The sequence below is a fragment of the Fructilactobacillus florum DSM 22689 = JCM 16035 genome (genome assembly GCF_001436645.1).
Taxonomy (GTDB): Bacteria; Bacillota; Bacilli; order Lactobacillales; family Lactobacillaceae; genus Fructilactobacillus; species Fructilactobacillus florum.
The window spans coordinates 1-46,887 of sequence record NZ_AYZI01000011.1 but is presented as its reverse complement, the minus strand read 5'-3'; the positions used below and the strand labels follow the sequence as shown (position 1 = coordinate 46,887).

45 protein-coding genes and 1 tRNA gene are annotated in these 46,887 nt (G+C 42.1%); 26 read left to right on the top strand and 20 right to left on the bottom strand.

All coding sequences use genetic code 11. The features are described from left to right. Positions 1–246: 246 nt before the first annotated feature. A complete protein-coding gene (locus tag FC87_RS06225) occupies positions 247–546 on the top strand; it encodes a hypothetical protein (protein WP_056961925.1) in 300 nt (99 codons plus the stop codon). Between the two features lie 99 nt (positions 547–645). Here the strand turns inward: FC87_RS06225 and FC87_RS06220 are convergent, their stop codons facing one another. Continuing rightward, positions 646–1,068 (bottom strand): pyridoxamine 5'-phosphate oxidase family protein, encoded by a 423-nt coding sequence (locus tag FC87_RS06220; protein ID WP_054690776.1) that lies wholly within the window; start codon positions 1,066–1,068, stop codon positions 646–648. Between the two features lie 111 nt (positions 1,069–1,179). Here FC87_RS06220 and FC87_RS06215 point away from each other — a divergent pair, with 111 nt between their 5' ends. Beyond that, positions 1,180–1,533: a DUF1516 family protein gene (locus tag FC87_RS06215; RefSeq protein ID WP_035421575.1), complete on the top strand. Its 354-nt coding sequence runs from the start codon at positions 1,180–1,182 to the stop codon at positions 1,531–1,533. A 79-nt stretch (positions 1,534–1,612) separates the two neighbouring features. Here FC87_RS06215 and FC87_RS06210 read toward each other — a convergent pair whose 3' ends face one another. The 6 genes from FC87_RS06210 to FC87_RS06185 all read right to left on the bottom strand — a co-directional run bounded on the left by FC87_RS06210 (position 1,613) and on the right by FC87_RS06185 (position 9,480). Further along, positions 1,613–2,560: an aldo/keto reductase gene (locus FC87_RS06210; protein WP_056961923.1), complete on the bottom strand. Its 948-nt coding sequence runs from the start codon at positions 2,558–2,560 to the stop codon at positions 1,613–1,615. A gap of 10 nt (positions 2,561–2,570) precedes the next feature. Continuing rightward, positions 2,571–2,957, bottom strand: coding sequence for a DUF488 domain-containing protein (locus FC87_RS06205; protein WP_054690774.1), 387 nt, complete (start codon positions 2,955–2,957; stop codon positions 2,571–2,573). A gap of 113 nt (positions 2,958–3,070) precedes the next feature. Next, on the bottom strand, positions 3,071–4,414 hold the full coding sequence (locus FC87_RS06200) for a dihydrolipoyl dehydrogenase family protein (protein WP_056961921.1): 1,344 nt from the start codon (positions 4,412–4,414) through the stop codon (positions 3,071–3,073). A gap of 93 nt (positions 4,415–4,507) precedes the next feature. Continuing rightward, a complete protein-coding gene (gene nrdI / locus FC87_RS06195) occupies positions 4,508–4,978 on the bottom strand; it encodes a class Ib ribonucleoside-diphosphate reductase assembly flavoprotein NrdI (RefSeq protein WP_035421573.1) in 471 nt (156 codons plus the stop codon). A 51-nt stretch (positions 4,979–5,029) separates the two neighbouring features. Next, a complete protein-coding gene (locus tag FC87_RS06190) occupies positions 5,030–8,071 on the bottom strand; it encodes a YfhO family protein (protein ID WP_035421571.1) in 3,042 nt (1,013 codons plus the stop codon). Between the two features lie 56 nt (positions 8,072–8,127). Then, on the bottom strand, positions 8,128–9,480 hold the full coding sequence (locus FC87_RS06185; RefSeq protein ID WP_009166348.1) for a hemolysin family protein: 1,353 nt from the start codon (positions 9,478–9,480) through the stop codon (positions 8,128–8,130). 215 nt (positions 9,481–9,695) lie between these two features. Here FC87_RS06185 and FC87_RS06180 point away from each other — a divergent pair, with 215 nt between their 5' ends. Both FC87_RS06180 and FC87_RS06175 read left to right on the top strand, forming a co-directional pair. Further along, positions 9,696–10,127, top strand: coding sequence for an Hsp20/alpha crystallin family protein (locus FC87_RS06180; protein ID WP_225349211.1), 432 nt, complete (start codon positions 9,696–9,698; stop codon positions 10,125–10,127). 193 nt (positions 10,128–10,320) lie between these two features. Next, positions 10,321–12,663 (top strand): HAD-IC family P-type ATPase, encoded by a 2,343-nt coding sequence (locus FC87_RS06175; protein WP_051393786.1) that lies wholly within the window; start codon positions 10,321–10,323, stop codon positions 12,661–12,663. Between the two features lie 27 nt (positions 12,664–12,690). On the opposite strand, the gene FC87_RS06170 is transcribed toward FC87_RS06175, so the two are convergent. Continuing rightward, positions 12,691–13,572 carry a LysR family transcriptional regulator gene (locus tag FC87_RS06170; RefSeq protein WP_225349212.1) on the bottom strand — a complete coding sequence of 294 codons (882 nt, stop codon included), beginning with the start codon at positions 13,570–13,572 and terminating at the stop codon, positions 12,691–12,693. A gap of 124 nt (positions 13,573–13,696) precedes the next feature. Here FC87_RS06170 and FC87_RS06165 point away from each other — a divergent pair, with 124 nt between their 5' ends. The 3 genes from FC87_RS06165 (at position 13,697) to FC87_RS06155 (ending at position 17,116) form a co-directional block, all read left to right on the top strand. After that, positions 13,697–15,340 carry a malolactic enzyme gene (locus FC87_RS06165; RefSeq protein ID WP_054690764.1) on the top strand — a complete coding sequence of 548 codons (1,644 nt, stop codon included), beginning with the start codon at positions 13,697–13,699 and terminating at the stop codon, positions 15,338–15,340. 37 nt (positions 15,341–15,377) lie between these two features. Further along, positions 15,378–16,370 carry an AEC family transporter gene (locus FC87_RS06160; RefSeq protein ID WP_056961919.1) on the top strand — a complete coding sequence of 331 codons (993 nt, stop codon included), beginning with the start codon at positions 15,378–15,380 and terminating at the stop codon, positions 16,368–16,370. Between the two features lie 149 nt (positions 16,371–16,519). Further along, the gene (locus FC87_RS06155) at positions 16,520–17,116 is read left to right on the top strand and encodes an HD domain-containing protein (protein ID WP_054690760.1); all 597 of its coding nucleotides are present in this window, start codon (positions 16,520–16,522) and stop codon (positions 17,114–17,116) included. 2 nt (positions 17,117–17,118) lie between these two features. On the opposite strand, the gene FC87_RS06150 is transcribed toward FC87_RS06155, so the two are convergent. Then, entirely contained in the window at positions 17,119–17,622 is a 504-nt protein-coding gene (locus FC87_RS06150) for a YbaK/EbsC family protein (protein ID WP_056961917.1), read from the bottom strand. A gap of 112 nt (positions 17,623–17,734) precedes the next feature. Between FC87_RS06150 and FC87_RS06145 the strand changes: the two genes are divergently transcribed. The 3 genes from FC87_RS06145 (at position 17,735) to FC87_RS06135 (ending at position 22,685) form a co-directional block, all read left to right on the top strand. Then, positions 17,735–19,318 carry an Nramp family divalent metal transporter gene (locus tag FC87_RS06145; RefSeq protein ID WP_056961915.1) on the top strand — a complete coding sequence of 528 codons (1,584 nt, stop codon included), beginning with the start codon at positions 17,735–17,737 and terminating at the stop codon, positions 19,316–19,318. An 87-nt stretch (positions 19,319–19,405) separates the two neighbouring features. Next, the gene (locus FC87_RS06140) at positions 19,406–20,131 is read left to right on the top strand and encodes a GntR family transcriptional regulator (protein ID WP_009166339.1); all 726 of its coding nucleotides are present in this window, start codon (positions 19,406–19,408) and stop codon (positions 20,129–20,131) included. 157 nt (positions 20,132–20,288) lie between these two features. Then, entirely contained in the window at positions 20,289–22,685 is a 2,397-nt protein-coding gene (locus tag FC87_RS06135; RefSeq protein ID WP_054690758.1) for a phosphoketolase family protein, read from the top strand. Between the two features lie 47 nt (positions 22,686–22,732). Here FC87_RS06135 and FC87_RS06130 read toward each other — a convergent pair whose 3' ends face one another. Beyond that, complete coding sequence (locus FC87_RS06130; protein ID WP_054690756.1) at positions 22,733–23,251, bottom strand: MarR family winged helix-turn-helix transcriptional regulator; 519 nt, start codon at positions 23,249–23,251, stop codon at positions 22,733–22,735. A 149-nt stretch (positions 23,252–23,400) separates the two neighbouring features. On the opposite strand from FC87_RS06130, the gene FC87_RS06125 reads away from it, so the two are divergent. Together FC87_RS06125 and FC87_RS06120 are read left to right on the top strand one after the other, a co-directional pair. Next, positions 23,401–24,351 carry an ATP-binding cassette domain-containing protein gene (locus tag FC87_RS06125; protein ID WP_056961913.1) on the top strand — a complete coding sequence of 317 codons (951 nt, stop codon included), beginning with the start codon at positions 23,401–23,403 and terminating at the stop codon, positions 24,349–24,351. A 1-nt stretch (position 24,352) separates the two neighbouring features. Further along, a complete protein-coding gene (locus FC87_RS06120; protein WP_054690754.1) occupies positions 24,353–25,132 on the top strand; it encodes an ABC transporter permease in 780 nt (259 codons plus the stop codon). A gap of 26 nt (positions 25,133–25,158) precedes the next feature. On the opposite strand, the gene FC87_RS06115 is transcribed toward FC87_RS06120, so the two are convergent. Both FC87_RS06115 and FC87_RS06110 read right to left on the bottom strand, forming a co-directional pair. Beyond that, positions 25,159–26,037 (bottom strand): RluA family pseudouridine synthase, encoded by an 879-nt coding sequence (locus FC87_RS06115; protein WP_054690752.1) that lies wholly within the window; start codon positions 26,035–26,037, stop codon positions 25,159–25,161. A 74-nt stretch (positions 26,038–26,111) separates the two neighbouring features. Further along, the gene (locus tag FC87_RS06110) at positions 26,112–26,552 is read right to left on the bottom strand and encodes a universal stress protein (RefSeq protein WP_009166333.1); all 441 of its coding nucleotides are present in this window, start codon (positions 26,550–26,552) and stop codon (positions 26,112–26,114) included. 230 nt (positions 26,553–26,782) lie between these two features. On the opposite strand from FC87_RS06110, the gene FC87_RS06105 reads away from it, so the two are divergent. The 3 genes from FC87_RS06105 to FC87_RS06095 all read left to right on the top strand — a co-directional run bounded on the left by FC87_RS06105 (position 26,783) and on the right by FC87_RS06095 (position 28,899). Beyond that, entirely contained in the window at positions 26,783–27,964 is a 1,182-nt protein-coding gene (locus tag FC87_RS06105) for an aminotransferase-like domain-containing protein (RefSeq protein WP_056961911.1), read from the top strand. 62 nt (positions 27,965–28,026) lie between these two features. Beyond that, positions 28,027–28,434 (top strand): hypothetical protein, encoded by a 408-nt coding sequence (locus FC87_RS06100; protein ID WP_054690749.1) that lies wholly within the window; start codon positions 28,027–28,029, stop codon positions 28,432–28,434. A gap of 12 nt (positions 28,435–28,446) precedes the next feature. Then, positions 28,447–28,899, top strand: a complete 453-nt coding sequence (locus tag FC87_RS06095) for a hypothetical protein (RefSeq protein ID WP_054690748.1) — start codon at positions 28,447–28,449, stop codon at positions 28,897–28,899. Positions 28,900–29,109: 210 nt separating this feature from the next. Here FC87_RS06095 and FC87_RS06090 read toward each other — a convergent pair whose 3' ends face one another. The 3 genes from FC87_RS06090 to FC87_RS06080 are packed head-to-tail and all read right to left on the bottom strand — an operon-like array spanning position 29,110 to position 30,880. Then, the gene (locus tag FC87_RS06090; protein ID WP_235804442.1) at positions 29,110–29,631 is read right to left on the bottom strand and encodes a GNAT family N-acetyltransferase; all 522 of its coding nucleotides are present in this window, start codon (positions 29,629–29,631) and stop codon (positions 29,110–29,112) included. 29 nt (positions 29,632–29,660) lie between these two features. Beyond that, positions 29,661–30,470 carry a class I SAM-dependent methyltransferase gene (locus FC87_RS06085; RefSeq protein WP_082619232.1) on the bottom strand — a complete coding sequence of 270 codons (810 nt, stop codon included), beginning with the start codon at positions 30,468–30,470 and terminating at the stop codon, positions 29,661–29,663. Continuing rightward, positions 30,467–30,880, bottom strand: coding sequence for a helix-turn-helix domain-containing protein (locus FC87_RS06080; RefSeq protein ID WP_054690743.1), 414 nt, complete (start codon positions 30,878–30,880; stop codon positions 30,467–30,469). The genes FC87_RS06085 and FC87_RS06080 overlap by 4 nt, the downstream gene beginning before the upstream one ends. Before the next feature lie 132 nt (positions 30,881–31,012). Between FC87_RS06080 and rny the strand changes: the two genes are divergently transcribed. Then, positions 31,013–32,602 carry a ribonuclease Y gene (gene rny / locus FC87_RS06075; RefSeq protein WP_035421561.1) on the top strand — a complete coding sequence of 530 codons (1,590 nt, stop codon included), beginning with the start codon at positions 31,013–31,015 and terminating at the stop codon, positions 32,600–32,602. A gap of 47 nt (positions 32,603–32,649) precedes the next feature. On the opposite strand, the gene FC87_RS06070 is transcribed toward rny, so the two are convergent. Next, positions 32,650–34,206 carry a bifunctional metallophosphatase/5'-nucleotidase gene (locus tag FC87_RS06070; protein ID WP_009166323.1) on the bottom strand — a complete coding sequence of 519 codons (1,557 nt, stop codon included), beginning with the start codon at positions 34,204–34,206 and terminating at the stop codon, positions 32,650–32,652. A 187-nt stretch (positions 34,207–34,393) separates the two neighbouring features. On the opposite strand from FC87_RS06070, the gene spx reads away from it, so the two are divergent. The 3 genes from spx to FC87_RS06960 all read left to right on the top strand — a co-directional run bounded on the left by spx (position 34,394) and on the right by FC87_RS06960 (position 35,851). After that, entirely contained in the window at positions 34,394–34,792 is a 399-nt protein-coding gene (gene spx, locus FC87_RS06065) for a transcriptional regulator Spx (RefSeq protein ID WP_009166322.1), read from the top strand. 110 nt (positions 34,793–34,902) lie between these two features. After that, on the top strand, positions 34,903–35,706 hold the full coding sequence (locus FC87_RS06060) for a Cof-type HAD-IIB family hydrolase (RefSeq protein ID WP_009166321.1): 804 nt from the start codon (positions 34,903–34,905) through the stop codon (positions 35,704–35,706). 72 nt (positions 35,707–35,778) lie between these two features. Beyond that, positions 35,779–35,851: transfer RNA gene (locus FC87_RS06960), tRNA-Lys, on the top strand. 119 nt (positions 35,852–35,970) lie between these two features. Here FC87_RS06960 and FC87_RS06055 read toward each other — a convergent pair. Together FC87_RS06055 and FC87_RS06050 are read right to left on the bottom strand one after the other, a co-directional pair. Further along, positions 35,971–36,930, bottom strand: coding sequence for a nucleoside hydrolase (locus tag FC87_RS06055; RefSeq protein ID WP_009166320.1), 960 nt, complete (start codon positions 36,928–36,930; stop codon positions 35,971–35,973). A gap of 131 nt (positions 36,931–37,061) precedes the next feature. Then, positions 37,062–37,826 (bottom strand): alpha/beta hydrolase, encoded by a 765-nt coding sequence (locus FC87_RS06050; RefSeq protein WP_009166319.1) that lies wholly within the window; start codon positions 37,824–37,826, stop codon positions 37,062–37,064. A 48-nt stretch (positions 37,827–37,874) separates the two neighbouring features. On the opposite strand from FC87_RS06050, the gene FC87_RS06045 reads away from it, so the two are divergent. Beyond that, positions 37,875–38,876, top strand: coding sequence for an NAD(P)/FAD-dependent oxidoreductase (locus tag FC87_RS06045; protein WP_054690740.1), 1,002 nt, complete (start codon positions 37,875–37,877; stop codon positions 38,874–38,876). A 67-nt stretch (positions 38,877–38,943) separates the two neighbouring features. On the opposite strand, the gene FC87_RS06040 is transcribed toward FC87_RS06045, so the two are convergent. Continuing rightward, the gene (locus tag FC87_RS06040; protein WP_009166317.1) at positions 38,944–41,085 is read right to left on the bottom strand and encodes an LTA synthase family protein; all 2,142 of its coding nucleotides are present in this window, start codon (positions 41,083–41,085) and stop codon (positions 38,944–38,946) included. 136 nt (positions 41,086–41,221) lie between these two features. Here FC87_RS06040 and FC87_RS06035 point away from each other — a divergent pair, with 136 nt between their 5' ends. Both FC87_RS06035 and FC87_RS06030 read left to right on the top strand, forming a co-directional pair. After that, the gene (locus tag FC87_RS06035; protein ID WP_009166316.1) at positions 41,222–41,881 is read left to right on the top strand and encodes a histidine phosphatase family protein; all 660 of its coding nucleotides are present in this window, start codon (positions 41,222–41,224) and stop codon (positions 41,879–41,881) included. Positions 41,882–41,901: 20 nt separating this feature from the next. Continuing rightward, the gene (locus FC87_RS06030) at positions 41,902–42,342 is read left to right on the top strand and encodes a MerR family transcriptional regulator (RefSeq protein WP_081716722.1); all 441 of its coding nucleotides are present in this window, start codon (positions 41,902–41,904) and stop codon (positions 42,340–42,342) included. A gap of 90 nt (positions 42,343–42,432) precedes the next feature. Here the strand turns inward: FC87_RS06030 and FC87_RS06025 are convergent, their stop codons facing one another. Further along, the gene (locus tag FC87_RS06025) at positions 42,433–43,356 is read right to left on the bottom strand and encodes a magnesium transporter CorA family protein (protein ID WP_009166314.1); all 924 of its coding nucleotides are present in this window, start codon (positions 43,354–43,356) and stop codon (positions 42,433–42,435) included. Between the two features lie 161 nt (positions 43,357–43,517). Here FC87_RS06025 and FC87_RS06020 point away from each other — a divergent pair, with 161 nt between their 5' ends. From FC87_RS06020 to nhaC, 4 genes are read left to right on the top strand one after another with little or no spacing between them, the layout of a single operon-like run. Beyond that, entirely contained in the window at positions 43,518–44,159 is a 642-nt protein-coding gene (locus FC87_RS06020) for a glycoside hydrolase family 73 protein (protein WP_056961909.1), read from the top strand. 30 nt (positions 44,160–44,189) lie between these two features. Next, positions 44,190–44,948 (top strand): TerC family protein, encoded by a 759-nt coding sequence (locus FC87_RS06015; RefSeq protein ID WP_035421579.1) that lies wholly within the window; start codon positions 44,190–44,192, stop codon positions 44,946–44,948. Beyond that, positions 44,932–45,258: a thioredoxin gene (gene trxA, locus FC87_RS06010; protein ID WP_054690739.1), complete on the top strand. Its 327-nt coding sequence runs from the start codon at positions 44,932–44,934 to the stop codon at positions 45,256–45,258. Before FC87_RS06015 ends, trxA begins: the two co-directional genes overlap by 17 nt. Positions 45,259–45,268: 10 nt before the next feature. Next, positions 45,269–46,657 carry a Na+/H+ antiporter NhaC gene (gene nhaC / locus FC87_RS06005; protein WP_054690737.1) on the top strand — a complete coding sequence of 463 codons (1,389 nt, stop codon included), beginning with the start codon at positions 45,269–45,271 and terminating at the stop codon, positions 46,655–46,657. Positions 46,658–46,887: the final 230 nt, after the last annotated feature.

Below are 46,887 nucleotides of genomic sequence, written 5' to 3'. Positions count from 1 at the left end.
TCAATGGAGATAAGCAAATGAATTTTGATACGGTGCTAGATAAAGATCTAGATACTGGAAAAATTTATTATGGTGCTGGATTAATGTCACAAAAATTAGGTAGATTATTAGATACCAAATAGGATGATGAACAATTAAGCTGTATTTAAAAACGGTAGCTTAGGTTTAAAAATTATCCTAGCTTTTATCGTAGGTGGAATAATTATTGGTTATGGTGGTTATCGGATTTACCTGATAAAAATCGTCATGGATAACTCAACTGAACTAAAAAAAATCGTTTATGATGATGATAAATATCATAAGATAAAAAACGTTACAATTAACTATTTTAGTGTGCGACATAATCCAATGGGTAGGATCGATGTTGGCGGATATGTAAATGGACAGTTGCAAACTAGTCAACTAGCAAAAGTTAAAAATTTGGAGGAGCAAGCAACTGGCTTCGTATCAAATGGTACTACTAAGATGGAACTCAGTATTAGGGGTAAGTGGGATCATAAGGTAAATGAAGCAATTGAAAAGCACAGCCACGATTTCTCCAAATAGTAAATAAATTATATAGACTTGGGATTAAACATTGCTTACTGAAATCAAAAGTTTTTCTTAAGTATGGAGTGTAGGGTGGCTTCCTGCTAATGATAAAATCTAGAATTCAACGTTTTGCACATTACCTGCGAAGTCTTCGATCAGCGCAGACTTTAAAGTAATTTCAAGGATGCATTTACCAGAGAAGTCCGTTCCAAATTTAGTCATCGCTGGGTGATTCCCAGCCACAGCGGCGATAAAGTCAAGCTCCGTGTGGACTTTCGCAGTAGCGTTGTTAGAGGAAAAACGTTTTCCTGATTTTTGTTCAAACCAAGATGAAACTGCGACCTGGGGATGGGTAATAATATTCTGGGCGCGATGACTTTGATAATTAGTCAGTACGTAGTAAACGTTGTCGGCAGTGTCATCTTGGTTGAAAGTAACAATTGAGTTCGATACGATACCTTCTTCACTAACCGTTGCTAAATTGATGTTTTCGACGGCATGAGTAATTTCTTTAAAAGTAGTTAATGTATTTTTCATAGTAAGATAGATCTCCTTTGGAGTGATTTTATCATATTTAATAATGTGATTCTAGAAATGTTATAATAACATTGGTAACTATGTTTACATATATGTAGAGGGAGCGATATTATGTTAATCAGCTGGCTTCATTTAATCAATTGGATAATTTTGCTTATAGTCGTTTTGGTAGCACTGTTCAGTAAGCGTCCAACTACGAGTAAAGTTAGTATGATAATTGCCCGTATTTGTTACTTAATTGCGCTTGGTACCGGTTTATTGCTTCTTGGTGGAGCATATGCTGCTGCCCCAGTTTTAACCATTATTAAAGTCGTGGCCGCTCTACTTTTGATTGTGGTGATTGAGTTGGCCTTTGCCTGGCGGCTTCATCATCGGCTTAACAAAATGTGGATTTATTTAACACTATTTTTGCTGTTGCTTGTCGGTTTCATGGGAATTTATCTTGCTGGTGGTTATCCATTTTAGCTACAAAATTAATGTGGTTTAAAAATAGCCGTTCGACCAAATTGTCGAACGGCTATTTTTTTTGCTTTAGATTTAATTATTACAACTTTTCTGGTGAGAATAACTGATCAATTTCAGCATATTCGGCAGCAGAAAGGTCAATTTGTAAGGCTTGAGCGTTGCTTTGAACCTGTGCTGGGTGTTTAGCTCCCGGGATTACCACGCTAATATCAGGGTTTTTAAGGTACCAAGCTAAGATAATTTGGGCAACCTTAGCGTGATGCTGCCGCGCAATTTGCTCGACTTGCTCAACTTGGTTAACAATTGTGGTGAAGCGTTCACCATTGAAGTCCGGGTTATCATGACGAATGTCATCGCTTGGAAATGAAGTTTCTGCATGGTACTTGCCAGTTAGCAGTCCTGAAGCTAATGGAAAGAAAGGCACAAATGAAATCTGGTGCTCACGTAGATAGGGGAAGCGTTCCGCTTCGGCATCACGATGCAGGAGATTATACTGTTCTTCATCGATATCCACTAGATTATCTTGATTAGCTTCTTTAAGTTGGTCCATTGATAGATTAGAAACTCCAATGGCTCTGATTTTGCCAGCTTGTTTGAGCTCGTTGAGTGCTGCTACGGCATCATTTAAGGGTGTTTTTCCATCAGAGAAATGAATGTAGAAAATATCTAAGTAATCAGTTTGGAGTCGTTCCAGGCTGTCTGTTACACATTGTTTTAAAAAGGCGGGAGAATTATCGATGACCACGTCGCCGTTTGCGGTAACTCGTTGCGCCCCTTTGGTGGCAATCTGAAACTTACTGCGATCATAGCCCTGAATGGCTTGCCCAATTAATTTTTCTGATTGACCCATTCCATAGGCAAAGGCAGTATCTAACATTGTGATGCCGTCATCAAGTGCCTGACGAACAATTTTAATTCCAACTTGGTCATCAAGATTGGGGAATAAATTGTGGCCCCCAACGGCGTTGGTTCCTAATCCAAGTGGTTGCGTAGTAACATTGGTTTTTCCGATTTTAACACTAGTCATAAAAATACTCCTAATCTTTAGATAACGATGTCTGAATGATTGATAAATTTTGCAGGTACTGGAAAAGCACCACTGCCTGGTTATGTTTCTGATCCTTAGCTCCATACAATAGAATTACATTTTGCGTCGCTAAGCGTTGGGCAACCTCGTTAATAAAGATGGCGGTTGCTGGATTTTGGTTTAATTCTTGTTGATAGTTTTTAGCAAACTCAGAGAATTTACTTGGATCATGGTTAAACCACTTCCGTAACGCTGGCGATGGGGCAATTGCTTTTTCCCATGCATCGAGGTATGCCGTAGCCTTGGAAATTCCTCGGGGCCACAGTCGATCAACTAAAATCCGATATCCATTTAAATCAGCCGGCTTTGTATAAATCCGTTCCAGTTGAAGTTTCATAAACGACCTCCCAACCATGCTCTTGTTTAGTATACAACAGATTTGCAGTTAAGCTCTAATCGGCTAACTTAAAAACCAGCTGGGCTAACCCAGGCTGGTTTTTAAATGAACTTTTATAAGTGATTTTTAGTTTCTGATGAAATCGTAGGGAAGAGGGTAATGAAGTCGTTCATCTGCTCAGGATCAATATGATACTCGATGAAGGGCAGAATGCTACCGATGGCATTGTCTGCTTCAGAGCTAATCTCAGTCATTCCGACTAAATAGCCTTCTTGATCGAAAATAGTGATAGCTTTCCCACGGTTAGCACGCATCGAGACACGGAACCAGTCACCAGCTAAGTCAGATTCAACAACTTTGTAAGTTTCTGGATGTTGCTTTGCTTCATCCACAGTTACGCCAACTTGTGCGATACGTGGCATGGTAAAGACAGCACTTGGAACTGCCGGATATTTAATGGCGGCACTGGTTTCATGTGCAAATAATTTAGTTAGATAAGTTGATTCATAGATGGCAGTTGGTGTTAGACGACCGACTTTTTTATCTAAAACATCGCCAGAAGCATAGATACTAGGAACTGAAGTCTGCAAATGATCGTTAACTTTGATTCCTTTTTGGTCGTAAGCAATGCCGACTTCGTCTAGGCCAAGGTTACTCGTGTTGGGGTCACGACCAGTGGCATTTAGAATCCAGTCAGAACTAAAGGTTCCTTGGTTTGTCTGTAAATCATAGCCGTTAGCAGTCTTTTTAACTGCTTCTGGAGTAACGTTTTTGACGATGTTAACCCCTTGGTCAACAAGTTGTTGTAAAAGATCCGCCACAAATGGTTGGTAAAATTGTCGTAGGGCAGTATCGTGGTGCAACAATAAGTTTACTTTGGTTCCGGCGGTTGCTGCAATGGATGCAAACTCGACCGCAATGTAGCCTCCTCCAACGATGGTTAATTCCTTGGGCTGCACTGATAAGCTTAAGAAATCAGTTCCATCGTGGAGAAATTCCGCACCAGGAATGTCGAGCTGGTGGTAGTGAGCACCAGTGGCAATCACAATGTTGGTAGCGGTGTAGTCAGTTCCAGCGACGCGAATGGTATGAGGATCAACTAGTTTTCCATAGCCGTGGATCATTTCAACGCCATTAGCAACCAATGATTCTTCGATTGCTCCAGGAAGTACTTTGATGACTTCTTTTTCATGGGCTACATTTGCGGCCCAGTCAATTTTTGGAATCCCCTGAATCCCTTTTCCCTGCATATTTTCAGCTTCATGTTTTAATTTGACGGGCATATCAAGCGCAATCTTGGCGTTGCAACCGCGGTTAGGGCAGGTTCCACCAACCTTGTCAGCTTCGACCATACCGATCTTAAAATCACCTTTGGCACCCAGTGCAAGTGCGCCGTTGAAGGCACCATGACCACTGCCGAGATATAAAACATCGTATTGATAATCATTTGTAACCATCATTCGACCTCCTAGAAAATCCTAATATCATTGTATACAACCATTGTTTAGAATTCTAATGTTAAAGTCAATTAATCTGCCCGCCAGCAGTCATTAAACAGCAGCTTGTTCTGCTACAAAGGCTACTAAATCAGCATAGATTCGTTCTAAATCATCATGATTTCCACGAAGTTCGTAATCAGCGATAAAGGGAACCTGAAATTTTCGAGCATACCGCTTGGCAGTTAAACAGTATTGAGCATTAAAATTTTTGTTGCCACTGCCGATGATTCCCTGACAATACTGAGCATTTTCTTGAAAATCAAGATATTCGCCCATTGAATTTGTCATTAGTTCTTTTACGCCATTATCAATCCCATTGCCACCATCTAGATAGGTGGGGACAAAAACAAAGTATGGCTGGTGCTCGGCTTGTAGATCAGTTTGATCGCTAATTTCTGTAGCAGTAATTAGTGGTTGTGTTGGGTGTATTTGATGTTGCTGCTCAGCATAGCTAACCAAGTGGTTAACGAAACTGCGGGTATTTCCCTCAATAGAAATAAATAAAATTCGGATTTGTTTCACAATTACCACCTCCTTATTATAAGTGTAATCGTTTTTTAGAAAAATTTCAGATTATTTTTGCGATGACTTTCGAATGACGATTAAGTACCACAACCAGCTACCAGCCAAACACAGACTGGTTATCAGAGTAATGATGAAACCAACTAGCAAACCGGGAGTGTGGTAGGTGAGTCGAATTCGGTGATTACCTGCAGGGACAACGCCACCAACAAAAGCTTGATTAACTACCTTAGTGTTGGTCGGGTGCCCATCAATTGAAAGCTGCCAGCCGCTTGAGTATGGGATTGATGTTGTCAAAACCGCTTTTTGGGGTTCATGACTGATTCCAGTAACCGTATTTTTTTGGAGGCGGAGTTGATGTAGCCTTGCCTGCTGTAACCGTTTGATTTGACGGTGATAGTTTTGCTTGAACGGAACCGCGATGAGCCGTGTTTTTTTGATGTTAATTGCGGCGGGTCCGTCAAATTTGATGGTAATGGTTTTGCGAGATTTGGCAGAGTAGCCCAAGTTAAGGAGTGCTTGGTGTTTTGGCAAGTAGTTTGACAGTTCGTCTTTACCAAGCTGAGTAACGGCGTTGCTCATTCCGTGGGCACTGGCGGTGATCACAAAGCTACCATTATCATAGCTGGTTAGATTATTTCGAATAGCGGTTAGTTGGTTTAATGGAACTAGTGCCCGATTAGCTAATACGGCTCGATTGGCCTTGTTAGCAGCCGTTTGCGCTGCATCAAGAGGGGTAACAGTGATACCTTCTAATTTTAGGTATAACTCGTGGTTACGCGTCTGTTCTGGATTTTTAATGGTTAACTCGTACTGATTTTGGTTGCCTAGAGCATCAGAGGTTAGTTGATGTAAACCAGTTCGATTTTTTTGGACGCTTTGGTTTGCGATGTCTGTATTTTCTTTGAGAATTGCTTTAATTTGTTGTGCGGTAGCATAAGTAGCGTTAGGCTGAGATCGATTTGACCGAGTACTTGCAGGTAATTGATCCAGTTGCTCGGGCTTCGTCAATAAATTGGTCTGATCTAGTTGCGTTTGGTAAGCCAACGAGCGCAGGTTCGAGTGGTAGTGTAAGGGCTTAATGCCCGAAATGGCGCTAGGAAGGTTGGCTGCTGCTATCAGACTTTGTTCACGCTCAAGTGGGCTTAAGCGATGAAATTGCTGATCGGTCAGCACGTGTGTTTGGGTATATGCAAGGGGCAACGCCTCGTTGTTTTTGGCGATGATAGTGCCATTTGGTTTGGCCGGATTAACTAGCTGGTTAGGGATTGGGAAAAGGCGTGGCTGGCGATCGCGGTTACGAACGATTTTAAAACCAGCGGGCAAATTTTTTTCTTCCCTAGTGCTATCTAAGAAAAGATATTTAACACCCATCAGGTTTTCTAGCGAGGTGCGGTAGTCATTTTGGGCGACTGGATTATTCGGTGTGAATTGGTTGTTTTGAACCTGTTGTTCCAATGCGCCAACATAACCATTTTCAACGGTCAGATATGAAGCAATGTCATGGGTTCCGAGAACCATTGGGATATTTGATTCTGCATTAAAATAGTCGGTATTTAAAGAATTTTTTCGCTGATCGGGCTGATAATGATACCGTGGTCCAATCGTGGTTCGCTCATGGTTGAGGCGGGGAGTTACATAGTGATCGGCTTGGTCATAGTAGTTGGAAACAGCCTGCTGAGCCTGATTTTGTAGATACATCGTTTTAGAATAGCTACTGCTATTGGGGCTGTAAAATCCGATTCCTAGACTAATTAGATTAACAATCACTAGGGTTAAAACGGAACTTTGTAGCCACCGTCGTTTCCAGTTAAATAAATTGGCTATTAAAAGGATGCCGATGAGACTAAAGAAGAGTAAATATTCGACCAAATCATGCCGATGTAGTTTTAATATCCCTCCGTTGCTGAGCCAGATCACCAGAAGCAAGCTCGGTCCACTGGCTGCTAGAATGGCAAGATCACGGTGGGTTAGGTGGCGCAACGCTTCAGCAAAATATGCACTGGCAAGTCCAATGGGCAATAGCCCGAGCGATAGCCAGCGATTTGATGGCGCAGCAAAGGCATTGAAAATAGCACTAACTTGTGGGAAAACAATTCCAATTCCAAGTAAAATTAAGGACCAATTAAGGGCACGATATTTTCGAAAGTGGCTCAATACGTAGATGATGGCTAACAAGCTAAAACCGCTAATCCCAATTATTAACCAGAAATTAAAGCTATTTCCCATCCCAATTATTTTTCCAGGAAGCCCAAGATAGTAGCTAAGTGGGTAGAGATGATAACCATTGGCAAATTGATTAGTGATTCTAGTCGATTGAAAAGCATACATAATTGTTGGGACGAAGAGGACGGCAGCCATGCCGAGCCCGGCAATAACCGCTGCTGTCAGGCTAAGCAAGGATTTCCAAGGACGAAATGATTTGGAGGTGCGAAGGTCGAAATAACGTACAATGACGTAAACGAGGCAACCTAACCCAAGAATGTAGGCAAAATAGAAGTTACTGAGGAAGGTAATGGTGACGGCAATTATCAATGGAACTACCGCGTGACGGTGCAAGACTTGTTCAATTCCATTTGCAAGGAGTGGGAACAGAATTAATGGTAATAAAAAGAAGGCATGGTGCATGCCAGCATATAGGGCATAGCTAGCAAAGGTATAGGTAAGCGTGCTGATAAGTTGGCTGAATTTTTTGAAGTGAAAATTGCGACAGTATAATAAAAAGGCCAGTCCGGCACAATATAACCTGAGAACTACTAAGACACTGTAGCCTAAAGCTACCTGATTTTTGGGGAACAAAATAATAAGGTAGTTAAACAGATCCCCGACAACATAGTAAGAGAAGCTTGTCAGTTGATCTGCACCCAATCCAATATTCCAAGCCCAATTTGTAAATCCATGCTGGGGGTGCTGTATAAAATTAACGATCATTTGGCGAAAATCGATCAAGATGGGATAATGTTGAGCAATTCCATCGAAACTCCAAATAAGGGAACGATTAGTGAGGCGAAAAGTCAGCCAAAAGGCGCTAATGATCACCAAAAAGCAGGCAGTATAGGCAATCCACACGGGAATTTTTTTAAATATTTTCATAGGAAACTCCTTGTCACGAAAAAAACGAGGCAGGCCTCGTTTTGCGTTTCTTAAGGTTATGCAGGGTTCGTTTCGTCAGTTTTAAGGGGGGTTACTTCGAACCAATTTATAAATGAGTTTTCGTAATCCAATACTTTAAACTGAAAGCGCCCAATTGTAACCACGTCACCGATTTTAATATGGGGATTGTGTTCAATCACAAATCCAGCGATGGTAACGATATCAGAACTATCAAATGATTTGATCTTAGTATCGAAGAATTTTTCAAAGTCATGAGTATTTAGCTTACCACTAACTTTGTAGGTTCCGTCAGCCTGCTTGAAAATCTGCGCCTGATTAGCAGGATCGATTTCATCACGAACGGTTCCAAATAGTTCCTCATAAATGTCTTTATCGGTAATAATTCCGGAAGTACCGCCGTATTCATCGATTACGACCACGATTGGTTGGTGATTCTTAATCATTTGTTGTAAAACCATGGCAATCGGGGTTGTTTCAGCAGTCGTACTGATCTTACGTAATTGCCCTTTAACGGATTTTTTGGGGTTAATCTGGGCTTGCTGAACTAGATCATAGATGTAGACATAACCAAGGATATTGTCCTTGTTGTTATCTTTGACCACCGGAAGCCGGCTAAAAGTAGTCTTGAGGTAGGTTTCGGTAGCTTCTGCTACGGTATCGTTATAATCTACGGTTTTAAGTTGGGTGCGGTCAATCATGATATCACGAGCGGTTTTATCGTTTAACTCGAAGGCACGCTGCATGTAGAGATAGTCGTTTTGTTCCAGGTCTCCATTTTTAACGGCTGCTTTGGAAACGCTCAGAATCTCTGATTGTGACAGAGCTTCGTCATTTTCATTGGCAACCTTGAGCCCCAACATGCGGACAACTGCATTGGCAGAAATGTTAAGCAGCCAGACGAAGGGATAAAAGACGACATGACAGTAATGTAGTGGTGTGCTGACCACGTTCAGCACTTGTAAAGGCATGTCAATACTGATGTTCTTAGGTAGAATTTCTGTAAAAACGACTTCTAAATAAGTCAGTAGGATAATCCCAAGAACTGCCCCAATACCGTGGGCGGTAGCGCTGTTAACCCCCATATCGGTGCCCAATAGATTAACAAAAAGTGCGATCACAAAGGTTTCACCAATCCACCCAAGAATAATCCCCGCCAATGAGACACCCACTTGGGTGGTGGACAGGTATTCATTGAGATTTTTAACCATTTTGATTTCGCGGGTCAGTTTTTTTCTGCGTTTTTCTGAAGTGTTGTCATCATCGAGTTCTTCTTGTAAGGCAGTGGGGCGCGATTGCACGAGGGCAAATTCGCAGGCAACGAAAAATCCTGCTAAAAAGAATGTGATGAGAATAATAACTAAGTCGATAAAAATCGATCCAGTAACCAATGTCGTGTACTCCTTTTTCTTGATAGGTTGATTTGAGGTCAGGAACTGCAGTTGTAAAATTTTTGGATTTTACAATTCTGTACCATATTAACATACAGTGGCGGGAGCTGTTTTGAAATCAGTAAAAAGAAAACAAATTTTTTGAATCTTAAAGGTAACCGCCCTATAATTAAAGGTGTCAGGAAGCTGACAATTAATTAACAAAGGGGAGTTTAATGATGGCAAATAAAGATTTAAGCAACATTAGTTACGACCCACTGGACGATTTTTTCGGCGACTTTGGTAAAAGCCTACTAAATTCGGTCGCAGGCGGTAATAATCGGATGAAAACGGACGTGATTGATCATGACGATCACTATGAAGTTGTTTCTGAGTTGCCGGGATTTCAAAAACAAGATATCGATATTCAATACAGTGATGACACGCTTTCGATTCACGCAGTTCATGATCTGAAAAAAGAAGTTCGTGATGATGATGGACATGTGGTCAATCAGGAACGTCGGTCAAGCGATGTTAGTCGGTCATTCTACCTACCGGATGTTCAAAAAGATCAAATTAGTGCTACTTACGATGGTGGTCTTTTAAAGATTGAATTACCGAAGTCAGCAAAAGAAGAGCAGACTAGCAAGTCAATTGATATTAATTAAACAAATAAATTAGAAAAACAGTTCTATTTTGGTACTGATATCCTTCATACGTGGAGGTATCAGTACTTTTTTTATCGATGACCATCCTTTTCCTGTAATTAAGGCAGATCGTCTGATCTAGTGACACTTTTCCAGCGGGGTTTGCCCATTTCAGCTATAATTGTTAGAAAAGGATGTTAAGGAGGAAGCACTCTTGTCAGATCAGCATTATTCCGGTTTAAGCTCAGCAGAAGTTGCTGCTAAAGTAGCGGCTGGGCAAAAGAATACGCCACCCCCTGCCTTAACCAAAACGGTGGGACAGATTGTAGTTAGCAATGTTTTTAACCTCTTTAATTTTATCAACCTGGTGCTTGGGCTGTTGGTCTTTACCACTGGTAGCTATAAAAACCTCTTGTTTTTATTAATTGCTTTCTTAAATTCGCTGATTGGAATTATCCAAGAGGTTCGCTCTAAAAGGCAAGTTGATAAGATGGCGCTACTTTCGCAAGCGCATAGTCGAGTGGTTCGAGATGGAGAAACAGTTGAAATCCCTTCAGAGCAGCTGGTTTTAGATGATGTAATTCAGTTGACACTCGGCGATCAAATCCCGGTTGACGGGGTTATTTTGGCAACTAAAGAACTAGAAGTCGACGAATCACAGATTACGGGTGAATCCAATCCGATTAACAAACCGAATGGCGCTAGCGTGATTTCTGGTAGTTTTGTGGTGGGGGGTCATGCGGTGATGCAGGCCACCAAGGTTGGTGATGACACTTTTGTAAATTCTTTGACTGCCAAGGCGAAAACTACGAGCCGAAAAAAAAGTGTATTACTGGATTTGATTAACAAAATTATTCGGATTTTAACGGTGATTATCATCCCGCTTGGACTCGCTCTGTTTACCTCGCGAATTTTACGTGGAGTAAGTTGGAATGATGCCATTTTAGGGACGGTGGCCGCCATGATTGGGATGATTCCAGAAGGATTAGTGCTGCTATCATCTGTAACGCTAGCGGTCTCGGCCTATCGATTGGCACGCCGCAAAGTGCTGGTGCGCGACCTAGCTTCGATTGAAACGCTTGCCCGAGTTGACACGCTTTGTCTTGATAAGACGGGGACGATCACCAGTGGGGAACTAAAGTTTGACCGATTGGAACAACTCGCGACGGGCACAACGACAGCAACGATTGCTCCGCTATTAGGATCAGTCTTACGAGAAGTTGGCGATACGAATGCCACTGCGATGGCTTTGCAAAAAGAATTTATGCAAGCCAATCAAGTTGCTTCGCGGATCATTCCGTTTTCTTCGGCGCGGAAATGGAGTGGAGCTCAACTAGCCGATGGAAAAAACTACGTGCTAGGAGCGCCACAATTTGTTTTGCAAATGAGTTCGAACGAGTCTAATCAAGTCCATGAACTTGCGACCCAAGGTTTGCGGGTCTTGGCCTTTGCTACAGCCGAAACAATGACAGAAACGTCGTTATCAAAGACTAAACTAATAGCATTTGTGATCTTGTCAGATGTGATTCGGAGCGATGCCCCAGAAACGCTACGTTATTTCGCCAATCAGGGAGTGACGCTTCGCCTGATTTCTGGAGATGATCCAACCACGGTTGCCAGCATTGCTAGTCGGGTTGGCGTGACACAAGCCGATCAGTATGTCGATATGAGTACGGTGAAAACTCCAAACTATCCGAAACTGGTAGCGCATAATCGGGTATTCGGACGAGTTAAACCAGAACAAAAAGAGCAGCTGATTCGCGCGATGCAACAGGCTGGGAAGACGGTCGCAATGACGGGGGACGGTGTTAATGATATTCTAGCTTTGAAACAGGCTGATTGTGGGATTGCCATGGCGACTGGAAATGAAAGTACTAAGAGTATTGCGGACTTCGTGTTAATTAACTCTAATTTTTCTGCCATGGTCAATGTATTAAAAGAGGGACGCCGAGTTATTAACAATATTGATAACATTGCTTCGCTGTATTTAATTAAAACCATGTTTTCCGTTATTTTGAGTGTCATTTTTCTGTTTTTGGCTCGTAACTATCCGTTTCAACCGATTCAGCTCACTCCCATTAATAGTCTAATGGTCGGAGTGCCATCCTTTTTCCTAGCAATGGCACCTGAGTTTCATCCGATCCGCAATCGATTTGTGAGCGGAATTATTGCAATTGCCATTCCATCTGCGCTATGCGTGGTAGTGGACGTTTTATTGTTAGGTGGATTAGGTCCTTTCCTCGGACTTTCAGCACCTAGTATCGCTTCGTTGAATGTATTAGTAACGGGCTTTGTTTGTTGGCAGGCGATGTTGCTAATTAGTCGTCCTTGGAACCGCTATAAACTGATGGTAGTTTCGATCAGCATTACCCTGTTTTTAGCAGTCTTCATCTTTTTAGGACCACTGTTTTCGCTAACGGGGTTGAACAATTGGGTTGCCTTGTTAGTGGGAGCGGTCATGATTTTACTAATTAATCCGATGTTTTTACTGTTACAACGAGTGGTGAATTGGAGTTGGCAGCGGTTGACAATTTGGCGCTCAGCATTAAAAAAATAAAACACCGAAAAGTAACTTTTCGGTGTTTTATTTTGCCTTAATTGCTGTTTGTAGAACTTGCATTAATCGTTGTTCTTCTTCTGAGAGTGGATGTTTGGTGCGACGGGCTAGTGACACAAAAAAATTAGGGACGTCATCATCAGCAATGTTAAGCGTCTGAACTTGATCCTTGGGGGTGATTGCCGTTTCCGTTAAAAATGAGATTCCGACGTTTTGAGCCACTAGTTGTTTGATTAGTTCGACGTCTTGGGTTCGATAGCGAGTATTAACTCGGACTCCATGCAGGCGACATAGTTTTTGAAAGGTTTCTGCATGGATAAAGTCGTCATTAAAGCCAATGAAGTCGGCCTGATCCAAATCACGCATGCGCACGGTTGGATGCTGAGCCAACGGGTGCTCCTTGGCGGTGATGATTTTAAATTGGTTTTGGGTCAAGACCGTCGTAGTTAGGTTCTGGTTGTGAAACGGTGCTGCTGATCCAAGCAGGGCAATATCAACCGTGCCGTCAATCAATTGATGCAACAATTTTTTTGAGCCCGCTTCTAGATTGGATAAGTCATCTAGGATGCCGGTTTCTCCAAGTTGCGCCGCTAAACTCGGGAAATAATAGTTCCCGATGATTGGAGGTAGCCCAAAGTTAATGGGCTGCTGTTTCTGTGGCACCAGCGACTGTTCAATCGCAGTTACTTCATTGCTAATGATTTGGGCGTGCTGGGCGAGTTGTTTTCCCGCCGGTGTAATCTCAATCTGGTGGTGTGCTTGGTTACGCTGGACTAATTCGATGTGCAGTTCGTTTTCCAGTCGTTGCACAGCTAAGGAAATGGTAGGCTGGCTGACCTGATAGTAAGCTGCAACTTTGGTGTAACTATGCAATTCAGCTAATTTATTGAAGTAGAGTAAATCTTGCAGTTTGATTTTAACACCTCATATTAATGAAATTTATTCAAATTTAACGTTTGACTATCTTTTTATAGATGGACTAATATGACTCTTGTTTAGAATAATACCATATAAATTTAGAGGAGCGAGAACTATGACTAGAAGTCAAGAAATCGTCAACAATCCCTTTTTAAATAAAGGAACGGCCTTTAGTGCTACTGAAAGGAAAGATTTACACCTTGAAGGAATGTTGCCACCTCGAATTCAAACCTTGGATCAGCAAACTGATCGCGTTTATGCTCAGTACCAGGAAATGAGTACAGATTTAGAAAAACGTATGTATCTAATGTCAGTTTTTAATGAAAATCGGGTTTTGTTTTACGCTACGTTTGCAAAACATGTCAGTGAATTCATGCCGATTGTGTATGATCCAACGATTGCGGATTCAATTGAAAACTACAGTCGCTTATACGTTAATCCCCAAAATGCGGCCTATTTATCAATCAATGATCACAGTCGCGCAACGATTCGGGAAAGTTTAATCAATGCTGCTGAAGGTCGCAACGTTAAATTGTTAGTTGTGACTGATGGTGAAGGAATTCTTGGCATTGGTGATTGGGGAACTCAGGGAATTGATATTCCGGTTGGTAAGCTGATGGTTTATACAGCTGCTGCGGGGATTGACCCGTCAGAAATTTTACCAGTGGTCTTAGATGCAGGGACTACTCGTGCATCATTAAAGGATGATCCTTTGTACGTTGGTCTTGATCAAGATCGGGATTATTCTGATAATTACTATGAATTTGTGGATAACTTTGTTCAGGAAGCAGAATCACTTTTCCCTAATCTTTATTTACACTTTGAAGATTTTGGTCGAGCTAATGCTGCTAAGATTCTGGAAAAATATCAGGATAAATTCTTGGTCTTTAATGATGACATTCAAGGAACTGGAATTATCGTTTTAGCTGGGGTACTCGGGGCATTGAACATTTCTGGTGAGTCAATGACGGATCAGAAATATCTATGCTTTGGTGCTGGTACTGCCGGGGTCGGAATTGCGCAGCGAGTTGCTGAAGAAATGGTTCAAGCAGGCTTGAGCGAAGCAGAGGCTAAAAAGCACTTCTACATGGTCGACAAACAAGGACTCCTGTTTGATGACATGCCAGATTTGACACCGGGACAACAGGAATTTGCTAGAAGTCGTTCCGAATTTGATAATGCCGATGAATTAACGGATTTACTCTCGGTTGTACAAGCGGTTCATCCAACCATTATGGTGGGAACTTCAACTGTTCATGGTGCCTTCACACAGGAAGTTGTTACGGAAATGGCAGCGCACACGAACCGTCCAATTATTTTACCAATTTCAAACCCAACTAAGCTTGCTGAAGCAACGGCAGCCGATTTGATTAAATGGACAAATGGTCGGGCGTTGGTGGCAACTGGTGTTCCAAGTGCTCCCGTGGAACATGATGGAGTTACCTACGAAATTGGACAAGCTAACAATGCGTTGGTTTATCCTGGGATCGGTTTAGGTGCGATTGCCGCAACTGCTACGACTTTGAATGATGAAATGATTAGTGCAGCTGCGCACTCTTTAGGAGGAATTGTTGATTCTTCTAAGCCAGGAGCTGCCATCTTGCCCCCAGTTGAGCAGTTGACTGAATTCTCCCAAACAGTTGCTAATGCTGTGGCGCAAAGTGCAGTTGATCAAGGGGTTACTAGAGAGCAGATTAGTGATGTGAAAGCAGCGGTAGAAGCTGAAAAATGGTACCCCGTTTATCGTGAACTGAACTAAGCATTGCTTTGGAAATAGTTATGAAAGGAGTTTGATGATGACAGCTTTTTTAACGTCTTTATCAAGTGTCGGTGAGATTGTTCTTGTCATCGCACTTGGGTATTGGTTGCGAAAATCGGGCAAATTAGACGACAAATTTAAGGGTAGTATTTCGTTTATTATTATGAATATTGCGCTGCCAGTATCGATTTTTATGTCAGTGGTCAGTCACTTGAACCGGGATAAATTATTGAGCCTGTCGAGCGGTTTGTTCTACGTCTTTATTAGCTTTGTATTGGGTTATGTGGTTGCGTTAATCTTTGTGAAAATTTTTAAAATCCGCAAGGGACGGCGCGGAACGTTCATTAACATGTTCGTCAATGCCAATACAATCTTCATCGGGATGCCACTTAACATTGCGTTATTTGGTGACCAAGGTTTGCCTTATTTCTTGTTGTACTACTTGATTAATACCATCTCTACTTGGGCAGTCGGGATCTTCTTTATCTCTGCCGATGATCCAACTAAAGATAAAATTTCAGCAAGTGGAGCAAAGTTTAACTGGAAAAAGTTATTGCCTGCTCCTTTGATTGGCTTTATAGTGGCGTTGGTTTGGTTGGTTTTAGGGCTACCAATTACGTTTATCGTGCAACCCGCAGCCTTTCCAATGCTTGGGAACACTTTCACCATGGTTGGCGGTTTGGTAACTCCCCTCTCCTTGATCTACATTGGGATTATTTTAGCTGATGCTGGGTTACAATCAATCCATTTTGACCGTGATTCAGTGCTGGCATTAGCGGGGCGGTTTGTGATTGCACCTGCTATTATGATTGTGGTGTTGCTGACAGCTAAACATACTGTTGGTACTGTACCAACTCCGGAATTAAATACGTTTGTGATTCAAGCTGCTGCACCAGGATTGGCCGTTTTACCTATTTTAGTTGGTCAGTCGCATGGTGATGTAGATTACGCAACGAACTTAGTGGTAACTAGTACAGTGCTCTTTGTAATTGTGGTTCCAATCTTAATGGAAATTTTAGCTTTTCTATAAGCATTATTATCAAGACCTTCACATTGTGGAGGTCTTTTTGATATACCTGTAGCGTTTAATCGTTATAATAATAGTTGTGAATCGTCTGAAAGGAGCTGGAATTTATCAACGAAAAATTACAAAAAGTTCGCCAGTATGCAGCTCAGGAAATGGCATTTGATCATTCCGGACATGGCTTTGATCATATTGAGCGGGTTGTTAATATGACCGGGAAATTGTTGGCTAGTGAACCTGCTAACGGTGAAGTTGCACTGACCGCGGCTTATTTGCACGATGTTTTTGACGAAAAACTTTGTGATCACCGTGCTGAAAAGCGCCAGGAAGTTATTAATTGTCTCCAAGATTTTGGTTACCACCCCGAGGAAATCAAACAAGTATTGGAAATTATTGACCATTTATCGTTTGCAGATAGCCTTGAGCAGCATCACCAGCTCTCAAAAACGGGACAAGTAGTACAAGATGCGGATCGACTAGATTCGATTGGTGCCATTGGGGTGGCGCGAACGTTTGCGTATGGAGCTGTTCATGGAGCTGCCATGTATGATCCCAAACTACCTCCGCGCCGACAGCTGACCAAAGCAGAATATCGCAACAATACGACCACTTTGAATCACTTTTATGAAAAATTATTCTTAGTAGCAGATCAAATGAATACAAAAACCGCCCAGCAACTTGCTAAGCGGCGAAAAAGTTTGATGGAAACATTTGTGCAAGAATTCAAAGCGGAGTGGTCGGGGCAAACTTAGATTTAAGCTTCAATGAGGTCTGCAAACGACGCGTGCACTAGCTTGGCAACCGCTTCAGCATTGACTAGCACCGAACGACCGATTTGGCCGGAAGAAATGATGATTTCTCCTTGCTGTTGGGCACTGCAATCAAAGTAGATGGGATAACCTTTTTTCTCATAAATGCCAACAGGAGTGTTGGCACCATGTTCAAAGGTCGTGATGGCAGCCAAATCTTTTAATGGAATCATCTGAACCTTTTTCTTGTCGGCGGCGCGGGCGAGCTTTTTTAAGCTGAGACGGCAGTCGAGGGGAACCACGCCAATAATTGGCTCATGATCCTTAGTAATAGCGGCCAATGTTTTATAGATTTGATGGCGTTGGTAGGATTGTTGGTGGGCGTCAAGTTCAAAAACATCGCCGACTTGATGGGTTGCAAATTCAATTTGCTGGTATTTTATTTTGTGTTGATCTAAAACCTGCTCTACAAGGGTCTTATGGAGCTTTCCATGGTTCTTTTTTGTCATAAAATTCACCTCATTTACTTTGTATTATAGCAATTCTTTTGAAAAATTTAATGACTTTCGTGCAACTATCATTTACAATTAATTTGACTAATTAGAAGGAGATGGCTTGTGTATGGCAGAAGGAAAAAAAGAAAAAACTCATTTTATTCAGTATGCAAACGGGAAATCATTACAAGAGATTAATGGTACCGTTGAAGTTCCAAAGAATTTGGGTTTTTGGAAAACGTTATTTATGTATTCTGGACCAGGAGCGCTAGTGGCAGTGGGATACATGGATCCAGGGAATTGGTCAACGTCAATTACCGGGGGTCAAAATTTTCAATACTTGCTGATGTCTATTATCTTGATTTCAAGTTTGATTGCGATGTTACTTCAATACATGGCAGCTAAACTTGGGATCGTGACGCAAATGGACTTGGCGCAAGTGATTCGAGCTCGAACCAGCAAGACGTTGGGTGTAGTACTCTGGATTACGACCGAGTTAGCGATTATGGCGACCGATATTGCAGAAGTAATCGGAGGCGCAATTGCGCTATACCTGTTGTTTGGGATTCCGATTTTAGTAGCGGTCTTGATTACTGTTTTGGACGTGTTGGTATTACTATTACTGACTTCGATTGGGTTTCGAAAGATCGAGGCCGTCGTGGTTGCTTTGATTTTAGTTATTTTCTTTGTATTTGCTTATGAAGTAGCACTTTCAAATCCTGATTGGCTGGGGGTATTGAAAGGAACGGTTCCAAGCATTGCTGCGGTCAAAGAGACCCCCGTTGTTAACGGGACGACGCCATTGAGTGGGGCTTTAGGGATTATTGGGGCGACTGTCATGCCTCATAACTTGTATCTGCACTCGGCAATTTCTCAAACTCGAAAAGTTGATCATAACGACGAAGAAGACATTGCCCGCACGGTGCGGTTCTCAACGATGGATTCCAACATTCAGTTAACCATGGCCTTCTTTGTAAATGCCCTCTTATTAATTATGGGAGTGGCAGTTTTCAAATCTGGTTCCGTGCAAGATCCATCGTTCTTCGGTTTATATCAGGCACTCAAGGATCCCTCCTTTATGAGTAATGGGATTTTGGCAAGTGTTGCAAAAACTGGAGTCCTTTCAACCCTATTTGCGGTAGCTTTATTAGCTTCTGGACAAAACTCTACGATTACTGGAACGTTAACGGGTCAAGTCATTATGGAAGGATTCATTCATATGCGGATGCCACTCTGGGCTCGGCGGCTAGTTACCCGATTGATTTCGATCGTTCCGGTGGTCATTTGTGTAATGATGACTAGCGGTGGTTCGGCAGTTAAGCAGCATGAAGCGCTAAATGATTTGATGAATAATTCACAGGTGTTTCTAGCCTTTGCGTTACCATTTTCAATGTTGCCACTCTTGATGTTTACTGACAGTGCTTTGGAAATGAATGGGAAACGCTTTACCAATGCGATCTGGGTTAAAGTTGCTGGTTGGGCTTCCGTTTTAGCCTTAACATTCTTAAACATGTATAACATGCCAGATGCAATTGCCGGCTTCTTTAGCGACAATCCTAATGCACAACAGACCTTTGAAGCAAATCTGATTGCATATGTGATCATTATTGCCGTATTAGCTCTGCTAGGGTGGGTATTATATGATCTTTATCGTGCTAACAAACGCTTGAAAGAACAACATCAATTGGATGACCAAGCAACAAAAGATTAACTGGTAACCCTAGGGTTCTCGCCACAGCGGGAATCCTTTTTTGTTTCTGCTATACTTGAGATAATCTAAGTCGTAAAGGAGCATCTTGTGGCTGATCTAGTATATAAACAAGTATTACAAAGCCTGCAGCAACGAATTAAAACTAATCAATTTCCGCATAATCGGTTGCCGGATGAACGTAGTCTAAGCACGGAATATCAAGTTAGTCGTAGTTCCATCAAACGAGCTTTGAATGTTTTGGCACAGCAGGGAGTTATTTTTAAAAAACGAGGTTCTGGGACATTCGTGAATCCACTGTACTTGAAAAATAAATCGATTTTTCGGTATGAAGGGTCGAATTTAGGGATTACCAACAATCTAAAGATTGAGGGATATGAGCCACAAATCAAGGTTTTGGACTTTGCGGTAATTGCTGCTCCGCCTGAAATTCAAGAAGAGTTGTTTGTGACTAGCGAAGATTTCGTCTATCAAATTCGGCGGTTACGGTTGATTGATGAACGAGCAATTATCATTGAGACGAGTTACATCCCAATCAAATTAGCGCCGGCGCTTACCCGACAAATTGTCACTGGCTCTTTGTTTGATTATTTTGCAAAGGAACTTCATCACACTGGAACCAAGGCATTAATGACCCTCAAAGTACAGCCATCCGTTGCAACTGATCAGGAACTATTGCATTTGGAACCGACGGAACCGGTTGGCATCATGGAAGGAATCTTCTTTCTTGACAATGGAACCCCGTTTGAATTCTCGCAGTTGCGGATTCACTACCATTATTTTAGCTACAACACCTTTGTGGATGTAGCAGAATAAATTGTGGCGGGCTTTCTCAATTGATACGTACCAATTGTGTTATGGTTTGACTTTTTAACAGAAATTGGTAAGATAGTTGTGTAGTTGAGTTCGCTTTCGAACTCATTCTCAAGGGAAAAACAACCATTTGGTTATTATTACAAAGGAGTGTTATTGCATGTCAGTAGACTATGATTCAAAAGCATATTTTGACAAAATGACGCAATATTGGAACACAGCGAACTACTTGTCAGTTGGACAGTTATTCTTACGGTCTAACCCAATGCTGAAAGAACCTTTAACGGCTGCAGACGTTAAGGTAAAACCGATCGGACACTGGGGAACGATTGCTTCTCAAAACTTTATCTACACTCATTTGAACCGGGTTATTAACAAATATGACCTGAACATGTTCTACATTGAGGGTTCTGGTCACGGTGGCCAGGTTATGGTTTCTAATTCTTACATTGATGGCAGTTATTCTGATATCTACCCAGAGATTACTGCTGACGAAGCGGGAATGTCGAAATTATTCAAACAATTCTCATTCCCAGGTGGGATTGCTTCTCATGCTGCTCCTGAGACACCCGGTTCAATTCACGAAGGTGGAGAACTAGGTTACTCACTATCTCATGGGGTTGGTGCCATCTTTGACAACCCTGAAGTAATTGCTGCAGTTGAGATTGGTGACGGGGAAGCTGAAACGGGTCCATTGGCTGGTTCATGGTTCTCTAGTAGCTTTATTAATCCGGTTACTGATGGTGCGGTACTACCGATCATTAACTTAAACGGATTTAAGATTGCTAACCCAACCATCTTTAACCGGACTTCTGACGAAGATTTACAAAAATACTTCGAAGGACTTGGCTGGAAGCCTTACTTTGTTGAAACAAACTTGCCTCATGGTGAAAACATTGACGAAACCAATGTTAATTTGGCAAAAGCAATGGATGCTGCTGTGGAAGACATTCAAGCTATTCAAAAGAAAGCACGTGAAACTGAAACAGCTGAAACAGCCAAACGTCCAGTTTGGCCAATGATTATCTTCCGTTCACCAAAAGGTTGGACTGGTCCACAAGAAAACGCTAAGGGTCTTCCAATTGAGGGTTCATTCCGTGCGCACCAAGTTCCACTTCCTTTGAGTGCTGACAACATGGAAACTGCCGACGAATTTGTTAAATGGATGGAAAGCTATAAACCAGCGGACTCCTTTAACGAAGACGGCACCATCAAAGAAGAAATCAAAGCATTAGCACCAAAGGGTGACCGGCGGATGTCTGTTAACCCAATCACAAATGGTGGGCTTGATCCTAAACCATTGGACTTACCTGATTTTCGTGATTATGCGGTTGAAATCAAGACTCCTGGGGCTACGGATGCTGAAGATATGGTAGTTTGGTCAGAATGGGTTCGTGACACAATGAAGAAGAACCCAACTACTTTCCGCGCCTTTGGACCTGACGAAACTTGGTCAAACCGAATTTGGCATATCTTTGATACGACTAACCGTCAGTGGTCACGTGACATTGACACGCCATACGATGAGTACATGGCTCACGAAGGTCGAGTAATCGATTCTCAGTTATCAGAACATGATGATGAAGGTTGGTTAGAAGGTTACGTTCTGACTGGACGGCACGGTTTCTTTGCAACTTATGAATCATTTGGACGGGTAGTTGACTCAATGTTGACACAACACTTCAAATGGTTGCGTAAGGCTTCTGAAATGGGCTGGAGAAAACAATACCCATCATTAAACTTCATTGATTCTTCAACGGTATTCCAGCAAGACCACAATGGTTATACTCACCAAGATCCTGGGATGATTAACCATTTGGCTGAAAAGAAACCAGAGTTTATCCGTGAATACTTCCCAGCTGATGCTAATACATTATTAGCAACTGCTAATGTAGCATTTGCAGACTACGAAAAGATCAACTTAATTACAACTTCGAAGCACCCTCGTCCACAATGGTTCAACATTGATGAAGCTGACCAATTAGTTAACAAGGGACTTGGTTACATTGACTGGGCTTCGACTGATCAGGGAACTGAACCAGACATCGTAATGGCATCTGCTGGAGTAGAACCAACGATGGAAACATTAGCAGCCATCAATCTACTACACGATCGCTTCCCAGAACTGAAGATTCGTTACATTAACGTTGTTGACTTACTGAAATTGCGGAGTCCAAAACAAGACCCTCGCGGTTTGAGCGACAAAGAATTTAACGATCTCTTCACCACTGATAAGCCAGTTGTCTTTGCTTTCCATGGTTTTGAAGATATCATTCGGACAATTTTCTTTGACCGTGACAACAAGAATGTTCATATTCATGGTTACCGTGAGAATGGTGATATCACAACACCATTTGACATGCGGGTCTTGAACCAGTTAGATCGTTTTGATCTTGCTAAGGAAGTTGTTCAAGCTGTTCCTGGAATGGCAGAACAAAATGCTGATTTTGTTCAGGAGATGGAAGATTGGGTTGCTAAACACAATCACTATATCCGAACTGAAGGCACTGATTTACCAGAAGTAACTAACTGGAAATGGAAACCATTAAACAAATAGTTATTTACCAGTAAGTAATAAAAAGAGCCCATTAATGGGCTCTTTTTTTATGGTCTGGAAGAGTGGCTATTTGATCCATCGGTCTTGCGATTTAATTGATTAAACAACAATTTGGTTCCAAGGTGTTTAATTCCATTTAGTTCCAAATGATCACGAATACCATGATTGAGTTGATCGAGAATTATTTCTAACTGCGCTTGTTGGTGTGGATCTAGGTAATCTAGATATTCGGGAATATAAAATAAACTTTTTTCAGCTTCTTTGCGTCCCTTTGGAGTTAGACTAATCAACTGAATTCGACCATCAGTGGGTGATTTACTTTTGGTAATTGCTCCTTTGTGGACCAGTTTTCCAACGAATTCTGCGGTTGCTTGGCCACTAATGCCAAGGCGTTCCGCTAATTCTCGTTGAGAAATGTGATCGGCAGCGCTTAGCGCGACCAAAATTTTGTTTTGTCCCTTAAAAACCGGGGAATGGCGTTCCGCTTGTTCATCGGCCAAGTTTTGTAACGTAGTGAATTCAAACAGTTTAGCTGCTAATTGTTGTTTTTTAATTAGGTTATCCATTGCAACGTCCCCTTCCAATTTGGTAACGATGTTTTCAGTATAACAAATAATTACTGATGGAAAATTAATCAAGTTACTTGACTATTTAATCAGGGTACCTTATGATATCATCAAGGTACTTGATTATTTTGTATAGAGGAGAAGTTGTAATGAATTCAGAAACTGCCGTGCAAGTAGTTAATTTAACTAAAAAATTTGGAGATCATGCTGCTGTTAATGAGGTCTCGTTTACAATTAAACGTGGTGAAATTTTTGCCTTATTAGGACCAAATGGGGCGGGTAAAACGACCATCATTAAGATGTTGACGACCCTATTAAAACCAACCAGTGGAACGGTTCGATTGTGTGGATACGATGTCCAAAAGGAACCAGATCGGGTGCGTGCCTTATTTGGTTTGACAGGACAAACTGCCGCTGTCGATGAAGCTTTATCAGCGCGGGAAAATTTGCTGTTTTTTGCGCGGTTACTAGGATTATCAACACAAGCAGCTCGAACGCGAGCAGTCGAACTGCTACAGGAATTTTCATTGGAAGCGGTGGCTGATCAACCGCTCGAAACTTATTCGGGAGGTATGCGCCGTCGTTTAGACTTGGCAATTAGCTTAATCACCCGACCCGCCATTATTTTCTTAGACGAGCCTACGACCGGGCTTGACCCACGAACCCGCCAACAAATGTGGGAAACTATTAGAAAGCTTGTGGCAGCAGGGGCAACGATTATCTTAACGACCCAGTATTTAGAAGAAGCCGATGCACTTGCACAACAGGTTGCCATTATTGATCATGGGAAGTTAGTTAGTTTAGGAACACCAGCAGCCTTGAAACGAAAGGTTAACAAACGTAAATTACTACTAACGGTTGCTAATCCAACGCAAGCTAATGCAGCAAGGAGGCTGGTTAAAGCAGTTTTAAAGGAACCGGTTCAGCGCACTGGTAAGCAGATAATGGCTTCGTTAAGCGATGTAAACGACGTTGCTACCGTGTTGAATCAGTTGAAAAATGAAGGCATTATTATTGCCAATTTGGAAATAAAGCAAGCTTCACTCGATGATGTGTTTTTTGCGATGACGGCCGACAAAACTAGTAAGGAGGGGAAGTAAAGTGCAGAACTTACGAAAGCATCTCTGGCGTTTACTAGCCAATACGCGGACGCTAGCTTATCGGAATCTTTTAAAGACTTGGCACAATCCCGATCAACTATTAGATGTTGTGGTACAGCCGGTGCTGTTTATGTTGATGTTCAGTTATTTGTTTGGCGGAGCAATTGCTGGGAGTGTCCACAATTATTTACCAACGTTAGTCCCAGGAATTTTAATGCAAGCGTTACTGGCGGCAGCCACCGGTTCGGGATCATTAATCAATGAAGATCTCCAGCAAGGCGTTTTCCAGCGAATAAAGGCACTCCCAATTTCACGGTTAGCGCCCCTCTTGGGTCAGTTAGTAGCTGATAGTCTACGGTTGTTGCTGGCCGCTACAGCAGCAATTGTAACTGGATATTTGATTGGTTGGCGCCCAGCAGCCGGTTTTCAGTGGGTTATTATCGTGGTAGGGTTGGATATCTTTTTAGGATGGACGCTAAGTTGGATTTTCGTACTATATGGCTTGTTAGCAAAAAGGGCGACGATGGTTGAAAGCATGTCATTAATGACGATGTTAATTTTAATTTTTTTGTCAAATGCCTTTGTTCCAGTTCATACGCTGCCACCACTGGTTCGCTTTTTGGTAAAAATTAACCCAGTTTCTTATGTGATTACGGCTTCGCGAACCATGCTGAATCATGGATACTGGTCGACCTCGGCATGGGTGGTGCTTCTAGCAGGAATAGTGGTTTTGTTACTATTTATTCCGTTAACAGTGTTTGTCTATAACCGAAAAGATTAAGCAGCACGCGCTCCTTTGAAAGTTCACTAAGAGAAACGTTTAAATTCAGGTGGAAGGGGACTGATGACAACAACAGCTTGGTTATAATAAGGAGTTTTGAAGGCGATGCGCCAAGAATGGAGGAGCATCGGCTGACGACTGGTAGCCAAGTGGTCATACAGAGGATCGTTAACGATGGGATGCCCTAAACTGGCAAAATGGACTCTAATCTGATGCGTCCGCCCGGTTTCTAAGGTAATCTTTAACAAACTAGCGTTTTCGTTAGTTTTAAGAAGCTGATAGTGGGTGATTGCTGGTTGGGGGTTTTGACCATTGATTTGACGTTTTCGCTGGTCAAACGGATCTTTTCCAATCGGTTGATTGATAGTTCCCTGTGGGTGGGGAAGCATCCCGCGAACCCAAGCCAAGTACGTGCGTTGCAAGGTCTTGGTTTTTAACATCTTAGTTAAAATGGCAATGACAGGTGGAACCTTCGCAATAATCAGAGCGCCACTAGTCTGCTGATCAAGGCGGTGAACCATCAGTGGACGTTTGGGGGCTAGATAGGCTGCCGCTAAATTGAAAACGGTCCCCAGTTCACCAGGCTGGTTAGGATGGGTTTTCAATCCACGTGGTTTGTTGACCACCATCAGATCATCTGATTCCCAGAGAACTTCAAGTGATCGTGTCCAATCCGGCAACATGGGAAACGCTGAGGTGGAGAAGTCCGTCTGGTTAAAGCTAATGTTGACGGTTTCTCCAGGCTTTATTGGAAAATTCATTGGACGATACTGATGGTTTACGAGCACACGCTGGTTGCTACGCAGGAGGTAAACCAAGTGTTTCGGGAGGTTGAGCTGCTCGGTTAAATACGTACGAACACTAGGATAGTAACGGTCGATATCGAGCTGGTAGTCCCAAGCCATTAGCACATCTCCTTAGTATAAATTTGAACAAAAAAACAGTCGACCACGTGCGTCGGCTGCTTTTTTAACCTCAATTATTTAATAATCATGACATCGGTCTTGGTCGTTCTAGTTACGTAGTTGGTAACAGATCCAACCACCAGTCGTTCGACGGCCGTCAAACCGGTTGCACCCATCACGGTCAAATCGTCTTGATGATCGTCAGGAAATTCTTGCGCAATAATTTTTTTCGGATTGCCAAAGCGAATGTGAATTGAGACATCGGTTAACCCATCCTTGATGGCATTTTGTTTGAGGGTTTCCAGCATTTCCTTAGTCTGGTCAGTTAGTTGGTAAACGGTATCAGCTGAAACTGCGTTACCATAATTGCGGTTAAACTGGGTTACCTGAATCACATTTAAAATATCTAAATGACTATTATTTTGTTTGGCAATGGCCACGGCGCGTTTTAAGACCGGCATCGTATCTTCGCCGCCATCGACGGGTGCCAGAATCCGCTTGTAGTTCTCTGTCATTTTGCTCACCCCATCAATCTTTGTTTTCTTAACTATATCATTTTTTGACCGAATTGACACGATGATTGTAGTTAGAAAACAGCGGATTGATTATAAATTTTACCAAAAAATATTGACAACGATTCATTTGCATGGTTAAATTGGTGCAATTTAAATGGAGTAATGGCTGTTTTCATGCCATGATTGTGAAGGTTGCTAGTTAATAGCTAAGCTGAGAGTGAGGAATAAAAATGAAATTTCGCTATTCTGAAAGTGTCCCAAAACGAACTGATAATCCTACGGCGGCCATTTTAAAAGCAGCCGCTGACCCGCAGGTCATTTCTTTTGGTGGGGGCTTACCGGCTCCAGAACTTTTCCCGGTTGCTGAGATGAAAGCAGCTTGCGATCGTGTTTTTGATCACGATGGGCAGCAGGTCTTACAGTATGCGGAAACCTTGGGATATCCAAAACTACGTCGGCAAATTGTGGATATGATGCAGAAACGGGGAGTTCAGACAGATGTTCCTAATGTCGCGGTAGTCACAGGTTCACAACAAGCGATTGATTTAGTTGGGCGCATGTTGATTAATCCTGGGGACATTGTTTTGACAGAAGATCCAACCTACTTGGCGGCAATCGACGTTTTTAAGACCTACGGAGCCCATTTAGTGGGGGTGGAGATGGATGAAGCTGGGATGCGACCGGAAGCACTAGCACAGGCTCTGGAAATGTATCCAGAAACCAAATTTATTTATACGATTCCCAACTTTCAAAATCCAACCGGACGGACGATGACGGCTGACCGGCGGGCGCAAATTGTGAAATTGGCCACCCAGGCGCAAGTTCCACTAGTGGAAGATGACCCTTACGGAGCGATTCGCTATGCTGGGACGAATCTCCCACCGCTTAAGCATTATGACCAAGATGGGACGGTAATTTCTATTAGTTCATTTTCAAAAATCTTGGCACCAGGCCTCCGAATGGGGTGGCTAGTGGCTGAGCAGTCTTTCATGGAAAAATTTGTACAATTGAAACAAAATGCCGATCTGCACACTGATAATTTAACGCAATATATCGTGGCGGATTTTCTTGATAACGTTGATTTGGATCAGCATATTAAAAGGATTACGGATGTTTATCGACACCGTGCGGAACTGATGTTAAGCCAAATTGACCAGTATTTTCCAGCAAGTGTTCGCCATAGTCAACCGGAGGGCGGAATGTTTATCTGGGTTGAAGTTCCGGGGACTGATGTGGACGAATTGTTGAAGGTTTGTCTAAAAAACAACGTTGCTTTTGTCCCTGGATCGGCATTTTTTGCTGGAAAAGTTCAACCAGGAACTTTTCGACTCAACTTTTCGAACATGGACGACGAGCAGATTCGAACGGGGATTCAGCGCATGGCCAAGGCAATTCAGACCGTTTTAGCATAGTTTTGTTGCTTGGCAAGCGGGTCGTAATTTTGCTATATTGGTAGCAGAAGAGGGGGCTTGTCATGAAGACCGCTAAGATTACAGTTTGGTCGTTAATCGCACTAGGGATTTTTATCGGCCTGAATTACGTGATGCAGTTGCCAGTGTTGGGACTCGGTCAGCAACAGCTCGTCCGAACTGATTTAATCGCAGGGATGTTATTTATCATTCCGTTATTGTTGATCTGGTTTCATTTGCGGGTCGGCTTGGCCGTGTTGGCGCTTGTACAAAGTTTGTATACCATGGGTTATCTGAATGGATTGTACCGGATCATAGCGTCTTCTCACGTAACTACCAGCGTTAAACTGCTAGTTAGTGGCTTGTTGCTGGGGGCTCTGTTGGTCAATTTTTACTGGTTTCGCCTAGCCTGGCAGATTCGGCGCGCTTTGACCAATGAACGAGTTGCCCGTTATTTGAAATACCGTAAATAGAAAAGGATAGCTATGAAAATCGAAGAACCAGAATTTGTTAGTGAAGTCATTGATCAACGATATGCTGTTCGTCAGTTTGAAGCGACGATGGAGCAGTTAATGAATGATTTAGAGGCAACGCTACGACCACTAGCTGAATTCATAGAAACCGCCATTAATTCCGATCAAATTGCGAGTGCCGAACTGCAAGTTACAGATGCAGACGTCCAAGTCAAACTGCAGACCTCGATTATTAATTTACCGTTGGAGTATATCAATAATATCAATAAAATTATGATTGACGCAGGTACGGTGCCAGTGAATGTCTATATGATAATTACGGCACCTAAGCTTAACAAATCGCAGTTACGAATTGATGAATTAGCTTCCACGCAGGGGTTTCAAGCTGCTAATAAATTACCTGAACTAGTGCAGTGGGCTAGTGGTCAGCTCGATCAACTCCAACAAAACTTGGCGGCAGAGTAGTTGGGTTGGAGTTCTATGTGTGCTACAATGCAGATGTGCGACGAGCCGCAGTAACATTTTTATTTGGGAACCAGTTTTTCTGTCGTATTACAGATGGTTTGATGAGAGGTGATGTGAACACCGCTCGTTCATTAGCAGGTTTGCTAGTGCCCAAAAAAGACCGTCTCTGATTTAGTTCAGAGGCGGTCTTTTTTTATGCCGAGTTAATAGTTAATCAGCTGTTATTTTGTGATATTGCTTCTGGGTTAATCCCATATAATAGACATTGTGATAAGCACCGCTTGCGAAAAATTGGTCTTTGATGGTTCCCTCGATCGTAAAGCCCTGCTTTTGATAGATGTGGATGGCAGGGGCATTATCGACGTCCACCAGCAAAAAAATCTTATGCAGGTTATGGTAAGTGAAGAGAAAATCGATCATTTGAGCAAAAGCGATTTGCGCATAGCCCTTGCCCTGGAATTGATCCAATAGGGTGATCTCTAATTCCCCGGTGCGGGCAATCGAATCTAGCTCGACCAGTTCGATGAGACCGACTTCCGTCAGATCGTCGGCAACGGGGGCTTGGATAACCATGCTGATAATTCGGTTACTCTGACTATGTTTCTTAACAAACTTAGCTGCATCCTTGGGATTTTGAAACGGTGGGTGAAACCAGAAACGAGCCGTTGACGGTTGGGTAAATAGTTGTTGTACAAGGTCACGGTCGATATCAGTAGTCGTTAATGGTCGCAAATGTGAGGTTGTTTTATTAATGAAAGCTCCTAACTAATGAGATAAATTTGATCATTGAGTAAGTCAAAGTGGTTGAAACTCTGATTTAAAGTAGCTAGTTCTGGAGAGTTATGAAAGTGCGCTTGTTCCCAAAAAACGTGGGAATTAGTGGCACCATCACGTTCGCCAATCACTAACAGTTGAGGGGCGTGCTGATCAGCCCGCATAGCCTGTAGTAGTTCCCAATCAACGGGATCATTATCCGGTGACCAGCACATTAAGACATAATCCACCTGGTGGTGGTAACAAGCATAGGCTTGTAAGGCATCTTTTTTGAGCACCTCAGTGACCAAGTTTCGACCAGTTTGGTTTTCTGTTTTCCAGGCAAGACTATCAGTGGCAATGACCTGTGCCCCAGCTTTTCGTAACCCCCGACTTAAATACCCATTTCCAGCCATAATTTCTAGGACAGGATGTGGAGCGAGAAAGTCAGCTAGACGACTGATGAACGGGGCGGTCAAATAGGCCCACATCCCGTAGTGTTCTTCTAAATAGTCCCGAAATGAGCGAATTTGTTGATCTAGTCGTGGTAGGTCATTGATCAAGTGATCCCAAAGCTGGTCGCCACGGCGGTCACCTAGGGGGTAACGTTGATTTACAAAGTGATAGAGTTGATCTTGAATGTCAGCTGGCAGCAATAGTTGAGGGAGTGGCTGGGGCAGTTGATTGTTGGTAATGGCATGATCGGCTTGTAAGATTTGCTTGATAAGATCTTGAATGATGGGAATCCCACTAAATTCAGTTTGAAAGGACTGTAGTTGTTGAATGTAGGGATGCTTTGGTCCAGCTAGCTTTTTCATGATTCATAGCCCAAATCAAGTTCTTCTTGGTGCTCAAACTCGGTCTTCTTTCGATTTTGTTTTCCATGAAGATAACCATCGATTAACTGGTAGATTTCATAGCGATCATTTGCAGCCAGTGGCTGTTCATTGAAAGACAGCGCTACACCGGAAATGAAAAGTTTGGAAAGATCGGTCGTTTGATTGTCAACCCGACCACTGAGATAGTCCATTGAAACGCCGAAGTAAGTCGCTAATTTCCGAACTTCTAGGTAGGATGGATTTCGAATCCCACGTTCCCAATTTCCAATTTGAGAAGCAGTATTTTCATGATGTTGATCGCTAGGAAACATCTTGTTTAGTTCTTGCGCTAGCTCAGCCAAGGTAATGTGACGACCAGTTCGCAAGGCTTTTAATCTTTCTGGAAACATACCAAAATCCTCCTTACTATTATTATACGTCATGGCAAGATAAAAGACAGGGGGGCGGTGCATTTTAAAAGAACGGGTTTCGTGGTAAAATTAAGTAATTAAAACCAACTTAAGCCGAAGGGAGGAATAACCATGTCACTTTTGGTTATAGTGGTTGTTACCCTGCTGTTTGGCTTTCTAGTGGGGTACGGACAGGCTAATCAACAATTAAATCGGCGCTTGTCACAGGCTGCCAGTCAGGCCAAAAAGTTTAGCGAAAAAAAGCGTGTGGAATTGACCCAGAAAACCCAACACTTGCTGGCAGAAAACCAAGCGGACGTCTTAGAATATCAAGCTGATGAAGAACAAGAAATTGCTGAACAGGCCGCGGAAAATCAAGCCCGACTGGAACGGGTTTCGTTACTGGAAAAGAGTTTGCTGAGTTTTTCACAACGGTTAGATAAGCAGCAGCAGGTTTTAGATGAGCATCGGGAAGCTTTAGAGCAGCAGCGTGCTCGCTTGACGATGGCGAAACAAACAGAACAAGATTTACAACGTCGCCGAGGCGAGATCTTGGGTCAAAAGAGTGCGCTGACGGCTAATCAAGCTAAACAGGTCGTCTTACAGGAGACTGAGACAAAGCTGGCTCAGGATTTTGAGACGACGGTTCGGGAAAACCATGATTTTATGGTTTTAAATGCACCTCGCGATGCACGTAATTTGATGACTTCAGCGATTCAAAGTGCTCCCAGCGATGCTCCCAAAACGCATATCGAACGAAATATCTTGATTTCTGATCCTAAAATGCGCGCTAAAATTACGGGTAAAAATGAACAACGCTTACGATTATTAGAAACCCTGATCGGAGTTGATTTGATTTTTAACCCTGAGCTCCCGGAGTCATTGATTATTAGTACTAATGACCCACTTCGTCGGGAGGTGGCACGGACAGTTATTAATGAACTGATGACGGCACGGCAGCTGAACCAGGGGATGATCGAGAATACAGTTAAGTTGGCACAACGCCGATTGATCGAGCAACTCCGACAAACTGGGGAAACCACTTGGAAAAAATTACAGCTGGGCTGGGTTCATCCGGACCTTTTGAAATTGCTGGGTAGAATGCAGTATCGAACCAGCTATGGTCAAAATGTCCTTCAACATTCCGTCGAAGTTGCCGAACTTTGTGGCCTGATAGCTGCTGAACTTGGGATACAGCCACAGCTAGCAAAGCGTGCCGGCTTGCTGCATGATATCGGGAAAGCCGTCGATCGAGAAGTGAACGGAACACACGTAGAATTAGGAGTTAAGATTGCTGAAGCTTATCGAGAACCGACCGAAGTGGTTCAGGCGATTGCCGCTTCGCATGGAGACGTGGATGGTGATGACTCGATTTCCATCTTAGTGCGGGTGGCTGATTCGTTGTCTGGATCACGGCCAGGGGCCCGCAGTGAATCGGTGGAAGAGTACATCAACCGCCTCAAGGGGCTAGAAAGAATTGCACGCCAGCATCAAGGCGTCAAGGATAGCTATGCTATTCAGGCTGGTCGCGAAATTAGAATTATCGTGAATCCCAATGAGGTTGATGACCACCAAAGTCAATCCATTACGGATGAAGTTGCCGCTCAGATTGAAGCCGAACTAACCTATCCTGGTAAGATTAAGATTACGACAATTCGACAACTAAGTGCGGTACAGTACGTGGGAGGGAAACCTACGACCAAGAAAAAGCATGCTAGTTGAGACATGAAAATAAGCTCCGACGCAAATTATGTGTCGGAGCTTATTTTTTAGATAATGACTTTAAAGTTACGGTGGTGATTGGCGACAATGTTTGGATGTTCTTGAAGATAACTAGCAATCAGATTGCTCATGGTAACGGTGTTATAGCGGATGATTTTAGATTCGTCATACATCGGGTAATGGCCGCCTCCCACAGCTCGGTAAGCATTTAAAGCAATTTTTAATTTCATTTTATTGGTAACTGGTTTTCCATGGTAGGTGGGGTTTAGAACCCGGCTCCCAATCGGATTGGAAATTTTGAGCTGGTAATCCACGCCGGCATACATATCATAGTTGTAGTCGCGAATTTTAGGATGATGGTACCTAGGATCAACGATAATCTGATCATTTTTGATGGTAAAATACTCCGCGGTTTTTTCGAGAGCGGCTTTTAAATCAGCGCCGGTAATCTCGAGGAGGGCGAGGGTATTGGGATAGACATAGTTTGTGATGATGTTGCGCATCGTAATTGGATTTTCAAAGCCACGTGCCTCATTAGAAAAGAGTGCTGTAGCGGATAAATCACACCCCATAGTTTCCATCTGGATTTTTTGGATAAAATTAATGAAAGCACCACCTCTTAAGCGCACTTGAAAGGGATCATCATAGGTTAAGGACCCTTCGATGTGCGCTAAAGGACGAGCTAACCAAGCTTCCATTGCTTTTTCAGTTTGTCGAAAAGCTGTGCTAGTTTTTATAGCCGGTTTTTGTTCACCAGTTTTTAATAATTTTTGATTGCTAGCAGTAATTTGATAATGGTTTTGGGCATCTGCTTCGAGAGTCAATTGAATTCGACCAACGTAATTACCACGATGACCCGGCTGGACGTAGGGCACCCCAAATAATTTTCCGGCTAAGGCTCGGTGCTGGTGTCCTGTAACAAGCACATCGATCCCGGGAACGTCAGCAAGTAGTTGATAACTTTCATTTTCGCCATCAATGACATCATTTGGTTTGCCATCACTGAGGTCTCGTTCAAAACCACCATGATATAAAACGACGACGACATCAGCTGCTTTTTTCATTAGGGGGACGTATTTTTGGGCGGCTGCTTGGGCGGAAATAAAGTGCAATCCGGCAATACAGGCCTGGTTTTCCCAAGCATCGACCGATTGAGTAGTTAGTCCTAAAACGCCAACTTTGATTGGACCAATTTGTTTGATGGCATAGGGAGCTCCAAAGGCCGGCTGATTATTTTGATCAAGGATATTGGCCGAGACAAATTGCCGATCACATCCGGCAATGGCCGCCTTCAAGTAAGCTTGACCGTAATTGAATTCATGATTACCAATGGTGCCAAAATCATAATCAATGGTGTTGAAAGCAGCATTGATCGCCGTCGGAGCTCCTGCGCGCTCAACCTCGGCCTGATAGTAGGCTAATGGTGATCCCTCTAAAAAATCGCCATCATCAAGAATGAGAGTGTGTTCGGCTTGAGCTTGTTGTTTGTTAATGACCGCAGCGACTTTCTCAAGACCAAATGGGAGGTTGGCATGGGGCTTCACATAATTGGTAGCGGCAAGATATCCGTGGATATCGCTAGTGGTTAAGATGGTCAGTTTCAAGTGAAGCCCTCCTTTAATGTAGAATAGGTAAATTATAAGCTTAATCTTAGATTGTGTAAATTATTGTTAAGCTTTTGTAAAGTTCGTTGACGAAAAGTAAGAATATGGTAAGCTGTAATTAGCTGACAATTAATCAAAATTTGTCAGATACACCGGATACATTGCATATAAAGGAGGTTGTTTTAATATGTTAAACTTGTACGTTGCTCCAAGTAGTGCATCAAGTCGAAAAGCTCGTACCTGGCTGAAAGACCATGACATTCCGTTCAAGGAACGCAACATTAATTCAAAGCCCTTAAATGCCGAAGAAGTTAAACAAATTTTACGTTTAACTGAAAATGGGAGTGAAGATATTATTTCAACCCGATCAAACATTTTCAAGAAACTTCATTTGGATTTAGATGAGCTTTCTCTCAGCCAGCTGGTTGATTTGCTAGTTAAATATCCTGATTTAATCAAGCGTCCAATTATTTTTGATGATAAACGGCTGGAAGTTGGATATAACGAAGAAGAGATTCGTCGCTTCTTACCACGTAGTATTCGACAAGCAGAATTAAAAAAGATGGAATCAAAGCTTCGTGCCTAATTTCCGTCAAGTCCTAACTTTTGTTAGGATTTTTTTGTTTTTTAGTGAAATTACTTGGTATAATTGTTAAAAACAATTTTGTGAAGGCTGCCGGACGGAGAAACTAACCCATGATTAAGATGATTGCATTAGATTTAGATAATACATTATTAAATTCGGACAAAAAAATCAGTTCCCTCAATACAAAGGTATTAAAAAAGTTACATCGTCAGGGGCTCAAAGTGGTCTTATGCACCGGACGCCCGTTGAATGCAGTTTTAGACTATGTTGATCAGCTAGATTTACATGAAGCGGCTGATTATACGATTACTTTTAATGGCGGACTGGTTTTGCGAAATCGAGATCAACAGGTGCTATTTCAGCATGGGATGAGCAAACCACAATTAAGTGCCCTGTATCAGTTTGCAAAACAGCAACAACTCCCGTTAGATGTTTTGAATTTTTCACAGGTCTATCCCGTTACTGATCTAGTTAAATCAATTTACCAACAGACCCTTCGTGCGACGATTAAATTCGTTCCAACTGCTTGGGGTCAGCTACCACAACAAACTTATGCCAAGGCCATCATAGCTACGCAGCCCCAACAGTTAGATGCGGTGGTAGCCAGACTTTCAAATGAACTTCGTCATGATTACCATATCATGCGTTCACAGCCCAAAATTCTTGAGTTTCTGCCCCCTAAAGTTGATAAGGTCTATGGCTTGGGAGCGTTGTTGAGTTATTTTGGTTGGGATTTTTCGAACCTATTAGCGTTTGGTGATGCAGAAAATGATGCGGGGATGTTACGCCAGGCTAAGATCGGGGTAGCGATGGGCAATGCGACTCCGGAAATTAAACAGCTAGCTGATGAAGAGACCGCCACGAATGATCAAGATGGGGTAGCACTTTTCTTGGAAAAGTTTATGAAAAGGTAAACTTTAGATAAAAAGCGTGCATTAACAAAGAAATTTTGTTATAGTATATCATGGTTGTGATCAACCAGTGTTGAGCAGTTAGCTTAAATGTTAAAGCAACGGATCCTTTGTCCGTAAGATTGAGGTTCAATTCCTTGACTGCTCATAGTATGACAATAAAAAACCGGATGGAAAATAATTTTCCCATCCGGCTTTTTATTGTAGTTTGGTTATGAACCGGAAAACTTAAAAAAAGTCCATTCATTTTGAATGGACTTTTTTAATTTAATTTAACTTTTCCAAAAAATCGAGAAATAATTTCATGAAAACATTCAAATAACGTTCCCGATCAACTCCAACAGCTACGTTTAGATTGGTTGGTTCATTCAGACGGGCCTTATCACCGATAGTCCGGGCATAGTAAGCGTCGTGTTCAGTAGTTACCAAGAGATTCAGCGGAATAGTGGTAACAAAACTGGGGTCAATGGCGACCCCAACTGCTAAGGGATCGTGTAGTGAACAACCGCCTAATTCTGGATAAATTTCGTCATATACATCGATATAAAAATCAACGATATCGGCCAACTTAGCCCCGGCTGTTGGATTACATGTCCGCCATTGGCTAGTCTCTTGTTTAGTTAGGAGAGTTCGCAACGTAACATCTAACCCAACCATTGTAATCTTGAGATCACTCGTAAAAAGTTGATTGGCAGCTACGGGATCTTGTTCGACATTTGCTTCAGCCACTGGAGTAACGTTGCCAGGAACGGTTAAGGCCCCACCCATGACGGTGATGTTACCGATTTTTCGAATGGCAACGGGATCCTTTGCAAAGGCTGCTGCTAAGTTAGTCATTGGTCCGGTAGTGACGACGCACAGTTGTTCTCCATATTTTTGAGCAGCGTCAATCAAAAAATCAACGCCGTTTTGTTTAGCTATCTGAGCAGTTGCTGCAGGTAAATTGACATCGCCAATTCCATTTTCACCATGAATTTGTGCATTAACTGCGATTCGTTGGTATTGATGATCGAGGGGATTTGCTCGACCAATAAAAACTGGAACTTGGGGACACTGGTACAGTTGGAGGAGTTTGAGCGCATTAGCAGCGGCGCGGTCGGCTTCAATATTACCAAAAGAAGATAAAATTCCAATGAGTTCAACGTTGGGGTCTGCCAGTGCATAGGTAATCGCCATGGCATCATCGACGCCGGTATCAACATCTAAAATCATTTTACGTGTGGTCATAAAAAATCCTCCAGTAAGCGGTCAAATAGTAGTGGTTTATTAATAGCTTACTGGAAAGTAGGGCTAAATACAATTCTTTTTTAGATAAAAACGAACGAAAATTAGATATTATCTAATTTTCGTTCGTTGTTTTATCCGTACATATATTCAGCAATGATTTTATTGACGGCAGGATTTTCGTGGAGCATGGAATGTTGAGCCTGCTGTGGATCGCCGTGGTAAACATAGAACTGGTAGCTCTTAACTTTACCTTCTACTAACTGGCGCATTGGCTTGACGTCTTTAACGGGAATCAGACCATCAGAACCACTACGATTAATGTTACCGCAGAAATTTAGAATCGAGAGATCTTTAGGAAGATTGTTAATGTATTTTGGATCACTCAATGGGTAAGTATTAGCCATTGAGACGAAGTGTTTAGTCTTCGGAACGTCCGTGGTATGATCATGGCGGGTCAGGTAGTCATAGATGATCGTGCCTCCAGAGGAGTGCCCAATCAGATTAACACTATCAATATTGTATTCCTTGTGTAGGTACTTCATTAGGTTAGGCATTAATGAGCCCTCGAAGCCAGGTTTGTTGTTGGTTTGAAATTCAACTTGAACGACCGGATTATTTTTGCCCACCCGATTGAATTGTTTTTTGGTGGAAACTTCGCCGTTGTTTTTGACATATACTTGGAGTGCTCGAGTTGCAACTCCTCGTTTGTCCCAGTCAGAAGCCATAAAGTCGGAGGTGATCGTGTTTCCACCGAGACCAGGGATAAAAACAGTAGCTGTCCGAGTTTGTTTGACTTGGTAGTGACCGATTTTGTTATTGTTATACCACCAACCACCGAAACCAAGTGCGATAATGGCTAAGAAAATAGTTAAAATAAATGTCTTCTTGTACTTCATAATGTTAAACTTTCCTTTGTAAATTAAATTGAAATGTGGGTTGATAAAATGATTAACGGAATATATGATATCACAATTGTTGGTGGGGGACCGGTTGGAATGTTTGCGGGTTTTTATGCCGGCTTGCGGAATGCTAAGGTCCAAATTTTGGAAAGTTTACCAGAGCCCGGAGGTCAGGTCCAAGCACTGTATCCAGAAAAAAAGATCTTAGATGTAGCTGGTTTTGCTGGGGTCGCTGGAGCTCAATTAATCAATAATCTGAAAGCCCAGTTGGCAACGGTGCCAGCGGTTGAGTTTCAAGCAAATACCAAGGTAATTAACATCACGCGGGCAGATGACAATTTTGTGATCACCACGAACCAAGGAACTAGTCGGAGCAAAGCAATTTTGCTAGCAGCAGGGAATGGGTCATTTAAGCCACGTGAACTGCGAGCGACGAATGCCGAAAAGTATACGAACCAGTACTTATTTTATAGCTTGCCTGATTTACAGCAGGTGGCTGGTCAGACCGTAATGGTTGCCGGTGGTGGTGATTCAGCAGTTGATATGGCGCTAACTTTGCAACAAACAGCACGTGAAGTGATTTTAGTCCATCGCCGAACAGAATTTCGAGGATTAGAACACCAGGTCGAACAGTTACAGCAGTCGTCAATCAAGCTGTTAACGCCATATTTGATTCAGGAGCTGATGGAAACCGATGCGCACCAGTTGTTAGTTCAGATGAAGCAGGTTGGTGGTAGTGAGCAGCAGCAGGCAACCGTAGATCGGTTAGTAGTAAACTATGGGTTTATTACTAATAATCGAGAGTTGGCTCAGTGGGATGTCCAGCCCGAAACCGAACATGGCAAGGTCAAGGTCACACAGGAGCTGGAGACCTCTGAAAAGGGGATTTATGCGGTTGGGGATCAAGCGCTGTATCCCGGCAAGGATACCTTGATTGCGACTGGTTTTGGCGAGGTACCTTTGGCAGTTAATGCGATTATGAACCGTCTGTACCCAGACCGCCGCTTACCAATTCATAGTACAGCTTTACCAAAAAAGGGAAACTAATGATTAGCAATAAAAAATAGGTCACGAAGGGAAGAGCTTGAGCGAGTTCTTCAGCCTTCTGACCTATTTATTTTTCTCGATTAGCATCCGGATTGGTTATCTGAATTCGATTCGAGTTGCTGCGAGGTTCGTTGGCCTCAGGAGCATCTGTTTTATAGTCCTTTTCTGTATTTTGGCGTCCATTAGTGTCGTAAAGGCTAGTTGAATTAGCGCCCCGTTCGCGCTCAATTTTCTTTTCGCGGTAAAGCCCACTAGAATAGTTATAGGCAGAAGGATCTACTTTATTAAAGCCCTCCGGTTGATAAAAGCGTAACAAATTTTGTTGGTTAAGCGTGTCTGAAAAACTAAGCTCCATATTAACCTTGTCTTGATTAGCCTTAATTTGTCTGCGTTGTTTGGCCGTTGGGTGGATTTCCTTACCAGTCTTAGTATCATAGATAGTCCCGTTAATGGACGTATATTTGGGGGAAACCCAATCACGATTACGAAAGGCAACCACTTGATCATGTTGGGGCGAGAATAAATCGGTTCCAAACTGGATGTATTTTTGGGAATTAATCCCTAACAAATGCATTAGAGTGGGGAGGACGTCAATTTCACCACCGTATACGCTGCTGACGTGTCCGTCTTCGATGGCCGGTGAATTAATCATGAAAGGAACTCGTTGTAACATGGCGTTATCATAATCGTTCCAGTTATTACCATCCTTGTCTAGTAGAGGAGCGAGACTAGGATTTTCAGCATTGGAGATCCCATAATGATCACCATATAAAACGACCACGGTGTTTTTATCTAACCCAGTTTTTTGAAGATAGTCATAAAATTCTTTGACCGATTGATCGAGATAGTGCGCCGTTAAGAAGTAATTATTAACGGCTGTGTCGTCAGTGTCAGGAGCTTTTAGACGGTTATTTTTCATATCCTTATCGTCTAGTTGATAGGGAAAGTGGTTAGTAACCGTGATGTACTTAGCATAAAATGGTTGTTGAAGTCGTTGTAAATATTTAGTCGAATCTTTGAATAGGAGTTTGTCTTTGAGACCATATCCAGTTGCTTTGTCACCGGAGGTATCATAGTAACTAGCATCAAAAAAGTATTGATAACCGAGGTTTTTGTAGGTATTGTTACGATTCCAAAAGCTAGCCACATTTCCGTGGAAAACAGCGGTGCTGTATCCTTGTTGATCTAAGATAGCGGGGGCTCCTTGGAAAGTATTATCACTGCCGACTTGTGCAAACAGAGAGCCTTGTGGCAAACCGTACGTACTAGTTTCTAGCATGTTTTCCGCATCAGATGTTTTTCCCTGGCCAACTTGATGGAAAAAGTTATCGAATGCGTAAGTATGGTTACTGTTGTAAATTTTGTTGATGAATGGAGTGACTTCTTTACCGTTGATTTTTTTGTTGATGAGAAATTGTTGGAAACTTTCTAGATGGAGAATGACAACGTTTTTCCCCTTGAATTTACCAAATTTAGCTTGATCAGGGGCGGCATAGTGCTGATCAGTAAAGTTCTTTATTTGATAAATTTCGGATTTGTTGGCATTCGAGCGCATGGCATTGGAATTATGGGTCTGAATACCATCGTAGACGGTAAATGCATCTAGCCCGAGATATTTAACGATGTAACTCCGATCAAAGGTTCTGGTCAATAGTTGCGGTCGATCCATATCGGCAATTGCAATGTTAGCGGAGAGGAGTAAGGCACCCACGGAAACTACGGCGAGCCCCATTCGACTTTCAAATTGACGGTGATCGATTTTAATAATTCGGAAAATGAGAAGCAAAATTATTATAATTATATCTAGCCAATAAAAAACATCATGCGGCATGGTAAGCGCTAACGAGCTACCGCTCAGGCCCTGATCGACTTTGGAATAACCGGTCATGGTTGAGACGGTCATAAAGTCTGAAAATTCTCGAAAGAAAATCACATTGAGATAAAGCAGTACGGTATTTAAGAAGTCTAAAAAGATGATAGCAGGGTAAAAAAGTTTGGCTGGTTTGAGGAAAAATGCCAACCCAAATAAAATCACAGTGGTGGCAATGGGATTTAAAAACAAGAGAATAAATTGTAGCAGTCCCTCAGATCCTAGGGAAAAGTCAATAAAATAGGCATAAATTGTTTTGGCCCAGAACAAGCAGATGAGCAGGCAAAAAAAACCGACTCTGGTACTGGCAAACCCAAATATTTTTTTAAATGTTTTCAAAGGTTATTCCTTCCATTCTTTCGCACATATAATGATACTATAGCAGACAATCGATGTTAAAAAAACTAAGTAAAACTAAAATTAGCCCGGAGCAATCAGCGTGATATACTTGAGCTATATAAGAGAGGTTATTTTGATGGCAAAATTTACTTTGTACGTTGTCCGACATGGACAAACTTACTTTAATGTTTTTAATAAGCTACAGGGATGGAGTAATTCACCGCTGACCCAAACTGGAATTGAAAATGCGATTGCGACGGGGAAACGCTTAGCAGATGTGGACTTTAAAGCTGCCTATTGTAGTGATACTGGGCGGGCTGAAAAAACGATGTCATTAATCTATGATCAAAGTCATTCGTTTAGTACCCATCCGCCGGTAGTCTCCGCGTTCTTTCGTGAGGAGTTCTATGGTTATTATGAAGGCGCTGATGTTGATAAAACCTGGTACCTGAGTGGAGCACCTCACGGTACTCCAACTTTCAAGGATATCTTGAATAAATATGATATGAATCACGCTAAAGACTTTTTGAAAGCGGCCGATCCTTTTCATCTTGCAGAAAATGCAACTGAATACTGGAAGCGGTTAAACCAAGGTCTACAGTTGATTACAGCCAATAATCAGCTCGTGGACGGCGATAATGTTTTGTTAGTAAGTCACGGTAATACTCTTTTGAGCTTGGTTGACCGGTTTTCAGAACCAGGTCAATTTGATGTAAGCCAACGTCCAGCCAATGGGAGCATTACTAAAATAGCTGTCGATGGAACGCAACTGCATGTGATTAGTTATAACCAATAGATTAGAAAGGCAGTATCCACATGGTTGATCATCAGGCATTTTTACGGTCTTTTAATGCAAGAAATTATATTTTTAGAATCGGGGAGGTCAGTAAAATGACCGGTGTTTCCCCAAGACAGCTCCGTTATTGGGAGCAAAAAGGCTATATTCATAGCGAACGCAGCGAAAAAATGGCCTCGCGGGTATTTGACCATGATAATTTTATGACGGTTAAACTGATTAAATATTATTTAGATTCCGATAACACGTTGGGCAATGCTGTGCAAAAAGCCCGAGAACATCTGCAAACGGTTAAAACGGTGCATCAATTTTTAATTAAAATTTCGCCTAGCCTAGTAAAAGCGGATGGAGAAACCTTGATCGATTTAGGTTACTTTAATGCGGAACATACTAAAAAATTATACGGAAGATTGGATTCGGATGGTAATCCCCAGTATGAGATTAAGCAAGTAACGGAGTAGCTAACGTCGATTCTTTGGGATCTAAGTAAAAAAGCAACTACCAGCGTGCTGCAGCTGGAGTTGCTTTTTTGAGTTTAGATAGCAATGACGTTATTTATTGAAAAAATCACTAAAGTGCATGATTAGTAGAACAATGATTACGAGAATCAAGCTAATCAATAGAGTGATTTGCCAAGCAATTTGATTGTGCATGAAGGGAAGCTCGACGTTTTCACCGTAGAATCCAAACACGATGTTAGGGACGGTTAGGGCAATTGAAAAGACTGTTAAAAATTTCATGGTGTTATTAATGTTACTGTCCAGTAGGTTAGAGTAAGCGTTAGCCACTTGTTGGGCTGCTTGATTGGCCATTTGCGCCATTGAAAGTCCTTGCTGGATTTCAACAATTACATCGTCGAGGGCAGCATTATCATCATCAGATAATGTTTTCCCCAGTTTGCGCTTAAACATCATTAACATGTCGTTATTTGCTGATAGTGAGGTTAGAAAATAAACCAGATCAGTTTGGAGATTTAAGAGCTGATTAATTGCTTTTTTGTTAGTGCGGCCGTGTAAGCCCCGTTGAATACTTGTCCGGATACTGTTGATGTGATTGATATAATCAAAAAACTGAATGGCTAATTGATAGAGCGTTTTTAAGACCACATCAAGTGGTTTGAGATTATCCCGCTGGACATCTGGTAGTTTATCGATTAGCGAGCGAATTAATGGATTAACGAAGTTGGTTTTGTCAGCAGTAAAAGTAAAGAGAGTGGTATCTCTTAAGATAATCCCAATTGGTTCAGATGAAATGTCACCGCTAAACCTAGTGGGTTCGGCAACATCAAAAATGATCAACAACAGTTGTTCTTCTTCATAGTACTCAAGGCGGGGACGTTCGTGGCGATCAAGGGCATAGTACAGCATTTCATTGGTTAGCTGATAGTCTTTTTTTAAGGTCTTTTTTTCCACGGGTAAGCAATCTGTTACTTGGACCCAATCGATATTTTGATTAATTTTCTCGGTCTTAATCATGAAAACACCCCCAATTTGCAATGTTAATAGTATATTATAATTGCTTAGAAAAGTTTAGCAGTTTTGCTAGTTTATTAATTTAATCAGGAATTAATATTTTACGAGTGCGAAAAAATCCGGGAATAGGTTATAATTGTGCTAATAAAGGAGACGACAATTAAATGAAATCAACAAAAACACGACACTCCAATAGCAGTATCTGGTATCCGATCATCGCTTTTTTGATTGTGTTTGGAACAGTTTTATTGTTATTTGGTGTCTATAAGGTTCGTCAGCACATCAACCAGCAGCGCTTGCTTGAAAACGAACGCAAGTTTAATCGGGAAAATGATCCGGTTTACCAGCAACACCAAAAATTCATCAAACAGGTGGCTGAACCAGCGGTAGCCCAGTACAAGCAGAATCAACAGGTTCTTCCTAGCGTTGTCATTGCGCAGGCAATTTTGGAATCAGATTGGGGTAAGTCAAAACTATACCAAAATGCTTATAATCCGTTTGGGATTAAGGGAACCTATAACGGGCAGTCCATTTCTTACAACACCGACGAATATATCGATAATAAAAGGGTTACCCAAGTAGGACAGTTTCGTAAATACCCTGATTTGCAATCCGCAATTGAGGATCACAATCAGGCGCTGTATGATAAGTTCTTAAAGAAGAGCGGGATTACTGATTATAAAGAAGAGGCAGAACTATTACAAAAAAACACCTACGCAACGGATCCAAAGTATGCTAAAAAACTAATTAACGTGATTAAAACTCATGGTTTGGATAAGTATGATAAAGAAGCGATGCAAAAGTAAGCTTTTCTAACGGAGGAAAACACCTGATTGATTGCAATAATTGAAAAACTTTACGGTCCTTTTTTTGATCTTCATAATTGGAGTACCGTGATCACTTCTGGGAATGACTGGTTGATTATTTTTTCTCTGGTCGTCTTAGAGTGCGTGATGTCAGTTGATAATGCCATTGTTTTGGCCACCCAAACGCAAGTGTTACCAACCAAAAAACTTCAAGAAGAATCATTGTTTTACGGTCTTTGGGGGGCGTATCTTTTTCGGTTTCTAGTAATTGGAGCCGGCGTCTATCTGATCAATTTTTGGGAAATTAAAGTAGTTGGTTCAATGTATTTGATTTATCTGGCACTACGCTATTTTATCCCGAAAAATAATAGCAGTCAGCAACGGCATCAAATTAAGCCGGCTTTTAATCCTCACAGCCGAAAATATTTTTGGTGGGTGGTCGCACAGATTGAATTTATGGATATTCTATTTTCGATTGACTCCGTGTTAGCTTCGTTAGCAGTTTCCTCTAATCCAGTTGTCGTTCTAATTGGTGGGATGATTGGAATTATTGCAATGCGTGGAATTGCTGAATTTGTGATGAAACTAATGAAGCGGATTCCCGAGTTAAAAACCATGGCTTATGTGCTAGTGCTGGTAATCGGAATTAAATTGTTCCTTTCAATTCCCGTTATTGCGATTGAGATTCCCGCTACTTGGTTCGGAATTTTTGTGATTTTAGCAATTATTGTTACCATTGTAATTCATTTTTTAAGAAAACGAGGCGAACGACGTGGCCGTCGAACTTAAGCAAGATAATTTTAAAACAAATGTCCAAGGGGCGCTGACTCTGGTTGATTTTTGGGCGCCGTGGTGTGGACCATGTCGCAGGATGGAACCCGTTTTGCATGAATTAGAACTACAGTTTAAGGGACGCGTGAAGTTTGCAAAGGTAAATGTTGATCAGCAGCAAGAATTAGCCCGTCGTTATCAGGTAATGGGGCTACCAAGTTATGTCCTCTTTCGGGAGGGCAAAGGGACGGAAAAAGTGACTGGGGTATACTCAGTTGAACAATTAGCACATTACTTGAATCGAAAATTGGCTGAATTCAGCTGCTAGGAGAAATTTGATGTCGAAAGAAGGAACACAACTCCAACCGACCCTGCTAGAAGCGGTGCTAATTTTGTTTGGCATGTTAATCATCATGGGTCTTGGAATTATTGGGTTGCAGCTAAGCCCAGTTGTTCCAATCTTAACGGTAGTTTTTTTATTAATTTGCTGGGCTAAAATCCGAGGATTTAGCTGGGAAACTATCAACCAAAGTTTTGTTGTTGGGATCAAAAATGGGATTATCCCGCTTTTTATCTTCTTATTAATTGGAAGCCTGATTGGGGTTTGGATTATGGCAGGGGTGATCCCGACTTTAATGGTCCTGGGCTTTAAAATTCTTAGTGTCCGCTGGTTTTTACCGTCTGTTTTTTTGATGTGCGCATTCGTTGGTTGTTTTATTGGTAGTGCGTTTACGATCATTTCAACAGTAGGGCTGGCTTCCATGGGGATTGGAGTTACGATGGGAATTGATCCGGCGCTAATTGCGGGGGCAGTTGTTTCTGGAGCAGTTTTTAGCGATAAGATGTCGCCTTTATCTGCGACGACCAATCTAGCCTCGGCCATTGCAGGGGACGATCTTTATGCCCACATTAAAAATATGTTGTGGTCAACAGTACCGGCCTTTTTAATCTCATTGGTATTATTTGCTGGGCTTAGTTTTGGACATGCGGGAGCTAGTCTCAGTAAAATTACGCAAACGGCTGATATTTTAATGAAGCATTTTACAATTTCAGGCTGGCTACTCTTACCCGTGTTATTATTGTTAGTGTGCGCATGGGCTAAGATCCCAACGATCCCAACGCTTTTTTTGAACATTGTGTTGACGATTGGCTTAACATTAATTACACCACGAAATCATTACTCACTAGCGCAAATTGCAGATGTTATTCAAAATGGATTCAAAATTAAAACAGGGAGTTCGGAAGTCGATCAGATTTTAAATCGGGGTGGGATTATCTCGATGACTAGTACGATGACCTTGATTATTATTGCCCTAGCATTGGGCGGGCTCTTAATCAATCTTGGGATTATTAGTACGGTGATGGATCGCTTTTCTAAAAAGGTTAACTCAACCGGAATGTTGATTTTAAGTACGGTTTTGTCAGCGATTGGCGTGAATATCTTTATTGGTGAACAATACCTTTCAATTATTTTACCAGGGACGGCGTTTAAGCAATCTTATAGCAAGGCAGACTTAGCCCCAGAAGCGTTAGGACGAGCCCTTGAAGACGGGGGCGCGGTTATTAACTATTTAGTTCCTTGGGGAGTGGCGGGAGTGTTTGTAGCTAACACGCTCAATGTTCCCACCCTTCATTATCTGCCATTTGTGTTCTTTAGTTTGCTTTGTCCGTTCTTTTCAATTCTAAGTGGCTTTACTGGAGTTGGATTAAAACGAGCTATTAAATAAATTTGGAGTTACTCAATAAAAATCCGAGCGGCATTTTGCCACTCGGATTTTTGATTGTTATAGGGAAAGTAGCAAAAAAAGATGCAACCTCAGATAATTAAGCTATTTGCAGACTAATTTATCAGAGTTTTATTACAAATTTTTTCATTACAAGCTTGCTATGAAAGGATTTGAAGAGCGTGTCTGAAGTTAAATTTCGAAATATGTCGGTTCGATTGCAAAATTACAAT

Excerpts from the sequence above, each read along its gene's own strand:
- FC87_RS06060 (WP_009166321.1), top strand. The coding sequence starts at position 34,903 with ATGATTAAGATGATTGCATTAGATTTAGATAATACATTATTAAATTCG.
- FC87_RS06220 (WP_054690776.1), bottom strand. The coding sequence starts at position 1,068 with ATGAAAAATACATTAACTACTTTTAAAGAAATTACTCATGCCGTCGAA.
- FC87_RS06165 (WP_054690764.1), top strand. The coding sequence starts at position 13,697 with ATGACTAGAAGTCAAGAAATCGTCAACAATCCCTTTTTAAATAAAGGA.
- FC87_RS06045 (WP_054690740.1), top strand. The coding sequence starts at position 37,875 with ATGATTAACGGAATATATGATATCACAATTGTTGGTGGGGGACCGGTT.
- FC87_RS06035 (WP_009166316.1), top strand. The coding sequence starts at position 41,222 with ATGGCAAAATTTACTTTGTACGTTGTCCGACATGGACAAACTTACTTT.
- FC87_RS06100 (WP_054690749.1), top strand. The coding sequence starts at position 28,027 with ATGAAGACCGCTAAGATTACAGTTTGGTCGTTAATCGCACTAGGGATT.
- FC87_RS06125 (WP_056961913.1), top strand. The coding sequence starts at position 23,401 with ATGAATTCAGAAACTGCCGTGCAAGTAGTTAATTTAACTAAAAAATTT.
- FC87_RS06050 (WP_009166319.1), bottom strand. The coding sequence starts at position 37,826 with ATGAAGTACAAGAAGACATTTATTTTAACTATTTTCTTAGCCATTATC.
- FC87_RS06200 (WP_056961921.1), bottom strand. The coding sequence starts at position 4,414 with ATGGTTACAAATGATTATCAATACGATGTTTTATATCTCGGCAGTGGT.
- spx (WP_009166322.1), top strand. The coding sequence starts at position 34,394 with ATGTTAAACTTGTACGTTGCTCCAAGTAGTGCATCAAGTCGAAAAGCT.
- FC87_RS06055 (WP_009166320.1), bottom strand. The coding sequence starts at position 36,930 with ATGACCACACGTAAAATGATTTTAGATGTTGATACCGGCGTCGATGAT.
- FC87_RS06215 (WP_035421575.1), top strand. The coding sequence starts at position 1,180 with ATGTTAATCAGCTGGCTTCATTTAATCAATTGGATAATTTTGCTTATA.
- FC87_RS06115 (WP_054690752.1), bottom strand. The coding sequence starts at position 26,037 with ATGGCTTGGGACTACCAGCTCGATATCGACCGTTACTATCCTAGTGTT.
- FC87_RS06145 (WP_056961915.1), top strand. The coding sequence starts at position 17,735 with ATGGCAGAAGGAAAAAAAGAAAAAACTCATTTTATTCAGTATGCAAAC.
- nhaC (WP_054690737.1), top strand. The coding sequence starts at position 45,269 with ATGTCGAAAGAAGGAACACAACTCCAACCGACCCTGCTAGAAGCGGTG.
- FC87_RS06025 (WP_009166314.1), bottom strand. The coding sequence starts at position 43,356 with ATGATTAAGACCGAGAAAATTAATCAAAATATCGATTGGGTCCAAGTA.
- FC87_RS06110 (WP_009166333.1), bottom strand. The coding sequence starts at position 26,552 with ATGACAGAGAACTACAAGCGGATTCTGGCACCCGTCGATGGCGGCGAA.
- FC87_RS06225 (WP_056961925.1), top strand. The coding sequence starts at position 247 with ATGGATAACTCAACTGAACTAAAAAAAATCGTTTATGATGATGATAAA.
- FC87_RS06130 (WP_054690756.1), bottom strand. The coding sequence starts at position 23,251 with ATGGATAACCTAATTAAAAAACAACAATTAGCAGCTAAACTGTTTGAA.
- FC87_RS06155 (WP_054690760.1), top strand. The coding sequence starts at position 16,520 with ATGGCATTTGATCATTCCGGACATGGCTTTGATCATATTGAGCGGGTT.
- FC87_RS06190 (WP_035421571.1), bottom strand. The coding sequence starts at position 8,071 with ATGAAAATATTTAAAAAAATTCCCGTGTGGATTGCCTATACTGCCTGC.
- FC87_RS06180 (WP_225349211.1), top strand. The coding sequence starts at position 9,696 with ATGATGGCAAATAAAGATTTAAGCAACATTAGTTACGACCCACTGGAC.
- FC87_RS06095 (WP_054690748.1), top strand. The coding sequence starts at position 28,447 with ATGAAAATCGAAGAACCAGAATTTGTTAGTGAAGTCATTGATCAACGA.
- FC87_RS06080 (WP_054690743.1), bottom strand. The coding sequence starts at position 30,880 with ATGTTTCCAGAAAGATTAAAAGCCTTGCGAACTGGTCGTCACATTACC.
- FC87_RS06135 (WP_054690758.1), top strand. The coding sequence starts at position 20,289 with ATGTCAGTAGACTATGATTCAAAAGCATATTTTGACAAAATGACGCAA.
- FC87_RS06205 (WP_054690774.1), bottom strand. The coding sequence starts at position 2,957 with ATGAAACTTCAACTGGAACGGATTTATACAAAGCCGGCTGATTTAAAT.
- FC87_RS06085 (WP_082619232.1), bottom strand. The coding sequence starts at position 30,470 with ATGAAAAAGCTAGCTGGACCAAAGCATCCCTACATTCAACAACTACAG.
- FC87_RS06160 (WP_056961919.1), top strand. The coding sequence starts at position 15,378 with ATGACAGCTTTTTTAACGTCTTTATCAAGTGTCGGTGAGATTGTTCTT.
- FC87_RS06150 (WP_056961917.1), bottom strand. The coding sequence starts at position 17,622 with ATGACAAAAAAGAACCATGGAAAGCTCCATAAGACCCTTGTAGAGCAG.
- rny (WP_035421561.1), top strand. The coding sequence starts at position 31,013 with ATGTCACTTTTGGTTATAGTGGTTGTTACCCTGCTGTTTGGCTTTCTA.
- FC87_RS06030 (WP_081716722.1), top strand. The coding sequence starts at position 41,902 with ATGGTTGATCATCAGGCATTTTTACGGTCTTTTAATGCAAGAAATTAT.
- FC87_RS06105 (WP_056961911.1), top strand. The coding sequence starts at position 26,783 with ATGAAATTTCGCTATTCTGAAAGTGTCCCAAAACGAACTGATAATCCT.
- FC87_RS06210 (WP_056961923.1), bottom strand. The coding sequence starts at position 2,560 with ATGACTAGTGTTAAAATCGGAAAAACCAATGTTACTACGCAACCACTT.
- FC87_RS06020 (WP_056961909.1), top strand. The coding sequence starts at position 43,518 with ATGAAATCAACAAAAACACGACACTCCAATAGCAGTATCTGGTATCCG.